General features: G+C 69.1%; 47 protein-coding genes and 1 other RNA gene (1 of these 48 running past the window's edge). 21 read left to right on the top strand and 27 right to left on the bottom strand.

What is annotated here, in order from left to right; translation table 11 throughout:
- Positions 1-86 precede the first annotated feature (86 nt).
- Positions 87-1,331, top strand: a complete 1,245-nt coding sequence (locus EV670_RS03570) for a GGDEF domain-containing protein (protein ID WP_130430421.1) — start codon at positions 87-89, stop codon at positions 1,329-1,331.
- Between the two features lie 12 nt (positions 1,332-1,343).
- Here the strand turns inward: EV670_RS03570 and EV670_RS03565 are convergent, their stop codons facing one another.
- From EV670_RS03565 to EV670_RS03555, 3 genes are read right to left on the bottom strand one after another with little or no spacing between them, the layout of a single operon-like run.
- A complete protein-coding gene (locus EV670_RS03565) occupies positions 1,344-2,171 on the bottom strand; it encodes an ABC transporter substrate-binding protein (protein WP_423213566.1) in 828 nt (275 codons plus the stop codon).
- A complete protein-coding gene (locus EV670_RS03560; protein ID WP_242616857.1) occupies positions 2,171-2,884 on the bottom strand; it encodes an ATP-binding cassette domain-containing protein in 714 nt (237 codons plus the stop codon). The genes EV670_RS03565 and EV670_RS03560 overlap by 1 nt, the downstream gene beginning before the upstream one ends.
- 40 nt (positions 2,885-2,924) lie before the next feature.
- Positions 2,925-3,653, bottom strand: a complete 729-nt coding sequence (locus EV670_RS03555; protein WP_130430419.1) for an ABC transporter permease — start codon at positions 3,651-3,653, stop codon at positions 2,925-2,927.
- 104 nt (positions 3,654-3,757) lie between these two features.
- Between EV670_RS03555 and EV670_RS03550 the strand changes: the two genes are divergently transcribed.
- Positions 3,758-4,837 carry a substrate-binding domain-containing protein gene (locus EV670_RS03550; protein WP_130430418.1) on the top strand — a complete coding sequence of 360 codons (1,080 nt, stop codon included), beginning with the start codon at positions 3,758-3,760 and terminating at the stop codon, positions 4,835-4,837.
- Positions 4,838-4,841: 4 nt separating this feature from the next.
- Here the strand turns inward: EV670_RS03550 and EV670_RS03545 are convergent, their stop codons facing one another.
- Genes EV670_RS03545 through EV670_RS03520 form a run of 6 tightly spaced genes read right to left on the bottom strand, consistent with a single transcriptional unit; the run spans position 4,842 to position 11,172 of the window.
- Positions 4,842-5,381: an SRPBCC family protein gene (locus EV670_RS03545; RefSeq protein WP_130430417.1), complete on the bottom strand. Its 540-nt coding sequence runs from the start codon at positions 5,379-5,381 to the stop codon at positions 4,842-4,844.
- A gap of 5 nt (positions 5,382-5,386) precedes the next feature.
- Entirely contained in the window at positions 5,387-6,598 is a 1,212-nt protein-coding gene (locus EV670_RS03540) for a vWA domain-containing protein (protein ID WP_130430416.1), read from the bottom strand.
- Positions 6,599-6,602: 4 nt separating this feature from the next.
- A complete protein-coding gene (locus EV670_RS03535; protein ID WP_130430415.1) occupies positions 6,603-7,520 on the bottom strand; it encodes an AAA family ATPase in 918 nt (305 codons plus the stop codon).
- Complete coding sequence (locus tag EV670_RS03530; protein WP_130430414.1) at positions 7,517-8,308, bottom strand: FAD binding domain-containing protein; 792 nt, start codon at positions 8,306-8,308, stop codon at positions 7,517-7,519. The genes EV670_RS03535 and EV670_RS03530 overlap by 4 nt, the downstream gene beginning before the upstream one ends.
- Before the next feature lie 24 nt (positions 8,309-8,332).
- The gene (locus EV670_RS03525) at positions 8,333-10,687 is read right to left on the bottom strand and encodes a xanthine dehydrogenase family protein molybdopterin-binding subunit (protein WP_130430413.1); all 2,355 of its coding nucleotides are present in this window, start codon (positions 10,685-10,687) and stop codon (positions 8,333-8,335) included.
- 11 nt (positions 10,688-10,698) lie between these two features.
- Positions 10,699-11,172, bottom strand: a complete 474-nt coding sequence (locus EV670_RS03520) for a (2Fe-2S)-binding protein (protein ID WP_130430412.1) — start codon at positions 11,170-11,172, stop codon at positions 10,699-10,701.
- A 497-nt stretch (positions 11,173-11,669) separates the two neighbouring features.
- Between EV670_RS03520 and EV670_RS03515 the strand changes: the two genes are divergently transcribed.
- Both EV670_RS03515 and EV670_RS03510 read left to right on the top strand, forming a co-directional pair.
- Positions 11,670-12,674 carry an XdhC family protein gene (locus EV670_RS03515; RefSeq protein ID WP_130430411.1) on the top strand — a complete coding sequence of 335 codons (1,005 nt, stop codon included), beginning with the start codon at positions 11,670-11,672 and terminating at the stop codon, positions 12,672-12,674.
- A 76-nt stretch (positions 12,675-12,750) separates the two neighbouring features.
- Complete coding sequence (locus tag EV670_RS03510) at positions 12,751-13,695, top strand: autotransporter domain-containing protein (protein WP_130430410.1); 945 nt, start codon at positions 12,751-12,753, stop codon at positions 13,693-13,695.
- 39 nt (positions 13,696-13,734) lie between these two features.
- On the opposite strand, the gene EV670_RS03505 is transcribed toward EV670_RS03510, so the two are convergent.
- On the bottom strand, positions 13,735-14,316 hold the full coding sequence (locus tag EV670_RS03505; protein WP_130430409.1) for a lipid-binding SYLF domain-containing protein: 582 nt from the start codon (positions 14,314-14,316) through the stop codon (positions 13,735-13,737).
- Between the two features lie 108 nt (positions 14,317-14,424).
- Positions 14,425-15,624, bottom strand: coding sequence for an acyltransferase family protein (locus tag EV670_RS03500; protein ID WP_130430408.1), 1,200 nt, complete (start codon positions 15,622-15,624; stop codon positions 14,425-14,427).
- A 281-nt stretch (positions 15,625-15,905) separates the two neighbouring features.
- On the opposite strand from EV670_RS03500, the gene EV670_RS03495 reads away from it, so the two are divergent.
- Entirely contained in the window at positions 15,906-16,736 is an 831-nt protein-coding gene (locus tag EV670_RS03495) for a hypothetical protein (protein WP_130430407.1), read from the top strand.
- A 182-nt stretch (positions 16,737-16,918) separates the two neighbouring features.
- Here the strand turns inward: EV670_RS03495 and EV670_RS03490 are convergent, their stop codons facing one another.
- The 4 genes from EV670_RS03490 to ssrA all read right to left on the bottom strand — a co-directional run bounded on the left by EV670_RS03490 (position 16,919) and on the right by ssrA (position 21,676).
- A complete protein-coding gene (locus tag EV670_RS03490; RefSeq protein ID WP_130430406.1) occupies positions 16,919-18,619 on the bottom strand; it encodes an arylsulfatase in 1,701 nt (566 codons plus the stop codon).
- A 174-nt stretch (positions 18,620-18,793) separates the two neighbouring features.
- Positions 18,794-19,825: an HAD family hydrolase gene (locus tag EV670_RS03485; RefSeq protein ID WP_130430405.1), complete on the bottom strand. Its 1,032-nt coding sequence runs from the start codon at positions 19,823-19,825 to the stop codon at positions 18,794-18,796.
- Between the two features lie 71 nt (positions 19,826-19,896).
- Positions 19,897-21,090: a formylglycine-generating enzyme family protein gene (locus tag EV670_RS03480; protein ID WP_242616814.1), complete on the bottom strand. Its 1,194-nt coding sequence runs from the start codon at positions 21,088-21,090 to the stop codon at positions 19,897-19,899.
- Between the two features lie 213 nt (positions 21,091-21,303).
- Positions 21,304-21,676, bottom strand: a transfer-messenger RNA (tmRNA) gene (ssrA, locus tag EV670_RS03475).
- Positions 21,677-22,031: 355 nt separating this feature from the next.
- On the opposite strand from ssrA, the gene EV670_RS03470 reads away from it, so the two are divergent.
- Both EV670_RS03470 and EV670_RS03465 read left to right on the top strand, forming a co-directional pair.
- On the top strand, positions 22,032-23,591 hold the full coding sequence (locus tag EV670_RS03470) for a hypothetical protein (protein ID WP_130430404.1): 1,560 nt from the start codon (positions 22,032-22,034) through the stop codon (positions 23,589-23,591).
- Positions 23,592-23,597: 6 nt separating this feature from the next.
- Positions 23,598-25,019, top strand: a complete 1,422-nt coding sequence (locus EV670_RS03465; protein WP_130430403.1) for a UbiA family prenyltransferase — start codon at positions 23,598-23,600, stop codon at positions 25,017-25,019.
- 29 nt (positions 25,020-25,048) lie between these two features.
- Here the strand turns inward: EV670_RS03465 and EV670_RS03460 are convergent, their stop codons facing one another.
- Entirely contained in the window at positions 25,049-25,417 is a 369-nt protein-coding gene (locus EV670_RS03460) for a DMT family transporter (protein WP_165393224.1), read from the bottom strand.
- A gap of 44 nt (positions 25,418-25,461) precedes the next feature.
- Between EV670_RS03460 and EV670_RS03455 the strand changes: the two genes are divergently transcribed.
- Complete coding sequence (locus tag EV670_RS03455) at positions 25,462-26,775, top strand: FAD-binding oxidoreductase (protein WP_130430402.1); 1,314 nt, start codon at positions 25,462-25,464, stop codon at positions 26,773-26,775.
- Here EV670_RS03455 and EV670_RS03450 read toward each other — a convergent pair whose 3' ends face one another.
- The 6 genes from EV670_RS03450 to ompA form a co-directional block, all read right to left on the bottom strand.
- Positions 26,776-28,179, bottom strand: coding sequence for an aspartate aminotransferase family protein (locus EV670_RS03450; RefSeq protein ID WP_130430401.1), 1,404 nt, complete (start codon positions 28,177-28,179; stop codon positions 26,776-26,778).
- A 16-nt stretch (positions 28,180-28,195) separates the two neighbouring features.
- Positions 28,196-29,176, bottom strand: coding sequence for an NAD-dependent epimerase/dehydratase family protein (locus EV670_RS03445; RefSeq protein ID WP_165393223.1), 981 nt, complete (start codon positions 29,174-29,176; stop codon positions 28,196-28,198).
- A 191-nt stretch (positions 29,177-29,367) separates the two neighbouring features.
- On the bottom strand, positions 29,368-33,072 hold the full coding sequence (locus EV670_RS03440) for a DUF748 domain-containing protein (RefSeq protein WP_165393222.1): 3,705 nt from the start codon (positions 33,070-33,072) through the stop codon (positions 29,368-29,370).
- A gap of 176 nt (positions 33,073-33,248) precedes the next feature.
- Positions 33,249-33,929 carry an HAD family hydrolase gene (locus EV670_RS03435; RefSeq protein ID WP_130430398.1) on the bottom strand — a complete coding sequence of 227 codons (681 nt, stop codon included), beginning with the start codon at positions 33,927-33,929 and terminating at the stop codon, positions 33,249-33,251.
- Complete coding sequence (gene ubiG / locus EV670_RS03430; protein WP_130430397.1) at positions 33,926-34,660, bottom strand: bifunctional 2-polyprenyl-6-hydroxyphenol methylase/3-demethylubiquinol 3-O-methyltransferase UbiG; 735 nt, start codon at positions 34,658-34,660, stop codon at positions 33,926-33,928. Before ubiG ends, EV670_RS03435 begins: the two co-directional genes overlap by 4 nt.
- Before the next feature lie 96 nt (positions 34,661-34,756).
- Positions 34,757-35,452 carry an outer membrane protein OmpA gene (ompA, locus tag EV670_RS03425; RefSeq protein WP_130430911.1) on the bottom strand — a complete coding sequence of 232 codons (696 nt, stop codon included), beginning with the start codon at positions 35,450-35,452 and terminating at the stop codon, positions 34,757-34,759.
- A gap of 293 nt (positions 35,453-35,745) precedes the next feature.
- Here ompA and gyrA point away from each other — a divergent pair, with 293 nt between their 5' ends.
- From gyrA to EV670_RS03360, 13 genes are all read left to right on the top strand, one after another.
- On the top strand, positions 35,746-38,406 hold the full coding sequence (gyrA, locus tag EV670_RS03420) for a DNA gyrase subunit A (protein ID WP_130430396.1): 2,661 nt from the start codon (positions 35,746-35,748) through the stop codon (positions 38,404-38,406).
- An 8-nt stretch (positions 38,407-38,414) separates the two neighbouring features.
- Entirely contained in the window at positions 38,415-39,122 is a 708-nt protein-coding gene (locus tag EV670_RS03415) for a DUF2059 domain-containing protein (RefSeq protein ID WP_130430395.1), read from the top strand.
- A gap of 16 nt (positions 39,123-39,138) precedes the next feature.
- Positions 39,139-40,242 carry a 3-phosphoserine/phosphohydroxythreonine transaminase gene (gene serC / locus EV670_RS03410; RefSeq protein WP_130430394.1) on the top strand — a complete coding sequence of 368 codons (1,104 nt, stop codon included), beginning with the start codon at positions 39,139-39,141 and terminating at the stop codon, positions 40,240-40,242.
- Positions 40,235-41,350: a prephenate dehydratase gene (pheA, locus tag EV670_RS03405; RefSeq protein WP_130430393.1), complete on the top strand. Its 1,116-nt coding sequence runs from the start codon at positions 40,235-40,237 to the stop codon at positions 41,348-41,350. The genes serC and pheA overlap by 8 nt, the downstream gene beginning before the upstream one ends.
- A gap of 29 nt (positions 41,351-41,379) precedes the next feature.
- Positions 41,380-42,267, top strand: a complete 888-nt coding sequence (locus EV670_RS03400; RefSeq protein ID WP_130430392.1) for a prephenate dehydrogenase — start codon at positions 41,380-41,382, stop codon at positions 42,265-42,267.
- 21 nt (positions 42,268-42,288) lie between these two features.
- The gene (locus EV670_RS03395) at positions 42,289-44,337 is read left to right on the top strand and encodes a bifunctional 3-phosphoshikimate 1-carboxyvinyltransferase/cytidylate kinase (protein ID WP_130430391.1); all 2,049 of its coding nucleotides are present in this window, start codon (positions 42,289-42,291) and stop codon (positions 44,335-44,337) included.
- A gap of 159 nt (positions 44,338-44,496) precedes the next feature.
- Positions 44,497-46,209, top strand: a complete 1,713-nt coding sequence (gene rpsA, locus EV670_RS03390; RefSeq protein WP_130430390.1) for a 30S ribosomal protein S1 — start codon at positions 44,497-44,499, stop codon at positions 46,207-46,209.
- Positions 46,210-46,341: 132 nt separating this feature from the next.
- Positions 46,342-46,677, top strand: coding sequence for an integration host factor subunit beta (locus EV670_RS03385; RefSeq protein ID WP_130430389.1), 336 nt, complete (start codon positions 46,342-46,344; stop codon positions 46,675-46,677).
- Between the two features lie 37 nt (positions 46,678-46,714).
- Entirely contained in the window at positions 46,715-47,026 is a 312-nt protein-coding gene (locus EV670_RS03380) for a lipopolysaccharide assembly protein LapA domain-containing protein (RefSeq protein WP_130430388.1), read from the top strand.
- Complete coding sequence (gene lapB / locus EV670_RS03375; RefSeq protein WP_130430387.1) at positions 47,016-48,182, top strand: lipopolysaccharide assembly protein LapB; 1,167 nt, start codon at positions 47,016-47,018, stop codon at positions 48,180-48,182. Before EV670_RS03380 ends, lapB begins: the two co-directional genes overlap by 11 nt.
- On the top strand, positions 48,179-49,129 hold the full coding sequence (gene rfaE1, locus EV670_RS03370) for a D-glycero-beta-D-manno-heptose-7-phosphate kinase (RefSeq protein WP_130430386.1): 951 nt from the start codon (positions 48,179-48,181) through the stop codon (positions 49,127-49,129). Before lapB ends, rfaE1 begins: the two co-directional genes overlap by 4 nt.
- Positions 49,126-50,124 carry an ADP-glyceromanno-heptose 6-epimerase gene (rfaD, locus tag EV670_RS03365; protein WP_130430385.1) on the top strand — a complete coding sequence of 333 codons (999 nt, stop codon included), beginning with the start codon at positions 49,126-49,128 and terminating at the stop codon, positions 50,122-50,124. The genes rfaE1 and rfaD overlap by 4 nt, the downstream gene beginning before the upstream one ends.
- Positions 50,097-50,417: a ComEA family DNA-binding protein gene (locus EV670_RS03360; protein ID WP_130430384.1), complete on the top strand. Its 321-nt coding sequence runs from the start codon at positions 50,097-50,099 to the stop codon at positions 50,415-50,417. The genes rfaD and EV670_RS03360 overlap by 28 nt, the downstream gene beginning before the upstream one ends.
- On the opposite strand, the gene EV670_RS03355 is transcribed toward EV670_RS03360, so the two are convergent.
- From EV670_RS03355 to EV670_RS03335, 5 genes are all read right to left on the bottom strand, one after another.
- A complete protein-coding gene (locus EV670_RS03355) occupies positions 50,375-51,631 on the bottom strand; it encodes a patatin-like phospholipase family protein (RefSeq protein WP_130430383.1) in 1,257 nt (418 codons plus the stop codon). The genes EV670_RS03360 and EV670_RS03355 overlap by 43 nt on opposite strands.
- 24 nt (positions 51,632-51,655) lie before the next feature.
- Positions 51,656-52,234: a protein tyrosine phosphatase family protein gene (locus EV670_RS03350; RefSeq protein WP_165393221.1), complete on the bottom strand. Its 579-nt coding sequence runs from the start codon at positions 52,232-52,234 to the stop codon at positions 51,656-51,658.
- Complete coding sequence (locus EV670_RS03345) at positions 52,185-52,607, bottom strand: hypothetical protein (RefSeq protein ID WP_130430381.1); 423 nt, start codon at positions 52,605-52,607, stop codon at positions 52,185-52,187. Before EV670_RS03345 ends, EV670_RS03350 begins: the two co-directional genes overlap by 50 nt.
- Before the next feature lie 107 nt (positions 52,608-52,714).
- On the bottom strand, positions 52,715-56,254 hold the full coding sequence (gene dnaE / locus EV670_RS03340; RefSeq protein ID WP_130430380.1) for a DNA polymerase III subunit alpha: 3,540 nt from the start codon (positions 56,252-56,254) through the stop codon (positions 52,715-52,717).
- A gap of 55 nt (positions 56,255-56,309) precedes the next feature.
- Positions 56,310-56,619, bottom strand: the 3' portion of a protein-coding gene (locus EV670_RS03335) for a hypothetical protein (protein WP_130430379.1). Its footprint extends 182 nt past the window's final position; 310 of the gene's 492 nt are visible here — the last part of the coding sequence; its start codon lies off the right edge, out of view; it ends in the stop codon at positions 56,310-56,312.

The following is a 56,619-nucleotide window of genomic DNA, read 5'->3' as shown; positions in this document are numbered from 1 at the left end:
CCACCGAAGGGGGAGCGGGCCACAACGGCACAAAACGTAACAATCGCTCTGGTTCCCCCGCCTTCCGCCCCAAGATCAGGCTTCCGATGCCCGCTTCCGCCTCGCTCCTCGACTCGCTGCATGCGCCCACGCTGCTTTGGCTGGCGGTGGTGGTCATGGTCGCGGCGGCGGCGATCATGAGCTTGTTCGGCCTCACCCACCGCGTCTACCGCGGCTACCGCTGGTGGATGCTCGCGATGTGGCTGGCGGCACTCGGTGGCGGCCTGCAGATGCTGCGCGGCGTCTGGCCGGCGGCGGTGGTACCGGGCAACCTGCTGCTGCTGGTGTGGCCGATGCTGATCGTGACCGGACTGCGTCGTTTCTTCTCGCGCGGGCCGCTGAGCGGCTCGTCGACCACCGACGCGCTGGTCTTCGTCGGCGCCTACCTGCTCTGGTTCGTGACCTGGGCCCTGCCCGAGCTGCAGTCGTGGCGCACCTATGCCTACAGCACGGCGATGATGCTGCTGCACCTCTATGCCGCGGCCTTCGTGCTGGTGCTGCCCGAGCTGCGCCGCAGTCCGTCGCTCCGCACGCTGTTCTGCGTGATGCTGGCCCAGGCCGTGCTGCCGATACTGCGCCTGAGCTGGCACCTGGCCACCGACACGCCAGTGCAATCGGCGCTGACGCTGCTGTCGCCGATGGTGATCGTCGCGACGCTGGTGGCGATGCTGTTCGCCGTCTACCTCTGCCTGGCGCTGACCCACGAGCGCACCGAGACCGACCTGAAGGAAAGCCAGCGCCAGCTGCGCGTGCTGGCCGACATCGACATGCTGACGCAGGTGCCGAACCGGCGCCATTTCGAGGAGCTGGCGGCCGCGGCGCTGACCCAGAGTTCGCAGGCGCGGGCGGTGGTGATGCTGTTCGACATCGACCACTTCAAGGCCATCAACGACAGCCGCGGCCACGCCGTCGGCGATGTCGCCCTCAAGCGCGTGGCGCGCAGCGCGCGCGACACGCTGCGCAGCCGCGACGTGCTTGGACGCCTCGGCGGCGACGAGTTCATCGCGCTGCTGCCCGGCGCCAGCGTCGACGACGCGCTGCATGCGGCCGAGCGCATCGCGCGCCGACTCGAGCAGGAGTGCAGCCAGAACGGCGACCTGCATCTCGGCCTGAGCTTCGGCGTCGTCAAGATCGAGAGCGGCGAATCCCTCGAATCGGCACAGCACCGCGCCGACCTCGCGCTCTACGAGGCCAAGCGCCAGGGTCGCCGGCGCGCGGTGCCCGCCACCCGCGAAGGCGGCGACACGGTGTTCGGCGAGAGCCGCAGGCTGGGCCTGAACGGCGAAAGCTGAATTCGCCGGCGCCTACTTCGCGCTGCCGGCGTTCGGAAAGAACAACTGCTCGCCGCCGATCTTGTAGGCCGCGATGGCCTGCTGACCGGCTGGCGAGACCAGCCAGTCGGCAAAGCTCTGCGCCAGCGCCTGCTTCACCTGGGGATGCTTCGCCGGGTTCACGACGATCACGCCGTACTGGTTGAAGAGCCGGGTGTCGCCCTCGACCAGCGGCACCAGGTCGGCGCGATTGCGGAACGACAGCCAGGTGCCACGATCCGTCAGCGCATAGGCCGGGGTCTGCGCCGCGATGTTCAGCGCCGGACCCATGCCGCAGCCGCATTCCTTGTAGTTGGCGAACTTCTGCGCCGGCGACTCGATGCCGGCCGCCTTCCAGTAGCGCAGTTCGGCGGCGTGGGTGCCGCTCTTGTCGCCGCGCGAGACGAAGGGGGCGTTGGCTGCGGCGATCTTGCCGAAGGCACCGACCACGTCCTTACCCGCTGCGCCGGCCGGATCGGCCTTGGGCCCGACGACGATGAAGTCGTTGTACATCACCGCCACCCGCTTGAGGCCGAAGCCGTCGGCGACGAACTTTTCCTCGGCCGCCTGGTCGTGCACGAAGACCACGTCGGCGTCGCCGCGGCGTGCCATGTCGAGGGCCTGGCCGGTGCCGAGCGCCACGACCTTGGCCTCGATGCCGGTGGCCGCCTTGAAGGCCGGCAGAAGTTGCGAGAACAGGCCCGACTGCTCGGTCGAGGTCGTCGAGGCGACGACGATGCTGCGCTCCTGTGCCGCCACGCCCAGCACCGTCGCCAGCAGCGTCGCCAGCACCAGCGTCCTTCGGACGCAACCCAACATCATCACCATGGCAGTTCTCCCTTGAGGAACAGACGCGCCGCGGGCGGCAGCGCGGCCCCGCCCTCGGCAAAGAATTCGTTGACACCGAGATCGGCCACCACGCGGCCGTGCTCGAGATAGACCACGCGCGTGGCCAGGCGCTTGACCTGGCCAAGGTTGTGCGAGGCAAACAGCAGCGTCGGCCCGCCGCCGACGAAGAGCGCGGCGATCAGCGCCTCGATCTCGCGCTTGGCGCTGGGGTCGAGGCTGGCCGTCGGCTCGTCGAGCAGCAATTGCTCGGGCCGCAACGCCAATGCACGTGCCAGCGCCAGCCGCTGCTGCTGGCCACCGGAGAGCGCACGCGCCGCACGCTGCGCCTCGGCGCCCAGGCCGACGCGTTCGAGCGCCTCGGCCACGCGCAGCCGGCGCTGCGAGCGCGGCACGCCGGCGAGCCACAAGCCGAGCGCAACATTGGCGGCGGCCGACAGCCGCAGCATTGCCGGCCGCTGGAACAGCATCGCCTGGGTCAGCGCGGCACGTCGTTCGACGTGGCCAGTGCTCACCGGTTGCAGGCCGTGCAGCACGCGCAACAGCGTGCTCTTGCCGGAACCGTTGGCGCCGATGAAGGCAATGCGTTCGCCGGAGCGAACTTCGAGGCTCACGTCGTCGAGCGCGAGCACGCCGCCGAAGCGAACGCTGATGCGATCGAGCGCGATCTGGTAGCGCGCGGGTTGCATCACGCGGACACCTTCGTAGGCGGCTTCGGCCAAAGTGAGCTCAAGCATGTGCCAGCTCCAGCACCGCCGTCTCGCCGCGCGCCGACCAGCGCCGCACCATCGCGATCAGCAGGTTCAGCAACAGCACCACCGCCAGCAGAACGAGGCCCAGCGCCAGCGCCAGCGGCAGGTCGCCCTTGCTGGTCTCGAGCGCGATGGCGGTCGTCATCACCCGGGTGTGGCCGTCGATGTTGCCGCCGACGATCATCACCGCGCCGACCTCGCTGATCGCGCGGCCGAAGGCGGCCAGCAGCACCGTCAGCAGGGCCATGCGCTCGTCCCACAGCAGCAGCAGGCCGGCGGTCAGGCGGCTGGCGCCGAGCGAGCGCAACTGCTCGCCCTGCGCCTCCCAAGGCGCCTGCAGCGCCTGGCGCGTCAGCGCGGCCAGGATCGGCAGCACCAGGATCGTCTGCGCAAACACCATCGCGCCTGGCGTGAACAGCAGCCCCCACTCGCCGAGCGGGCCGGAGCGCGACAGAAGCAGGTAGACCACCAGCCCGACCACCACCGAAGGCAGCGCGAGCAGCGTGTTGAGCAGCACCAGCAGCGTGCCGCGGCCACGAAAGCGCGCCACCGCGAGCGCCGCGCCGGCGCCAAGACCGCCAATTGCTGCGATCAGACAGGCGGCGCCGCTGACTGCCAGCGACAGCAGCACGACCTGCATCAGCCGCGCGTCGGCGTCGAGAATCAGCTGCAACGCGATGCGCGCGCTCTCGGCAAAGGTGTTCAAGGGTTCCCGTGGTCCGTTTCACGCGCGGGCGTGCGGCACACTGTTTGTTGTCGAAGACAGGGCGATGCTACGGACGGCCCACCCCACTGGCGATATGAACCTCGATGCATAGGATCGACCTCAGCTACACCCTCAGGCGCGAGCGCGTCGACGCCGCCGTCCACCACCCCTTGTTCGCCCTGCTCGACGCCTTGCATCGCAGCGGCTCGATCTCGGCCGCCGCCAAGCTGCAGGAGCTCTCGTACCGCCATGTCTGGGGCGAACTCAAGCGCTGGGAGGGTGAACTCGGGCGGGAGCTCGTGATCTGGGCCAAGGGCCAACCGGCGACGCTGACGCCCTTCGGCGAGAAGCTGCTGTGGGCCGAGCGACGTGCGCAGGCGCGGCTGGCGCCGCAGATCGAGGCCCTGCGCAGCGAGCTCGAGAGCGCCTTCGCCGACGCCTTCGACGACCGCATCGACGTGCTTTCGGTCTGCGCCAGCCATGACCAGGCGCTGCCGCTGCTGCGCGATCTGGCGCGGCGCGAGCAACTCCACCTCGACCTGGGCTTTGCCGGAAGCCTGGATGCATTGGCCGCGCTGAACGAAGGCCGCTGCCAGCTCGCCGGCTTTCACGTGCGCGAGGGCGCCGCGCGCGGATCGGCCAGCGCGCGGGCCTACCGGCCCAGGCTCAAGCCGGGGCTGCACAAGCTGATCGGATTCGCGCAACGCACGCAAGGCCTGATGACGGCACCCGGCAACCCCCTGGCGATCGACGGCCTGCGCGACTTCGTGCGGCCCGCGCTGCGGCGCGCCGGCCGCGCACCGGGTACCGGCACCCGCGTGCTGCTCGACGAACTGCTGGCGCAGGCCGGCCTCGAGACACCGGCCGACACCCTGACCGAGCCCTCGCACGGCGCCGCCGCGCAGGCGGTGGCCAGCGGCGCGGCCGACGTGGCCTTCGGACTGCAGGCCGCGGCGCAGGCCGCCGGCCTGCATTTCGTGCCGATCGCGCAGGAGCGCTACTACCTGGTGACGCTCAAGTCGCTGCTCGTGGAGCCGGCGCTGCAGCGGCTGATCGCGCTGCTGGGGTCGAGTGCCTGGGCCGCCGAACTCGCCACCCTGCCCGGCTACGCCCCGTCGCAGCCGGGCACGGTGCTGTCGCTCACCAAGGTCCTGCCCTGGTGGCAGTACGCGCCTAAGGGCTGATCCCTCAGCCGAACACGCGCTTGAGCCAGGCCATGAAGCGCGCCCAGGCGCTGGTTGGCGCAGGCGCGAGCTCAACGCCCGCGGGAACGGCCCGCGGATGCCGCGCCTGCAGCACCGCAGTGAAGTTGCCGAAGAAGTCGCCGGCGATCTTCTGCGCCGCCATGTCGACCAGGCGCGAGCCGACCTGCGCGATCTTGCCGCCGACGCTGGCCGTGACCGCGTAGTGCAGCAGCGTGTCGTCAGGCCCGGTAGCCTCGAGCCGTACGGTGGCCGTGCCCTTGCCGTGCCCGGCGGCACCGCCCTGCCCCTCGAAAGCCATCGTGTAGGACTCGGGCGGCGTGATGTCCGACAGCTTCAGCTTGCCCTTGAACTTGGCTTTCACCGGCCCGATCGCGGCCGTCATCAGCACCTCGTACTCGTTCTCGCCGATCGGGTTGATCGCCTCGCAGCCGGGGATCGACTGCTGCAGCAGCGAGGTGTCGTTGAGGGCGTCCCAGGCGATTGCCTGCGACACGGGGAGGGCTTGTTGGTTGCTGAGTTCCATGATGTTCAGGATAGCCGTCTGTGAATCGGCTCGGGCCGGCCAGACAACAGCACGCCGAGTGCTTCGAGACTGTCGAGGTTGTGCGCCGGCAGCAGCCGGTCCACATGTGGCAGCAGTGCCTTGATGCCGGCCGCGCGCGGCTCGAAGCCCTCGTAGCGCAGCAGAGGGTTGAGCCAGATCAGCCGGCGGCAGCTCTTGCTCAGGCGCTCGGCCTCGAAGCCGAGCTGTGCCACGTCGCCATGCTCGAGGCCATCGGTCACCAGCAGCACGGTGGTGCGGCTGTCGAGCGTGCGCCGGGCCCAACGCTGGTTGAACTGATGAAGGCAGGCCGCCAGCCGGGTGCCGCCCGACCAGTCCTGCACCTGGTGCGAGACGCGCGCCACGGCGAGGTCGGCATCGCGCTCGCGCAGCGCGCGCGTGATCGGCGTCAGCCGGGTGCCGAAGCTGAAGCTCTGTACACGCGTATTGGCCCTGGACAGCGCATGCGCGAAGTGCAGCAGCATGCGCGAGTAGCGGCTCATCGAGCCGGAGATGTCGGCCAGCAGCACGATCGGCGCCGGCCGCTCGCGCACCCGCTTAAAGCGAAGCAGCGGCAGCTCGCCGCCATGGCGGCCCATCGAACGCAGCGTGGCGCGCCAGTCGACGCGACCCGGCCGCGCGGCGCCCTCGAAGCGGCGCGTCGCGAGCGGCTCCAGCAGCAGGTTCATGCCACGCAACAGCCGCTTCGCGGCCGCCCATTCGGCGGCACTCATGGTCTCGAAGTCCTGCTTGCGCAGTTGCTCCTGCTCGCTCCAGGTCAGGCTCGCGTCGAGCTCAAGCTTGGTCTCTTCCTTCGGCGGAGCGGGCCGCTCGCCCTGCTGCGGAAACAGCGCGTTGCCCAGGCGCCGGTTCTCGGGAGGTGGTGGCACCGCCTCGCGACCCTGCACGCGCGGCAGCAGCATCGCCATCACGCGGCCGAGCAGGTCGGGGTCGCGCCAGAAGATGTGGAAGGCCTGGTCGAACATCGCGCGGTGCTCGGCGCGATCGACCATGCAGGCGGCGAGCGTGGTGCGAAAGTCGCGCCGGCTCTCGAGGCCGGCCACCTGCAGCGCCTGCAGTGCCAGCTGCACGCGGTCGGTGCCGACCGGCAGCCCTGCCGCGCGCAGCACGCGGCCGAAGTGCATCACGTTCTCGGCCAGGTGGCCCGGGAGTTGCTCGGCGGTGGTGGCCGGCAACATGGTCTCAGGCGCCGTGCGTGGCCGTGCGCACCTCGGCCAGCAGACGCGCCGCCTCCGAGCCCTGGACCTTGGCGATGTCGTCCTGGTACTTGAGCAGCACGCCGAGCGTGTTCTGCAGCGTGGCCGGGTCGAGCACCAGCGCGTCGAGCTCGAGCAGCGCCCGGGTCCACTCGATGGTTTCGGCGATGCCGGGCAGCTTGTAGAGCTCGACGCCGCGCAGGCGCTGGATGAAGTCCACCACCTGCCGAGCCAGCGCCAGCGGCGCGTTCGGCACACGGCGCTGCAGGATCGCGAGTTCGCGCTGCGCGTCCGGGAAATCGACCCAGTGGTAGAGGCAGCGCCGCTTGACCGCGTCGTGGATCTCGCGCGTGCGGTTGCTGGTCAGCACCACGATCGGCGGGTGGGTGGCCTTGATCGTGCCGAGCTCGGGAATCGTGATCTGGAAGTCCGCCAGTACCTCGAGCAGGAAGGCCTCGAAGGGTTCGTCGGCGCGGTCGAGCTCGTCGATCAGCAACACCGGAGCCACGCTCTGGTGGGGGTCGATGGCCTGCAACAGCGGCCGCTCGATCAGGAAGCGGCGCGAGAAGAGGTTGCTGCTGAGCCGGTCACGCTCCTGGCCCGAGGCCTCGGCGAGACGGATCTCGAGCATCTGGCGCGCGTAGTTCCATTCGTAGGCGGCGCCGGCCAGGTCGAGCCCCTCGTAGCACTGAAGCCGGATCAGCGGCCGGCCGAGTGCTGCCGCCAGCGTGCGCGCAATCTCGGTCTTGCCGGTGCCGGGCTCGCCCTCGAGGAACAGCGGCCGCTGCAGGCGCAGCGCGAGGAACACCGTGGTCGCCAGCTCGCGGCTGGCGACGTAATCGTGTTCGAGCAGCCGCGCCTGGGTTTCGTCGATGCTCGCCGGCAGCGCGGCGGCTGTGCTCATCCCGCCGCGGCCACCGCGCGCCCGGCCAGCACCGGGATCAGCGCGGCGCGGTACTCGGCCGAGCCGTGCAGGTCGCTGTTGAGGCCGGCGCTCGAGACCTTGACCCCGGCCGCGGCCGCCGGCGTCCAGCTGGCCGTCAGGGCCGCCTCGATGTCCTTGGCCCGCATCACGCCGGCGCCGGCGCCGGTGACCGCGACCCGCACGCCGCCCGCGCCCTGGCTCACGAACACGCCGACGATCGAGAAGCGCGAAGCCGGCTGCTTGAACTTCTGCCAGGCGGCCTTCTTCGGCACCGGGAAGCTGACCTTGGTGATCAGTTCGCCGTCGGCCAGCGCGGTTTCGTACAGGCCCTTGAAGAAGTCATCGGCGGCAATGGTCCGCTTGTCGGTGTGGATCGTCGCGCCGAGACCGAGCACCGCGGCCGGATAGCAGGCGGCCGGATCGTTGTTGGCGAGGCTGCCGCCGATGGTGCCGCGGTTGCGCACCTGGCGATCGCCGATGTTGCCGGCCAACGCGGCCAGCGCCGGGATCGCCGCCGCAACCTCCTTCGACGCCGCCACCGCGGCGTGCGTGGTCATCGCGCCGATCGTCACCGTGCCGCCGGCCACCGTGATGCCACGCAACTCCGCGATGCCGCCAAGGTCGACCAGCGCCGAGGGCGCGGCCAGACCGAGCTTCATCGCGCCCAGCAGCGACTGGCCACCGGCCACGAACTTGCTGTCGGCGGCTGCCACCGAGCGCGCCGCATCGGCCACCGCGGCCGGACGGGAAAAGGCAAAGGCTTCCATGGAAATCTCCTCGAAGCTGGTTGTTCAGCGAGCGCCGTGGATGGCCTTCCACACCTGGTGCGGCGTGGCGGGCATCGGCAGGTCCTTGACGCCGATCGCGTCGCAGATCGCGTTGATCACCGCCGGCGGCGAGCCGATCGCGCCGGCCTCGCCGCAGCCCTTGACGCCCAGCGGGTTGTGGGTGCAGGGCGTGCCCTTCGCGGTCTCGACCGTGAAGTTCGGGAAGTCGTCGGCGCGCGGCATGGTGTAGTCCATGTAGCTGCCGGTCAGCAGCTGGCCGCTCTCGGTGTCGTAGACGCCGTGTTCGAGCAGCGCCTGGCCGATGCCTTGCGCCAGCCCGCCATGGACCTGGCCCTCGACGATCATCGGGTTGACGACGTTGCCGAAGTCGTCGACCGCGGTGAAGCGCTCGACTCGCACCACACCGGTGGCCGGATCGACCTCGACCTCGCACAGGTAGCTGCCCGAGGGATAGGTGAAGTTGGTCGGGTCGTAGAAGGCGTTCTCGTTGAGACCCGGCTCGAGCTTGTCGAGCGGGTAGTTGTGCGGCACGTAGGCCGTCAGCGAGACCGCGGCGAAGGGCACCTTCTTGTCGGTGCCGGCAACCTTGAACTCGCCGTTCTCGAACTCGATGTCGGTGTCGGCCGCCTCCATCAGGTGGGCCGCGATCTTCTTGCCCTTGGCGATGATCTTGTCGACCGCCTTGACGATCGCGGTGCCACCCACGCTCAGCGAGCGCGAGCCGTAGGTGCCCATGCCGAACAGCACCTTGCCGGTGTCGCCATGCTCGATGTTGACGTCGTCCATCGGGATGCCGAGCTTGTCGGCCACGACCTGGGCAAAGGTGGTCTCGTGGCCCTGGCCGTGGCTGTGGCTACCGGTGAAAACGGTGACCTTGCCGGTCGGATGGACCCGCACCTCGCCGGCCTCGAACAGGCCGGCCCGCGCGCCGAGTGCGCCGGCGATGTTGCTCGGCGCCAGGCCGCAGGCCTCGATGTAGCAGCTCATGCCGAGGCCGCGCTTGAGGCCCTTGGCCTCGCTCGCGGCGCGACGGGCGGCGAAGCCCTTGACATCGGCGAGGTCCAGGGCGCGCGCGAGTGTTGCCTCGTAGTCGCCGGTGTCGTAGGTCAGGCCGACCGGCGTGGCGTAGGGGAAGCTCTTGATGAAGTTGCGACGGCGGATCTCGGCGGGCTCGATCTTCATCTCGCGCGCCGCGGTCTCCACCAGGCGCTCGACCACGTAGGTCGCCTCGGGTCGTCCGGCGCCGCGGTAGGCATCGACCGGCGCGGTGTTGCTGAACACCCCGGTCACTTGGCAATGGATCACCGGCGTCGCGTACTGGCCGGCGAGCAGCGTGGCGTAGAGGATGGTCGGCACGCTCGAGGCGAAGGTGCTCAGGTACGCGCCGAGGTTGGCGGTGGTATCCACCCGCATCGCGAGGAACTTGCCATCCTTGTCCATCGCCAGCTCGGCGGTGGTGACATGGTCGCGGCCGTGGGCATCGGTGAGGAAGGCCTCGCTGCGGTCGGCGGTCCACTTGATCGGCCGGCCGACGCGCTTGCTGGCCCAGGTGATCGCGGTCTCCTCGGCGTAGAGGAAGATCTTGGAGCCGAAGCCGCCACCGACGTCGGGTGCGACCACCCTGAGCTTGTGCTCGGGAATGCCGAGCACGAAGGCGCACATCAGCAGTCGGTGGACATGCGGGTTCTGGCTGCCCACATGCAGCGTGTAGCTCTCGTCGCTCGGGTTGTAAGAAGCGTTGGCCGCGCGCGGCTCGATCGCGTTGGGGATCAGCCGGTTGTTGCGAAACTGGAGCTTGGTCACATGGGCGGCACCGGCCACGGCAGCGTCGACCGCCGCCTTGTCGCCGATGGCCCAGGTGTAGCAGACGTTGTCGGGTGCAGCGTCGTGCACCGGCACGCCGGCCCCGCCCTTGGCGGTGGCGGTGTCGACCACCGGCTTGAGCTCTTCGTAGTCCACATCAATCAGCAGCGCTGCAGCCTTGGCCTGCGCCAGCGTCTCGGCCACCACCAGCGCGACCGCATCGCCGACATAGAGCGCCTTGTCGTCGCACAGGATCGGGTGCTTGGGCTCCTTCATCGGCGTGCCGTCGATGCTGGTGATCAGCCAGCCGCAGGGCAGGCCGCCGACCTCGCGGAAGTTCGCGCCGGTGAAGACATCGAGCACGCCATCGGCCGCCTTGGCGGCGTCGGTGCTGATGCTCTTGATCTTCGCGTGCGCGTAGGGCGAGCGCAGGAAGTAGGCATAACTCTGCTGCGGCAGCGTGATGTCGTCGGTGTACTGGCCGCGACCGGTGAGGAAGCGCGCGTCTTCCTTGCGCTCGACCCGCTGGCCGATGAAACCTTGGCGTGCGTTCATGGTCGTGCTCCTCAGACGCCCATGGCAGTCGCGCCTTCGCGCACCGCCTTGACGATGTTCTGGTAGCCGGTGCAGCGGCAGATGTTGCCCTCGAGGCCTTCGCGCACCTCGGCGTCGCAACTGTGCGGATGGTTCTGCACCAGGTCGACCGCGCTCATCACCATGCCCGGGGTGCAGAAGCCGCACTGCAGGCCATGGCAGCTCCTGAAGGCCGCCTGCATCGGATGCATCGTGCCGTCGGCCGCGGCCAGGCCCTCGATGGTCGTGACCTCGGCGCCGTCGGCCTGCACCGCGAGCAGGCTGCAGCTCTTGACCGCACGGCCGTTGATGTGCACGGTGCAGGCGCCGCATTGCGCCGTGTCGCAGCCGACGTGGGTGCCGGTCAGGCGCAGCGTCTCGCGCAGGAACTCCACCAGCAGCGTCTGCGGCGCCACCTCGCGCTTGACCGACTTGCCGTTCACTTTCAACGAGATCGGGGTGCCCATATCGTCTCCTTGGCTGGTTTGGCTGAGGCTGCGGAAGGCGTCGCGGCGCGGGTGCCGGAGCGCAAAAGAACGACGGCGCCAATGCGCCGATTCGCTTCGATGCTAGGAGTCGTGCCGGTCCGTGGATGCATGATGCAAACCCTTAGGAAGTTACCCAGGCGGCCTAGGGCCTGTTAACGCTACCGGAGGGCTCGCGCCCGGGCCGCGCAGGCCGCAGGGGTAGGCGCGAGGAAGGACGCGTGCTCATGCACGCAACGACCGAGCAACGCCGCCCTGCGGCCTGCGCGACCCAGGCCCGAAGGGTGATCCCAGGAAACTGCGGCCCTCGGCGTTGCAAAGCTCGCCGGGGGCCGACCCCGGCTGCGCTTTGCGCCTTGATGGCCTTTGTTTCCTGGGTCACGCGACCCCTCCGGTAGCGTTAACAGGCCCCAGATTTCCCTGCGCCGGCAGATGATCCGCGCATCGGCTCCAATGTGTGCAAGCATCGCCAATACCCCATGGATAACGTCGACCTCCAGGTCCTCAGAGAGATCGCCAGCTGGCGCGCCGATGGCCAGCGCGCGGTACTGGGCACGATCACCCGAACCTGGGGCTCGGCGCCGCGCCCGATCGGCTCGCTGGTGGCAGTGCGCGGCGACGGCCGCATCGCCGGCTCGGTCTCGGGCGGTTGCATCGAGGACGACCTGATCGAGCGCATCCAGCGCGGCGCGCTGGCGCTGACGGCCCCTGAACGGGTGCGCTATGGCGTCTCGGCAGAAGAGGCGACGCGCTTCGGCCTGCCCTGCGGCGGCACGCTGGAACTGGTGCTCGAGCCGATCGGCGAAGCCTCGCAAATCGAAGCACTGCTGGCGCGACTGGCGGCTGGCGAGCGGGTCCAGCGCCGGCTCGACCTCGCCACCGGCGCGGTCACGCTGGCGCCGGCGCCACCCGGCGCGACGCTGGTGGTGGATGACGCGACGCTGCTCAGCACCCACGGCCCGAGCTGGCGCCTGCTGCTGATCGGCGCCGGCCAGATGAGCACCTACCTGGCCGAGATGGCACGCGCCCTCGACTACGAGGTGCTGGTCTGCGATCCGCGCGAGGAGCACGCCGGCGGCTTCGGCGTGGCCGGCGCCCGCCTGCTCAAGGGCATGCCCGACGACGTGGTGCGCGAGCTGCGGCCCGACGGCCACACCGCCGTCATCGCGCTGACGCACGACCCCAAGCTCGACGACCTGGCGCTGATGGAGGCACTGGCCAGCGATGCCTTCTATGTCGGCGCGATCGGCTCGCGCCTGAACCAGGCCAAGCGGCGCGAGCGGCTGAGCGAGCATTTCGGCATCAGCGAGGCCCAACTGCAGCGCCTGCATGGCCCGGTCGGCATCCGCAACGGGGCGCGCACGCCACCCGAGATCGCCGTGGCGATCCTGGCCGAGCTCACCGCCGAGCGCTACGGCTACCGCATTCCCGAACCACTGCCGCCCGCCGCCGCTTCTGGGCCGGAGGCCGGCTGCTCGCTCTGATGGCCGTTGCGCGTTGACCTCGGCCGCGGACCGCGGCTTCGGTACGATCGCTGCATCGTCCCTCGCCCGAGTCCCGATGCGCTGGTTGCGGCCGCCACTGCTGGTTCTTGTCGCACTGACAGCCCTGATCACGGTCCCGGCGCGAGCCCAGTTCAGGACCGAAGGCGTCGACATGCAGAGTCACGTCAACGGCGTGATGTCGCTGATGACGCTGACGGTCGCGCCCGATGTCACGACCAGTTCGCTGTCCATCACCAATTCCCAGAGCCAGAACCCGGGCATCTGGATGACCCAGTTCGGCGGCGGCTTCACTTGGAGCCGCGAAACACCGCTGTACCTGGAAGGCAATGCGGCCTATTCGCGCTACGACCCGGTCTTCGTCGCATCCGACGGCACCGAACAGCGCGTGCTCCCGGCCCGCTGGAACACCGTCACCGCCACCGGCGGCATCGGCTGGGACTTCCCGATCTCCGAGCACTGGGTCGTGCGGCCGATCTTCAATTTCACGCTTGGCTACGTGGCCAGCGATCTGCGCGTGGCCAAGTTCTTCGTCGAGAGCAACACCGAGCTCGATCTGGACTTCATCGACGGCGGCAGGCTCAACGCCTACGGCCTCGGCGGCTCGCTGATGCTCGACTACGAATCCTTCTCGCCCGAGCAGGATCTCGATCTCGAGATCCGCTACACCGATGTCGAATTGCGCAGCTACGGCAGCAGCAACGAGGCGGTCCAGGGCAGCGCGAGCGCGCAGAGCGTGGGGCTGTGGGCGCGCCGGCGAGCGCCGACCGGAATGACCGCGCTGCAGCGCCCGGTGCGCTACGTGCTGGAGTACGCCCACACCCGCTTTCTCGGCCCCGATGCCGGCGTCCTCGGCTTCAACCAGCTCAACTCGGTCGGTGCCGGATTCGAACTCGACTCGAGCGCCTACGACGTCTGGGCAACCCGCTGGCGCGCGGTGTTGCGCTACAAGTTCGGCCCCAACGTCACGGGCTGGTCGCTCGGGCTGGCGCTGAGCTTCTGAGTCGCTGCCGGCCGGGCCGGCCGCGTTCGCTCGGCGGCCTCAGGGATTGAGCTCCTTGTCCTTCCAGTACTTGCGGCCCGCCGCCGAGACACCGGCCGCCAAGCCGGTCTTGGTCATCGGGTAGACCTCGATCGGGCCGGTCGCCATCTCGCCCATCTCGGTCGTGCCGCCCTTGCCCTTGGCGGTGGCGGTGGCGCCGGCCTGGCCGCCGAACTCCCAGCCCGATTCGATGAACTTGTTCAGCGTCGCCGCATCCTTGAACACCAGCACTTCGCGATAGTCCTTGATGCCGATGTCGAGACCGGCCGAGGCCTGGCCCATGCTCATGTAGACCTCCTTGCCGCCAGTGGGGTGGACCAGGCCGCGACCGCCGGCCCCGCCGACGATGAAGGAGACACCGTAGCTCGAGAAGCAGCCATAGCCGGCGGCCTTGGCGATGCGCGCCTGCAGTTCCGGCTTGCTCTTGTACAGCGTGGCCAGCGCCTCGTCGCACATCTTCCTGACCTCGGCCCGTTGTGCGGCGGGGTCGGCAGCAAGGACGGCAGTGGCCGGCACGCCGAGCAGCAATGCCACTGCAGCGGCACGCACGAGGCTGGACGACATCAAGGACGGTTTGGGCATGGCGCGTTCTCCTTCCGTTGGTTGGGAGCCCGGGTGATACGCCTCGGCCCCGCCTGCGTCAAGACTGGAAGCGGGCGCCGACCGGGACCACGTTCGTAGGCGCACCGCTCACACCTTCACGAACCAGCGCTTGCGCCACATGCCCCAGGCGATCAGGTACATGAAGCTCACGAAGCACAGCGCGAAGAGCAACGAGGCGTTCTCGGGCGCGATCGGCAACGCCTGGATCGGCGCGTACAGCCATTGCTGCAGCGTGACCGCGCTGCCGTCGGTGCGGGTGATCTTCAGCGTGTAGCCGGCAGTGGCGATCAGCGCCGACAGGGCAAACAGGAACAGCGCGTTCATGCCGAACACGACCAAGGGCTTGAACCAGCGCGCCGCCGTCGCGCGCCAGGCCGCCGATGGCTGGCCGTCGAGCAGCCAGTAGAAGGTGCCGAAATAGACCAGCGCCCAGCCGGTCATGAACAGCGCATAGGACGGCGTCCACAGGCTCTTGTTGATCGGCATCAGCACCAGGCCCAGCACCATGCCCAGCACCAGCGCGGCGATCCCGGCAACGAAGAACCAGGCCGTCTTTTCGGCAGGCGGCGCGCTGCCGGCCAGCCAGCGGCCCGCCAGCACGCCAAGCAGCGTGCTGGCCAGGGCCGGTAGCGTGCCGAGCAGTCCCTCCGGATCCCAGGTCTTCGACTGGCTCCAGAGGTGGCCGTCGAGCAGCAAGCGGTCGAGGTAGGAGCCCAGGTCCTGTCCCGGCTGCAGCGCACCGGCGCGCAGCACGCCGTCGGCGCCCGGCGCCGGCACCAGCAACATCAGCAGCGAGTAGCCGGCCAGCAGGCCGAGGATCCAGGCCACCTGCTGGCGCAGGCCGGCGTAGACCACGATCGGCGCGGCCAGCAGGATGCACAGCCCGATCCGCTGCAGCACGCCAGGGACGCGCATGCCGGCGAGGTCGAAGTTCTGCACCAGGTTCAGCAGCAGGCCGATGACGATGATCGTCAGCGCCCGTTTCCACAGCTTGAGGACCAGCGTGCGCCGGTCGCCGCCCTGCACGGCGCGCTGGCCGAGCGACAGCGTCATCGAGACGCCGACGATGAACAGGAAGAACGGAAACACCAGGTCGGTGAAGGTCCAGCCGTCCCAGCGTGCATGCGCCAGCGGCGGATGCAGATGGCCCCAGTCGCCGGGGTCGTTGACCAGCAGCATCGCGGCAATCGTGAAGCCGCGGAAGGCGTCGAGGGAGAGCAGGCGCCGGCCCTGGGTCGGCGCGCCGGCATCCGCCGGAGCAAGGTTCGAGGCTGTGTCGGGTTTCATGCGCGAGAGATCGGGCCATCTGCGGCCGAAGACAGGGAGCGAGCATCGCCACCGTGGCAACGACCGGCAGCGTCGCGATGCAGGCCCGGATGAAGAAGCTCAGGTGGTCGAGCCGCGACTGTATCCAGCCGCGCGCCATGGTCGGTGCCTGGCCGGCGTGCCGCAAGGCATGGCGTGGCGTGTCCGCCAGTCGGTGCGAGCGCGGGTTGACGGCAAAGCAGGCGCGTGCCACCTTCGATCAAGGCCCCAGCACGACCGCAACCATCCAGACCCACACCCGCATGAGTCGATCGACGCCGGCCCGCTACGCACTGCAACTTGCCCTCGGCGCCGGCCTCGCCTGGTGCGGCAACGCGGCGGCCGAGAACGTGGCCGACCGCTACTGGATGCAGGTCGACGCGTTCTTCCCGCGCGCGGAATCGAGCGCGCAAGCCGACCTGCTGGTCGGCGACGTGCCCGGCACCGAGATCGACTTCGAGCGCGACCTCGGCCTGCCACGCGACTCCAGCCTGCCCTACCTGCGCCTGGGCGCACGCGCCGGCGAGGCCTGGCGTTTCGAGTTCGAGTACTACGCGCTGCGCCGCAGCGGCAGACGCAGCATCGACAAGGAGATCCGCTGGGACGACTCGGTCTATCCGGTCTCCGCGGTGCTCGACAGCCGCTTCGACTCCGACGTCTACCGCGCCACCGTGGGCTATTCGTTCCTGCTCCAGCCGAATGCCGAATTCGGCGCCTCGCTCGGCGTGCATGCGACCCGCTTCAATATCGAGCTCGCCGGCGCGGTGAGCGGCTCCATCGTGGAGGCGGTGCATGTCGAGCAGCAGGAAGAGATGTTCCCGCTGCCCACGCTCGGCGTGTACGGCATCTTCGCGCTGGCGCCCGACTGGCTGCTGCGGGGGCGCGCCGACTACCTCACGCTCAGCATCGACGACTACTCCGGCTCGCTGATCAACGCCTCGGCCAGCCTGAACTGGCGCTTCTCGCCGAGGTTCGGCATCGGGCTCGGCTACCGCTACGTCCACTACGACATCCGCGTCGAGCGCCAACTGTGGCGCGGCAGCGTGAACTACCGCTTCTTCGGGCCGACGCTGTACCTGGAAGCGGCGTTCTGACAGCCCGCAGCAGCGGCGAGTCCGGGCAAAGCAAGGGCGCCCCGAGGCGCCCTTGCTGTCGTTGGCGATTCAACGCCCCAGGATCTGGGCCACGTCGCTTCGCCTGGGTTCCTTGATCGCGCAGCCGGTCAGGCTCGAGCAGTGACCGACGGCAGGCACAGCGAGTGATCGCGGCAAGCCGCCTACTTGGACTTGGGCGCCGCCTGCTCGGCCCTTCGCCGCTCGACCTTGAGGTCGTTGATCACCTCTTCCATGATCGTCGCCGGCACGAAGCTCGGCGGGAACGAGCGCGGCGGGAACTCCTTGAACGAATCGGCGAAGGCGAAGACCTGGTCCATCGCCCCGTAGACCTGGCCGACGTGGTTCAGTTGCCAGTCCCAGAAGGTGTTGGACGTGATGTCGGCCCGCTCGTACGGGTCCTGGAACAGGTTGAAGATCTTCTGCAGGCGCAGCCGCGTGAAGGGCTCGGCCCAGACACCCATGGTGCCCGGCAGGCGCTGCTCGGCGTAGACGTACTTGTAGTCGCCCTGCCGGAACGCCACCAGCAGGCCGTCGTCGTCGGTGTAGAAGAACTTGTCGCGCGCGCTCTTGACGCCGTTGTTGTTGCCGGCGGTGCCGCTGACGGTGCGCAGGAAGGTGGACTGGTCGTAGCCGTCGAGGTGCACCTTGAACGTGCGGCCCTGCGGGCCGGTGGTCGTGTAGCCCTTCTTGAGCTTGCCGATGATGTCGGGCTCGCCGGCGATTGCCATCAGCGTGGGCACCCAGTCGTTGTGGCTCATCAGCTCGTTGGTGACGGTTCCGGGCTTGATCACGCCGGGCCAGCGCACCACCGCGGGCACGCGGAATGCGCCCTCCCAGTTGGTGTTCTTCTCGGCGCGGAACGGCGTCATAGCCCCGTCGGGCCAGGTGTTCATGTGCGGCCCGTTGTCGCTGGTGTAGACGACGATGGTGTTGTTGGCGATACCCATGTCGTCTAGCGCCTTGAGCAGCGAGCCGACCATCTCGTCGTGCTCGATCATGCCGTCGATGTATTCGCTGTCGCCATGCTTGTAGCGGCCGCGGTGCGACTCGCGCACGTGGGTGCGCAGGTGCATGCGGGTGGCGTTCATCCAGGTGAAGAATGGCTTCCCGGCGGCGTTCTGGCGCTTCATGAAGTCGATCGCGGCGGCCGAGGTCTCGTCGTCAACCGTTTCCATCCGCTTCTTGGTCAGCGGGCCGGTGTCCTGGATCGTCTGCATGCCGACCTTGCCGAAGCGCGGGTCGACCGTGGCGTCGTCCTTGCCGGTGGCCATGGTCTTGAGCACGCCGCGCGGTCCGAACTTGGCGCGGTAGGCCGGGTCCTTCGGATAGTCCGGCAGCTCTGGCTCTTCCTCGGCGTTGAGGTGGTAGAGGTTGCCGAAGAACTCGTCGAAGCCATTGACCGTAGGCAGCGAAGGATTGCGGTCACCGACATGGTTCTTGCCGAACTGGCCGGTGGCGTAGCCCATGTTGCGCAGCAGCCCGCCGATCGACGGGTCGAGTTGGCTCATGCCCATCGGTGCACCCGGGAAGCCGACCTTGGTCAGCCCGGTGCGGATGCCATGCTGGCCGGTCAGGAACGCGGCACGTCCTGCGGTGCACGACTGCTCGGCGTAGTAGTGCTGGAGACGGATGCCTTCCCGCCCGATGCGGTCGATGTTCGGCGTCTCGTAGCCCATCACCCCGCCGCTGTAGGCGCTGATGTTGGCGATGCCGACGTCGTCGCCGAAGATCACCAGGATGTTCGGCTTCTTCTGTGCCTGCGCATGGGCGGCCGGCACCGTCAGCGTCAGGGCGCAGACGGCGGTGAGGGCCGTGAGCGCAACGCGCCCGAGTCCCCGCAGGCTCGACTTCAAACAACTCATGCCATCACTCCTGTGTGCAGTTGGATCAGACCGTACGCACTCCCGCGCACGAACCACGATGGATGCGGTTGCCCGCACTCTCCCCACGACAGGCCGGGCTGTTCGCCCGCGGCCACCTCGGCAGCGGTTCCGGGGTCGCGTGTGCCAGGCACCGCTTCCCCTCCGCATTTCTGTTCAGTTCTTCGGCGCCGGGAAGACCTGCTTCCAGTCGCGCTGCATGCTGACCACCGTCCAGCCCTTGGCCTTGGCCTCGTCCCAGGCCTTGTCGAGCTTGCCGATCTTGGACTGGCGGTCGTAGGCAAACTCGCGCGCCGCGTCGTCGTGATGGACGATCAGCGCCATCCGCGCGCCGGACCCAGCCACGGTGTACTGCAGCATCTGCAGGTCGCCATCGGAGTTGCCGAAGGCGAGGATCGGCCGCCGGCCGATCTGCTTGTAGATGCCGACCGGCTTGCCCGGACCGTCGTCGATGAAGTCGATCTTGGGCTCGCGCATCAGCACCGGCTTGCCGCCGGCCATGTCGAACTTCATGCCCTGCTGAGAGCCGACCACCTGCTCGGGCGGGATGCCATAGACCTTCTCGACCCACGGCCGCATGAACTCGACCGAGCCGCCGGAGACGATGAAGGTCTTGAAGCCCTTGCTGCGCAGGTAGGCCAGCAACTCGAGCTGCGGCTGGTAGACCAGTTCGGTGAACGGGCGCTTGAGCTTGGGGTGGCGCGCGCTGGCGAGCCAGTCGCGGATGGTCTGGTCGTAGGCCTCGTTGCTCATGCCGCTGTTGGCCACCATCAGCAGTTCGAGGATCGGCTTGTGGCCCATCTCGGCCAGCGCCGCGTGGTCGTTGGCCACCAGCGCCTTGAAGGCTGCGTTGTCCTTCCACTCGGGATGCTGAGGTGCCGCGGCCTTGACCTGCTCGAGCATGAACAGGAACTGAAAGTAAAGCGGCTGCTCGGCCCAGAGCGTGCCGTCGTTGTCGAAGGTGGCGATGCGTTCGGCCGGCGCGACGTAGGACGGCGAGCCCTCGCGCGTGACCCCGTCGACGAACTTGAGGATCGCCTGCTTGCTGGTGCCTTCGTTCCACGAGGGTAGCGGGTCGGTGTTCCCGCCACCGCCGCTGGCACAGGCCGCCAGCACCAGGGCCGCGGCCCCGAGCACGAGCCAGCGCCTCGTGCGTTGCCAGATGCCGAGCCGTTGTTCACCTTGCATCCATGCCTCCTCTGCGCTGCGCGCACGTGGATGAGAACGATTCGGGCTTATCGCTGGCGTGTCACGCCTCGTCAACCACCACGTCCGTTGGCCACACCGCCGGCAGGCGATGCCTGGCGCCCGGCCTGGTCGCGCTGCGCGCGCCAGTCGTCCTCGCTCATCACCAGCCTGAAGCCCAGGTGCGACATGCTGGTGTACGGATCGGTGCCACGCCGCGCGCTCGGCCGGTAGCTCAGGCAGAAATCTTCGTTGCAGAGGAAGGAGCCGCCGCGCGTCACGCGCTTCGGTGCGGCCTCGGGCACACCCGGCTCGCTCGGGTCCCAGCTGTCGCTCGGGCCGGGCGGGTCGTCCTGCGCGGCGCCGGTGCGCACCACGCGCTCGAACTGATCGGCGCGATACCAGTCGGCCACCCACTGCCAGGCGTTGCCGGTCATGTCGAACAGGCCGTAGCCGTTGGCCGGGAAGCTTCCGGCCGCACTGGTGCCGACGGCGCCACCGGCCTTGGCGCTGACCACCGGGAAGGTGCGCTTCTGCTGGCCCTGCCAGACGTTGGCCATCTGCTGCTTGCCGGGCGCGAATTCCTCGCCCCAGACGTAGGTGGCCTGTTCGAGTCCGCCGCGCGCGGCGAACTCCCACTCGGCCTCGGTCGGCAGGCGCTTGCCGGCCCAGCGCGCATAGGCCAGCGCGTCCTCGTGGCTGACCTGCACCACGGGATGATCGTTCTTGCCCTCGATGCTGCTGCCCGGCCCGTTCGGGTGACGCCAGCTCGCCCCCGGCACGTAGCGCCACCAGCGGGTGAAGTCGCGGTAGTCGACCACTGCCGGCGTGCCGACAAAGACCATCGCGCCGGCCACGAGTGCCTCGTCGGGCGGGCGCGGCGTGCCGGGTGGCAGTTGCGGCGCCATCGTGGCCCAGTCGGGCTTGCGCTCGGCGGTCGTGAGGTAGCCGGTGGCCTCGACGAAGCGGCGGAACTGCGCGTTCGTCACATGGTGGCGATCCATCCAGAGGCCACCGACGCGGGCCGGATGGGCCGGCTTCTCGTTGGCCTGGGCGAGCTTGTGGTCGCTGCCCATCAGGAACTTGCCACCGGGGATCCAGGCCATGTCGGCCGGGCCATTGATCCCGTCGCCGACCACCGGCCCCGCAGGCACGCGGCTCGCCTCCCAGGTCCGCACGGCACCGTAGCCGAGTACGCCGCAGAGCAAGATCGCGCCAAGCAACATCGCCGCGTCGCGCCAGCGCCTGCTTCGCGGCGCGACGGTCATGGCCTCGGACGCAGCAGACCCGCGCTTTGCTGGGGCGACGGCATCATGCGAGTGCTTTCGGCTCATGGCTGGCTTGGCGATCGTTGACGGACGAGGCACCTTACATCAGCGTCGGCGTGGGCGACGTCCGCCAGCTGCCGTCGGACCGGAGCAGTCACGCGCGACCAGCCAAAGAAAAAAGCCCCAGCCGCGAACGGCTGAGGCTTTGGATGTTGGTGGACCCGGGGGGAATCGAACCCCCGTCCGCAAGCCATCATCGGGCAGATCTACATGCTTAGCTTTCTGATTTGAGTCTCACGTCGCCGTCGCGCAGGAGCACGCTACGGACAACGCCAGCCACTAGATCTCGTTCGGTGCTGTGTGGCACAGCAAGGAACCAGCCAATGTGTATTACCCCTCAGCCCTTGGTCTTGCGACCTCGGACCCGGCCCATCGGCCAACCGTTGAGAGGCTCACCGGTGTTTAAGCGGCGAGGGCGAAACGTTCGTCGTTCGCAGTTGGTTTGTTTCAGCTGGATTTACGAGCTCACTGATGCTCGGCATGCCCCACTCCGAATCCGCACCCACGTCGAAACCTGGTCGGGCCCAGAGCCACGATTGTAGGCGGCCCGGCAGAAGCGCGCAGAGTCACGGGGGCTGCAAGCGCAGGCACAGCCGCTGCGATGGCAAGGCGACATCCGCCGGCTGGCGCGCCCCAAGGCCCCGCACCCCCGGGGGAGCATGGTTGCGGCGTCGCAGCAACGCCTCTTCGAGGGGCCGTCCGATGCGGTCGCGCGAATGGGGGTCGGTTAGCATCGTTCGGCCATCTGGCGCTTACCCGGGTGGCCTTGGCGGGGCAGTTCACCGCGAACTCGACGGAGGGTGAGAGGCATGGGAGCGGCAATCTCCCGACACCAGGGGCAACCGGTGGCAGCGGCCTCGGGCGCGACCCGCGCACTCCCGATGCGAGCTGTCGGCATCCTCTTGTGCCTGTTCACGGTTCTGGCCGTGGCTGCAGCGCTGCGCCGGGGGCCCTGGCTCGACGAGTTCTGGACGCTCTGGTTCGCGCAGCACGACCTCCCCTTGCTCGAACTCGCCCGGCAACGCTGGCGCGTCGACTTCAACCCGCCGCTGTTCTCCACCTTGCACTGGCTGCTGGGCCTGGTCGGGGGCGACAGCCTGATCGGGCACCGGCTGTTCAACCTGCTGCCCCTGGCCTGGGCGGTGGCCTTTGGCAGCGTGCTGCTGCGCTGGCGGCCGGCCCGGGCCACCTTCGTGCTCGTCTTCGCGGTGCTGCTCTTCGCCTGGCCCGCGTCGATCGACTACTTTGCGGAGGCGCGCTCCTACTTTGCCCAGATCTGCCTCTTCTTCGTGCTGGTCGCGGGCGGGTTCGCGTTGGTCGACGATGCCGACGACCTCGACTGGCAGCGCGACCGCGTGCCCGCATCGATGTTCCTCGCGACCGTCGTGCTGGCAACCAACCTGCACTACATCGCGACGCTGCAGGCGCTGATCCTGCTCGGTCCACTGACCCTGCTATGCCTGTGGCGCGGCCAGCGGCGCTGGGCGACTGCGTTGCTCTGCGCGCTGGCGGCCGCGCTGCTGCTGCTCGCGCTCTACCTCGCCTACCACCTGCAGTTCCTGATTCCGGCCTCGAAGACCTATTGGGTGACGAGCAGCGTCGGCAAGGCGCTGCTGATCTTCGCGCGCGCTGTCTGGCAATGCCTTGCCGCGGCGCCATTGGCCAGCGCACTGGCAGGCTGCGCGCTGCTGCTGACGCTCGCCGCGCGGGTGCACGTGCGCGGCCTCGCCGGCGAGGCGCCGATCTTCGAACGCGGCTTCGCCGAGGCGCTGCGCGCGCCCGAGGCCCGCGTGCCGCGCCTGCTGCTGGTCATCGCGGCGGCAGCCGCCTTCGCCGCGATCCTGCTCGTGACCCACGTGGTGCGCCCGCTGGTGACCGAGCGCTACATCGTGAGCTTCCAGGTGCTGATCGTCGGCACGATCGCGGCGCTGTCGGCCAACGCGATCATGAGCCGGCGCCTGCTCTGGAGCCTGCTGCTGGTCATGGCGCTGCCCGCGGTCCTGTTGCACGCCTACCGCGCCCAGCAGCCACAACTGTGGGATGCCAGCGCCCGCCTCGTGCGAGAACGCGTGGCGGCCTGCCCGGGCTCGGTGGTGCACGCCCTCGTTCCCGCACCGGCAAGCCAGCCAGAGGCTGAGGTCGAGGTGCGCTACTGGGCGCATGCCGAGCGCGCCCGCCGCCTCGGATTCGCCGTGCAGCCCATGGCCGCCGGCGACAGCCGCGCACCGACGACGGCGGATCCCTGCCCGACCCTGCTCTGGGTCGAACACGTGCGCATCAAGGAGCGGCCCAACGGCGCCACTGCCGCGACGATGCTCGAGCGCCTGCAACTCGACGCCGGTGCGGTCGACCTCGCGCGCGCCCAGGTACTGGCCGGCGAAACCGGCTATGTGCTGGTCCTGCCGGCGCGACCGGCGTCTGCTCCGCGCACCGGCCCCTGAATCGCCATGGCCAGGTCGCCGCTCTACGTCGATCTCGACGGCACCCTGATCGCCACCGACCTGCTGCACGAGAGCTTGGTGCTGCTGGTGCGCGACCGGCCGCTGGCGGCGCTGCAGTTGCCCGGCTGGCTGCTGCGCGGCAAGGCTGCGTTCAAGCGCGAGATCGCCCGGCGCGTGCGGCTCGATCCGGCCGCCTTGCCCTACCGCGCCGAGGTGCTCGACCTGATCCGCACCGCGCGCGCGCAGGGCCGGCGCGTCGTGCTCGCCACCGCCAGCGACCGCGGCCTGGCCGAGGCCGTGGCCGGGCACCTGGGCCTGTTCGACGCGGTGCTGGCCTCGGACGGCAGCGACAACCTCAGCGGCGCGCAGAAGCTGGCGGCGATCCGGCTCGATGCCGCCGGCCAGGGCTTCTGCTACGCCGGCGACGCGCCGATCGACCTCGGCGTCTGGCAAGGGGCGCAGGCGGCGGTGGTGGTGTCCAACTCGGCCGCGCTGCGCCGCGCGGCCGCCGGCTGCGCCGCGGTCGAGGCCGAGATCAGCGTTCCGCGCGCCTCGCTGCGCGACTGGCTCTACGGCATCCGCCTGCACCAGTGGCTCAAGAACGTGCTGGTGTTCCTGCCGTTGCTCCCGATCCTCGACATGGCCACCTCGCAGATGCTGCTGGCGGCGCTGTCGATGTTCCTTTGCTTCGGCCTGGCCGCGTCGGCGATCTACGTGCTCAACGACCTGCTCGACCTGGAGGCCGACCGCCAGCACCCGCGCAAGTGCAAGCGGCCCTTTGCGGCCGGGCTGATCCCGATCGCCCAGGGGCTGCGGCTGGCGCTGGCGTTGCTCGCGGCAAGCCTGGTGCTGGCGGCACTGACGCTGCCGCCGGCCGCGCTCGGGGTGCTGCTCGGCTACGTGCTGCTGACCACGCTGTACTCGACCTGGCTCAAGCGCCGCGTGCTGGTCGACGTCTTCACGCTGGCCCTGCTCTACACGCTGCGCATCATCGGCGGCTGGGCCGCGACGCAGGTCGAGCCTTCGATGTGGATGCTCGGCTTCTCGATGTTCATGTTCCTGAGCCTGGCGTTGGCCAAGCGCTATGTCGAGATCGGCGAGCTGCGCGCCCACGACCAGAAGCGCATCAAGGGCCGGGCCTACACCGCCGATGACGGCGTCTTCGTGCTGGCGGCAGGCTTGTCGGCGGGCCAACTGTCGATCCTCACGCTCAGCCTCTACCTCAACGATCCGGCCGTCAGTGCCCGCTACACGCACGCCTACGTGCTGTGGTTGATGTGCCCGCTGCTGCTGTACTGGCTGGTGCGGCTGTGGCTGAAGGCCTACCACGGTGGCCTCTACGACGACCCGGTCGTGTTCGCGCTGCGCGACCGCATCAGCCGCCTGATCGTGCTGGTGGCGGTCGCGCTGGTGTGGTTGGCGCTATGAGCCCGCAGCCCGCCAGCCGAGGGCCAATGTCAGCTGCGCGCGATGAAGAAGGTGCCCAGGCAGATCAGCGCAACGCCGAGCAGGCGCGAGGCATTGATCGCATCGCCGAACCATATGTAGCCGGCGATCAGCACCAGCACATAGGACACGCTCAGAAAGGGGTAGGCAAAGCTGAGCTCGACCCGCGACAGCACCATCAGGTGCAGCCCCATGCTGAACACCAGCACCGCCAGGCCGCCGACGATCCACGGATTGAGCACGACCGTAGGCAGCGTGCGCCACAGGCTGCCGCCATCGAAGCTGAAGCTGCCGATCGTGTTCATGCCCTGCTTGAGCATGATCTGCGACAGCGCATTGGTCGACACGACGGCCAGGATGAGCGGTATGTACTTCTGCATGGGACCTCGGGCGGTTGCGTGGCTTCGGCTACGAGCTTACGACGATGAACCACGGTGACCTGAGCTCGTGGGGCCGCGTGTTGTGGCCGAAGCACGAGCTCCATACGATCGAGGGGACTGCCGAGCCGCTGCCGGCGCGGCCCTCGATGCTGGCCTTCGGCAACGGCCGCAGCTACGGCGACAGCAATCTCAATCCCGACGGCACGCTGCTGCTGACGCGCGGCATCGATCGCATCCTCGGCTTCGATGCCGCCACCGGCGTGCTCGACGCCGAGGCCGGGCTGCTGCTGTCACAGGTGCTCGATCTCTGCGTGCCGCAGGGCTGGTTTCCGGCCGTCACGCCTGGCACGCAGTTCGTCACGCTCGGCGGCGCGATCGCCAACGACGTGCATGGCAAGAACCACCACCGCGCCGGCAGCTTCGGCCACCATGTGCTGGGCTTCGAGTTGCTGCGCTCGGATGGCAGTCGGCGCTGGTGCTCGCCGAGCGAGAACGCCGACTGGTTTGCCGCCACGATCGGCGGACTCGGCCTGACCGGGCTCGTCACGCGGGTTCGGCTGCAGCTGCGCCGCATCGCCAATGCCGGCATCGAGAGCGAGACGATCCGCTTTCGATCGCTCGAGGAGTTCTTCGCGCTGAGCGAGGAGTCGGCGGCAGGCTTCGAGTACACCGCGGCCTGGGTCGACTGCGCCAGCGGCGGCGCGCGCCTGGGCCGCGGGCTGTTCGAACGCGGCAACCATGCGTCACCTGGCGTCGACCCGGTCCTGCTGCGGCCGCCAAGCGCGCACACGCGCCGGATGCCGTTCACGCCACCGGTGTCGCTGGTCAACGGGCTCACGCTGAAGCTGTTCAACGCCGCCTACTTCCACCGCCAGCGCGGCGACCGCGTCGCGGGTGTGCGCCACTACCGGCCCTGGCTCTACCCGCTCGACGCGCTGCTCGAATGGAACCGGCTCTACGGTCCGCGCGGCTTCTACCAGTACCAGTGCGTGGTACCGCCGGCCGCGGCGTCGCGCCACGTGCGCGCCCTGCTCGGCGCGGTGGCGGCCAGTGGCATGGGCTCCTTCCTCGCGGTGCTCAAGCAGTTCGGTGATCGACCATCGCCGGGCCTGCTGTCCTTTCCCTGCGCCGGTGCGACGCTGGCCCTCGACTTTCCGAACCGCGGAGCGCGACTCGAACAGTTGTTCGAACGCCTGGACCGCATCGTGCTCGAGGCCGGCGGCCGGCTCTACCCCGCCAAGGACGGGCGCATGGGCGCGACGATCTTTCGCGCCGGCTACCCGCGCTGGCAGAAGTTCGGCGCCTTCGTGGACCCGAGCTTCTCGTCGGCCTTCTGGCGCCGCGTCAGCGAAGGCTGATCAGGCAGCGATCGCGCCGCGCGCGTAGCGCGAGACGATCTTGGTCACGCCCAGCTCGAGCAACTCGCCGAAGACGGCGAGGAAGGCATCGACGTGCTCGGCCTTGGCCACCAGCGGCGGCTCGAGGCGGATCACGTTGCGGTTGTACTCGGTGAAGGCGACCAGGGTGTCGTAGTCACGCAGCAGCAGCGTGCCGACGAAGCCGCACAAGCTGCCCTTGAGCTTGTCATCGAGCAGGGAGACCATCTGCTTCATGCCGAAGGGCAGGGTCTCCGAGAGATCGTGGAACTCGATGCCGACCATCAGGCCCAGACCACGCACCTCCTTGATCAGCCGCGGATGCTGCTGCTGCAGGCGCTGCAGGCCGGCCAGAAGGCGCGCTCCCATCGCGGCCGAGTTGTCGATCAGGCCCTCGTCGTAGAGCACGTTGAGGGTCTCGATGGCGGTGATGCAGCCCTCGCCCATGCCGCTGAAGGTGGCGGGCCCGTGGATCAGCGCCGTCTTGTGCGGTCCGTAGGCCTTCATGTGGATGTCGCGCCGCGCGATGTAGGCGCCGATCGCGGTCTTGCCGCCACCGAGCGATTTGGCGAGCGTGACGATGTCGGGCACCACGCCGTAGTGCTCGAAGGCGAAGAAGCGCCCGGTGCGACCGACGCCGCACTGCACCTCGTCGGCGAGCCAGATCACGCCGTGCTTGTCGCACAGCGCGCGCACGCCCTGCCAGTAGCTCTCCGGCGCGAGCACGATGCCGGCCCCGCCCTGTACCGTCTCGACGATGAAGGTGCCGATCGAGGGGTCGGACTTGAAGGCCTCCTCGAGCGAGTCGAGGTCGCCGAAGCGCACCCGGCGCCGGTTGGGCAGCAGCGTGAAGCCGCTTTGGTAGAACTCGGAATCGGTCACCGACAGCGCGGCGCGCGTCTTGCCGTGAAAGGAGTTGGTGGCATAGGCCACCGTGCTGCGCTTGGGGCCGGCGCAACGCTCGGCGAGCTTGAGCGCGGCCTCGTTGGCGACCGAACCGCAGTTGGTGAGGAACACCGTCTCCAGTTCACCCGGCGCGATGGCCGCGAGGTTGTGCGCCAGCGCGGTGGCGTACTGCGACATGAAGGCGATGCAGATCTCGTGGCGCTGCTCGTCCTGGAAGCGCTTGCGCGCGGCAAGGATGCGCGGGTGGTTGTGGCCGCAAGCCACCGAGCCGAAGCCGCCGAAGAAGTCGAGGATCTGGCGCTCGTTCTGGTCGGTGTAGTACATGCCCTCGGCCCGCCGCACCAGCACCTGGTCGAAGCCGAGCAGCTTGAGGAAGTGCAACTGGCCGGGGTTGAGGTGGCGCTCGAAGAGCTTGCGCACCTCGTCGACCGGCAGTGCCTTGGCGGCTTCGACGCTCAGCAGTTCGGGGCGGGCAGTCATGGCGGCGGGGCTCCGGTCAGGCGTTGCGGGCAAGCAGGAACTGACGATAGGCCTCGTTCATCATCTGCTGGTCGCTGTGGCGCGGCATCCAGTCGAGCAGGTGGATGGTGGGCTCGATATCGACCACGTAGTCGTGGTCGGCGATCTCGAACTGCTCGGGCACCAAGATCGGCAGGTTGATTCGATCCAGCGCGCGCAGCAGCACCTTGGCGGGAGCGGCGATGGTCGGCACCAGGATCGATTTGGAGCCGGCCTCGCGGATCACCTCGGCGAGCAGCGTGCGCACGTCGGGCGGCGCGGTCGAGCCGAGGTTGAACTCGCCATTGACCACGCCTTTGCGCGCCGAGCAGACCGCGGCGCTGGCGCAGTCGAACACCGAGACCATCTGGTAGCGGTTGCGGCCATTGCCGATCAGCGGCACCGGCAGGCTCATGCGGATCAGGTTGAACAGCATGCCGAGGATGCCGACCCGGCCCGGCCCGTTGATCAGCCGCGGCCTGAAGATCGAGACGCGAAGGCCATCGGCGCGCTTGGCGATGCAATAGTCCTCGAGCGCCTTCTTGCTGGCCGAGTACTCGCCGATCGGCACCCGCGGGTGGTCCACCCTCACCGGCGGCGGCGTTTGCAGCGGGCCGTAGACCATGTCGGTGCTGAACTGGATCAGCCGGTTGCAGCCGGCGCGCTCCATCGCCTCGACGATGTTGACGGCGCCGTGGTAGTCCACCGAATAGAAGTACTCGTAGCGTGCCCGCCGCTTGATGATCGGATGCAGCATCCGCGCCGCGAGGTTGTAGACCACGTCATCGGGGCCGATGGGCACCCTGGCAACGTCCTCGGGTCGGGTGATGTCGCACTTCTGGAAGCCGGCCTTCTGGTAGATGGCCAGTTCGCGATCCTGTGCGATGTCGCAGACCAGGACCTCGTCGCCGGCATCGACCAGGTCGCGCGCGGTGTAGCGACCGACGAAGCCGTTGCCTCCGAAAATGATGTGCTTCATGGCTTCGGGCAGACTGAACCGCGGCTCGAGACCGCAAGCGGGATCGGGACAGTTCGATTGTGCGCTGCGCAAATACCTGACCACGAGCCGCCAAGCCCCCTGAGACATGGGACTTGCTGACACCCTGTTTCACTCTCGCTGGCGCGGGTCCGACGACGGCCCGCCACGACCGATCGGGCCGGCGTCGAGTGCTACTTGAGGGCGAACGCCACCCGGGTGGTCTTGCCGCTGTCCTTGAGGCCCTCGGCATCGAGCTTCGACGAGGTGAGCAGCACGCGCTCGGCCGGCACCTTGTCGGTCAGGTAGGCCTTGACGCGATTGGCGCGCTCGTCGGCGAGCGCCTTGTACTGTTCGGCGCCGACGGGCGCGTTGGCACGCAGCAGGCTCTCCATTTCGGGGCCGGGAATGCTCTTCTGGAAGCCGACCAGGTTGCGCGGCTTGGCCTTGAAGTTGGTCGCCTTGTAGGCGGCCGCGAGCCACTGCTCGCGCTCGGCGGGCTCGATCTTCACGCTCTCGACCAGTTGGCCGGCGGAGCGCGCCTTCTGGGTCCGCATCAGGCCATCGATGTGGCGCTCGCGCAGAGCGGCCTCGTCCAGCGTCGGGTCGGCGCGACCGGTGGCCTCGAGCTTGACGGCCGGGCGATCGTTCATCGCCTTGGCCAGGATGTCGAGCCGCCTGGTGGCCTCCGCGTCGACCTCGCTCGACCCTGGCGCAAACTCGACGTAGCCCAGTTCCTCGCCGCCCTTGCCGCCGGCCAGCAGCGAGAACGGCGCGGTGACCGCCTTCGTGAAGAGGTTGACGATCACCTTCCAGATGATGCCGCCGAGCGAGAACTTGGGGTCGTCGATGGTGCCGCTGATCGGCAGGTCGATGTCGATCACGCCGTTGGCGTCCTTCAGCAGCGAAACGGCCAGCAGCACCGGCAGCTTGAGCGCGCTCGGGCTGTCGACCTTGGCGCCGAAGGTGAGCTGGTCGAGGTAGAGGTTGTTCTCGGCCGCGAGCTTGCCGTCCTCGACCTTGTAGTGCAGCTTGACGCTGAGCGTGCCCTTCTCGATGCCGTAGCCGGCGTAGCGCGCGGAATAGGCCGACAGCCGGCTGAGTTCGACACCGCGCGCCTCGGCGCGGATGTCGGTGGCCAGTTGCGGCCCGAGCGGATGGAGCGTGCCGCCAATGGTCAGCGGCGCGCTGCCGTCGACCTTGCCGGTCAGCTCCACGGTGGCCGCTTGCGGATCGTTCCACGCGACCGCGGACACGGTGCCGCTGACATTGTTGAGCTGGGCCGAAAAGTTGGGCCGGATGAAGTTGTCGGTGAAGTCGATGTTGCCGCGCTTGAGCTCGATGCTCTGCCAGCGCAGCTGCGGCTTGGGTCGGGCCGGCCCATCCGACCTGGCCACGGCCACCGGCTCGGCCACGCTGGCCGCCGGTGCCGGCGCGCTCGCGGCATCGGGCGCGCTCGCGGCGCTCGGCGCCGACGCCGCAGCGGCCTCGGCGAGCCGGTCCGCCTCGGCCTTGGTCAGCTCACGCAGGTTGATGGTGCCGTTCGGGTTGATGATCACGCGGGTCGAGAAGTCCTCGAGCGCGATGCGTCCGAGGTCGGCCTGGAGCAGCGCCGGCTTCCACGCCACGTCGAGGCCGTCGAACCGAAGCAGCTTGAAGCGCAGGAGTTCGGCGTCGTCGTTGAGGCTGTCGAGGGTGAGGACTTCGGCGAGCGAGGCGCGGCCGCGCCAGTGCAGCGCGCTCACCCGCTGGTCAACGTTGCCATCGACGCTCAGGTCACCGACGGCGCCGGCGCGCGCCGACGAGATGCCGACGCGCAGGACATGCTCGAGATAGGGCTCGAGCCAGCGCAGGTCGAGGTTGGCAACGTCGATCTTGCTGCGCAGCTCGAGCGGCTGCGGCCGCAGCCGGCCGACGAGCTTCACGCGGCCGTTGCGCTGCGCCACGCTCGAGACCTCGAAGCTGATGTGCTGGTCGAGCTCGTTGCCGAGGTTGCCGAGCTTGAGGGCGACGCGCTCGAGCGCCAGCGTGGCGGCCGGCTTCACGGCGTGGTCGACCAGCGTCACGCTGCAGGCGCCGCAGCTCAGCGTCGTCAGGTGCAGCGAGGGTTTGCGCACCGCGCCTGTCTCGGACTGCTGTGGCGCGGCGGGCGGCACGGCCGCGCCGACCTGCGCGGAGCGCGGCGCCATCGGCAGGCCCTTCAACCAGGCCAGTTCGCCGCCCTCGTCGCGCGAGGCGCGCAGCGCGAGCCGCTCGAGCTCCAGCGTCTCGGCGCGCAACGCAGGCGGTGCATCGGGCGCGATGTCGACCTCGAGCCCGCCGACGGCCAGCCGCGGCAGCAGCAGGCGGTCCGCGTCGCGGCCGCGCTCGCCGCGCGGCTGCAGATGCAGCTTGAGCAACTCGGCTCGGCCTTCGCGCAACTGCACGCTGCGTGCCGCTGCATCGATCTCGATCCGGGCTCCGGCACCCAGCTTGCCGTCGAGCCAGTCGACCGGCAGTTTGGCTTGTAGCGGCACCAGCCACGGGCGTGGATCGAAGGCCGTCAGCTCGGTATTCAGGCTCGCCTGCCGCGACGCCGGTCGCAGCTCGCCCTGCACCTTCAGCGCGGCTCCGTGGGCATCGACCAACGAGGCGTCGAGGCGGGCCGGCGCCGCTTGCGCGCCACCATCGAGGCCTTCAAGCTGCAAGCCGACTGCCGAGAGCTGTTGCTGACCCTGCGGCCAGGCCGGGTGCCTGAGCGTCACGCGGCCATCCTCGACCGCGATGTGGCCGACCTGCCAGGCCCAGTCACCCGCCGCCGGCGCGCCGCCAGCCGCCGATGCTGCAGGCGCGGCTGCGTTGACCCGCAGGAACGGGCTGTCCACCGCCGCCGACCGCGCCGACGTCGATGGGGTGACCGGTTTGGCCGCGATGAGCCGCTCCAGGTCCGCACCCGCCTCGGGCGCCTTCAGGCGAACCTTGCCGATTCGTGCCTGTCGTCGCAGCAGCCAGAGGTCCAGATCCTCGAGATCGAGGTTGGCAAACGCCAGCGTCAGGCCCTGTGCCTCCAGCTTCGAGCGCCATTGACTCACGCCGGCGCTGCCGGTGACGTGCAGGCGCGGTGCGGCCGGCGGCGCAACGCGCTCGAAGGCGATCTGCAACTGCAACGCCAGCTTGCCGTGGTCGACCTTGAGCGGCAGCGGCTGCGGCAGCAGCGGTCCGATCGCCTCGGCCCAGAACGGCATGTTCACGTCACGCCAGTCGAGGTCGATCGTCGAGCGCTGGCCTTCGTCGAAGGGCTGCGTCTTGCCCTTGAGCCTCAGCGGGCTGCCATTGACGCTAGCTTGCAACTCCGGCTCGACGTCGATGCGCACCTTGCTGGGCAGGTTGGAGATGAACGGAATACCGAGTTCGATCGCGTCGACCCGGTGCTCGGACTTGCCCACGCGATCGACCAGATGGGCATTGCCCCGCTCGACGCGGATGTTGTTGACCGAAAAGCGGGCCGGCTCAGCCTCCGGTGGCCGCGGCGGTCGCTTGGCCAGCGCATCGAGCATCGGCGAGATGTTGAAGCGCCCCGGCGCCTCACGCACCAGCTCGACCCGCGGCTCGAGCACCGACAGTCGCTCGACGACCGGCGCCAGCCGGAACAGGCTCGCAATCGACAGGTTGGCCTCGATCTGCCGCACCTGCAGCCAGGGTTGCGCCGGCGGCCCGACACGCAAGCCACCGACCTTGCCGACCAGCGACCAGGGCGCGATCTCCAGCATCTCGATGGCCACCGGCGCGCCGAGCACCTGGGTCGCCTCCGCCTCGACACGTGGCTTGAGCCAACCTGGCAGCCACAGGCCTACGACCAGGGTCCACGCCAGAGCCAGCATGGCCAGCACCAGCACGCCGATGAGGAGCGGACGCTGCAATCCGCCGCGCTGGCCGCGAAGTGTTTGCGCCGGCCCTGGTGTGTCGCTCGAAATCGGATCCATACGGCAACGCTGCGTGGGCCGGCAGGCGCCAGCCGGGTCGCCAGTGTTGCGGGCCGGGCCCGATCGTGCAAGCCGCGCCCGGGCATCCTTCGGCACGCGCAGCGCCGAGGCAATCAGCCCAGCAGTTCGAGCAGTTCGTGCGGCGCCTGGATCAGCGCCTCGGCACCCCAGCGGCTGGCGTCGCTGTCCTCGCCGAGGTAGCCCCAGCCAGCCGCGACCGCCGGCATGCCGGCAGCATGTGCCGCCTGCACGTCGCGCAGGTCGTCACCGACGTAGATGCACTGCGCCGGCCGCAGTTCGAGGTGCGCGCAGGCCGCGAGCAGCGGTGCCGGGTGCGGCTTGGGGTGCGCGGTGCTGTCGCCGGCGATCACGACCGCCGCATCGCCAAGGCCAAGACCGCGCACCACCGGCGCGGCAAAGCGCATCGCCTTGTTCGTGACCACGCCCCAGCGCAGGCCGCGCGCGCCCAGGGCCTCGAGCAGGGGACGGGTGCCGTCGAACAGGCGCGAGTCGCGATCGAGCGCGGCCTCGTACTCGACGAGGAACTCGTCACGCAAGGCTTCGTAATCCGGATCCTGAGGCGTCTTGCCGAGGCCGGCACCAAGCAGCCCGCGGGCGCCGGCCGAGGCGACCGGTCGCAGCAGTTCCAGCGGCAGCGCGGCGAGCCCGCGCCGAAGGCGCAGTCGATTGAGCGCGCCACCCAGGTCGGGGGCAGTGTCGGCCAGCGTGCCATCGAGATCGAAGAGAACGGCCTCGACGCCGGCAAAGCGGCGCGGCCCCGGGACGGCATTCATGCGGGCTTGCGGCAGGCAAACAGGTAGTTGACGCTGGTGTCGTCGGACAGCCAGTAGCGGCGCGTCAGCGGGTTGTACTCCATGCCGCGCGTGGCGCTCAGCTCTAGCCCGGCGTCGCGGCACCAGCGGGCCAGTTCGCTCGGCCTTATGAAGCGCGCGTACTCGTGGGTGCCGCGCGGCAGGAGCCTGAGCAGGTATTCGGCGCCAACGATCGCGAACGCGAAACTCTTGGGATTGCGATTCAGCGTCGAGAAGAACAGCCAGCCACCCGGCTGGGCCAGGGTGGCGCAAGCGCGCACCACCGACGAGGGATCAGGCACATGCTCGAGCATCTCCATGCAGGTCACGACATCGAAGCTCCGCGGCGCCTCGGCCGCCAGTGCCTCGACCGCCACTTCGCGGTAGCTCACGCCGCTGGTACCCGCCTCGAGCGCATGCAGCTGCGCCACCTTGAGCGGCTTCGACGCCAGGTCGATGCCGAGCACGCTGGCGCCACGGCGCGCCATGGCGTCGGCGAGGATGCCGCCGCCGCAACCGACGTCGAGGGCGCGCTTGCCGGCCAGGCTGGCTTGGCCGTCGATCCAGTCCAGCCGCAGCGGATTGATCTGGTGCAGCGGGCGGAACTCGCTCTCCGGATCCCACCAGCGATGGGCCAGTTCGCTGAACTTGGCCAGTTCCTGCGGGTCGGCGTTGACCGCCGTGGCCGCGGCGTCGGTTGAGGGCTCGCTCATGGAACAATGCTAAACAGGAACGCCCACGATGTGACGAGGGCACAAACAAAGAACCCCGCCGAAGCGGGGTTCCCGGGGTTCAGGCGAGAAACCTGATTACTTGCGGCTGCGGGTGCCGACCACTTCGACTTCCACGCGACGGTTCTTCGCGCGGCCTTCGGAGGTCTTGTTGTCAGCGACCGGCTGGGTCAGGCCCTTGCCTTCGGTGTACACGCGGTTCTTCTCGATGCCCTTGGACACCAGATATTCCTTGACCGTGTTGGCACGGCGCTCGGACAGCTTCTGGTTGTATTCCTTGGTACCGATGTTGTCGGTGTGGCCGACGGCGATGATCACCTCGAGGTTCAGGCCGCCCATCTTGCTGACGAGGTCGTCGAGCTTGGCCTTGCCTTCGGGCTTGAGGTTGTACTTGTCGAAGTCGAAGAACGCGTCCGCGGCGTAGGTCACCTTCTCGCTGACCGGGGCCGGCGGCACGACCGGAGCCGGCGGCGGCGCGACCGGGGCCGGAGCAGCGGGCGGCGGCGGCGGCGGCGGCGGCGGCGGCTTCGGAGCGCCGTCGCAGCCCGGATGGGCGGTGGCCGGGGTCCAGAAGTTGTCGCGCCAGCAGAGTTCGTTGGAGCCGTTGGTCCAAATGGTGCCGTCGGTAGAACGCCACTGATCCTGGCCGTTGGCGTACTTGAGTTCTTCAGCCGTTGGCTTGGGGATGGGCTTGGCCGTCTGAGCACTCGCGGCCATCGGAATGGAGACCGCGGCTGCCGCGAACAGCATCACCACCTTGTTCAGATTCTTCATGTTTCTCCTCTCGGGATAAGCCACAGCCGCGCTGCAGACGTCCTGACATAAAAGCAGACGGATTCGATCATTAAAGCGAGAGCAAAGCGTGACCGAACCGACAAAATCATTCTGCCACACGCGTTTGCGCCAACAAGCATTTGCGGCCACCGCGGGACGAGGGCCGGGAGGATGTTGCTCATGAACGACAACCCGGGCCACTTAGAATCCGGGGCTTCGGCGCGTCATCGCGGCGTCGTCCAAACACCTTCCCGGTCAGGCGCCCCGCTGTTGGCGCCCTTGTCGCTCCTCGCATGACCCCCTTCGCCAAGGAAACCCTGCCAATCTCGCTCGAAGAGGAGATGCGGCGTTCTTATCTCGATTACGCGATGAGCGTGATCGTCGGGCGGGCCCTCCCCGACGCCCGCGACGGCCTCAAGCCGGTGCACCGACGCGTCCTGTTCGCGATGCACGAGCAGAACAACGACTGGAACCGGCCGTTCAAGAAGTCGGCCCGCATCGTCGGCGACGTGATGGGTAAGTACCACCCGCACGGCGACAGCGCGATCTACGACACCATCGTGCGGATGGCGCAGCCCTTTTCGCTGCGCCACATGCTGGTCGACGGCCAGGGCAACTTCGGCTCGGTCGACGGCGACAACGCCGCGGCGATGCGCTACACCGAAATCCGCCTGTCGAAGATCGCCCACGAGATGCTGGCCGACATCGACAAGGAAACGGTCGACTTCGGCCCCAACTACGACGGCTCGGAGAAGGAGCCGCTGGTGCTGCCGACCCGGCTGCCGAACCTGCTGATCAACGGCAGTGCCGGCATCGCGGTCGGCATGGCGACCAACATCCCGCCGCACAACCTCAACGAGGTGGTCGACGCCTGCCTGCACCTGCTGAAGCAGCCCGAGGCGACGATCGACGACCTGATGGAGATCGTCCCGGCGCCCGACTTCCCGACCGCCGGCATCATTTACGGCCTCAATGGGGTGCGCGAGGGCTATCGCACCGGCCGCGGCAAGGTGGTGATGCGCGCGCGCTGCCACTTCGAGGACATCGACCGCGGCGCCCGGCAGGCGATCATCGTCGACGAGATCCCGTACCAGGTGAACAAGAAGACCCTGCTCGAGCGCATGGCCGAGTTGGTGCGGGAGAAGAAGCTGGAGGGCATCAGCCATATCCAGGACGAGTCCGACAAGTCCGGCATGCGGGTTGTGATCGAGCTCAAGCGCGGCGAGGTGCCGGAGGTCGTGCTCAACAACCTCTACAAGCAGACCCAGCTACAGGACAGCTTCGGCATCAACATGGTGGCGCTGATCGACGGTCAGCCCAAGCTGTGCAACCTCAAGCAGCTGGTCGCGATCTTCCTCGAGCACCGGCGCGAGGTGGTGACACGGCGTACGGTCTACGAGTTGAAGAAGGCGCGCGAGCGCGGCCACGTGCTCGAGGGCTTGGCGGTGGCGCTGGCCAACATCGACGAGTTCATCGAGACGATCAAGAACTCGCCGACGCCGCCGGTCGCCAAGACCGCGCTGATGAGCAAGAGCTGGGACAGCTCGCTGGTGCGCGACATGCTCACGCGCGCCGAGGCCGACAACATCGGCGGCCGCGAGTCCTTCCGCCCCGAGGGGCTGCCTGTCCACTACGGCATGCAGGCCGACGGCCTCTATCGCCTGTCCGACGACCAGGCCCAGGAAATCCTGCAGATGCGCCTGCAGCGCCTCACCGGCCTGGAGCAGGACAAGATCATCGGCGAGTACAAGGAAGTGATGGCGCAGATCGCCGACCTGCTCGACATACTCGCCAAGCCGGCGCGCGTGACGACCATCATCGGCGACGAACTGGTGGCGCTGAAGACCGAGTTCGGCGGCCACAAGCTGGCCCAGCGCCGCAGCCAGATCGAGCACAACGTGCAGGAACTCGGCACCGAGGACCTGATCACGCCGACCGACATGGTGGTGACGCTGAGCCATACCGGCTACGTCAAGAGCCAGCCGCTGGCCGAGTACCGGGCGCAGAAGCGCGGCGGTCGCGGCAAGCAGGCCACGACGACCAAGGAAGACGACTGGATCGACCAGCTCTTCATCGCCAACACGCACGACTGGATCCTGTGCTTCTCCAACCGCGGCCGCGTCTACTGGCTGAAGGTCTGGGAAGTGCCGCAGGGTGGCCGCGCCGCGCGCGGCAAGCCGATCGTCAACATGTTCCCGCTGCAGCCGGAAGAGAAGATCACCGTGGTGCTGCCGCTGACCGGCGAGTTCCGCAGCTTCCCGGCCGACCACTACATCTTCATGGGCACCGCGCTCGGCACGGTCAAGAAGACCGCGCTCGACGAGTTCAGCAACCCGCGCAAGGCCGGCATCATCGCGGTCGACCTCGACGAGGGCGACTTCCTGATCGGCGCCTCGCTGACCGACGGCCACCACGACGTGATGCTGTTCAGCGACGGCGGCAAGGCGGTGCGCTTCGACGAGAACGACGTGCGCGCGATGGGCCGCAACGCGCGCGGCGTGCGCGGCATGCAGCTCGACGAGGGCCAGAGCGTCATCGCGATGCTGGTCGCCGAGGACGAGACGCAGAGCGTGCTGACCGCCACCGTCAACGGCTACGGCAAGCGCACCAGCATCCTCGAGTACACCCGCCACGGGCGCGGAACCAAAGGGATGATCGCGATCCAACAGAGCGAGCGCAACGGCAAGGTCGTCGCCGCCACGCTGGTGCGTCCCAACGACGAGATCATGCTGATCAACGACAAGGGCGTGCTGGTGCGCACCCGTGTCAGCGAGATCCGCGAGCTGGGCCGCGCCACGCAGGGCGTCACGCTCATCAACCTCGACGCCGGTACGCAGCTGATCGGGCTGCAGCGCATCGTCGAGAACGACGCCAACGCCGACCTGTCCGACGACGCCGATGAGGCGAGCGGCAGCAACGGTGACACAGACAACAGCACGGGAACCCCGGAATGAACATCGGCATGAAGCTCAACAAACTTTCGATCGGCTCGGCCATCCTCGGCCTGGCCCTGGCCAGCACCGCGGCACTGGCCCAGGTCACGCCGCAGGTGCCGGCCACCACGCCGGCGGCGCCCGCCGCGCCCGCGGCGCCCAAGCTGCCCTCCTCGCCGGTCAAGATCGACCTGGCGCAGCGCCTGGTCGCGATGCAGTCCGGCAGCCTCGACGGCCTGTCGCGCAACCTGGTCGAGACGCCGGCGCGCCAGATGCTGAGCGCCGCCGAGCCGCTGATCGTCCGCGTCCCGGCCGAGAAGCGCGAAGCCGCCGCCAAGCAGATCCAGGCCGACGCACGCAAGTACGTGGACGAGACTTATCCGATCGTGCGCAAGCGCGCCGGCGAGCTGTCCAACACGCAGCTGCAGACCGCGATCGAGGAGAAGTTCACCGAGGACGAACTGCGCCAGATCGTCGCCTTCCTCGAGTCGCCGGCCAACAAGAAGCTGCAGCAGACCCTCCCCGAGGTCAGCAACGCGCTCGCGCAGAAGCTGGTGGCCGACACCCGGCCCAGCGTCGAGCCGCGCATCAAGGCGCTCGAGGCCTCGATCGCCAAGCAGCTCGGCATGACGCCGAACGCGGCGGCGCCGGCCTCCGGCCCGGCCGGCAGCGGCCTCAAGCCCGCCGCACCCAAGCCCGCCGCACCCAAGCCCTCCGGTTCCGCCAGCAAGCCCTGAACGGCGCACGCCGTCGATGAGGCGCGCCTTCAACTTCTCCGCCGGGCCGGCAACCCTGCCGGTGCCAGTGCTCGAGCGGGCCGCCGCCGAGATGCTCGATTGGCACGGCAGCGGCATCGGCGTGATGGAGATGAGCCATCGCGGCCGCGAGTTCGGCGAGATCTTCGAGCGCTGCGAGGCGCGGTTGCGCGAGTTGCTCGCGGTGCCCGCGAATTACAAGGTGCTGTTCATGCAGGGCGGCGCGCTGGCCGAGAACGCGATCCTGCCGCTAAACCTCTCGCGCGGCGGCGTCGTCGACCATGTGCTCACCGGCTCGTGGTCGAAGAAGAGCGCGAAGGAGGCTGCGCGCTATTGCGACGCGCGCGTGGCCGCCAGCAACGAACTCGACACCGCGCCGCACCACCGCAGCCTGCCGGTGCCGGCCAGTTGGCGCCTGAGCCCGGGCGCGAGCTATGTGCATCTTTGCAGCAACGAGACCATCGACGGCCTCGAATTCCACGAGGTGCCCGACCTGCGCGCGCTCGGCAGCGACGCGCCGCTGGTGATCGACTGCTCTTCGCACCTGGCCTCGCGCCCGATCGACTGGAGCCGGGTCGCCGTGGCCTACGGCGGCGCCCAGAAGAACATCGGCCCGGCCGGGCTGACGCTGGTGTTCGTGCGCGAAGACCTGCTCGGCCATGCGCTGGCGGCATGCCCGAGCGCCTTCGACTACTCTGTCGTCGCCGCCAACGGCTCGATGTACAACACGCCGCCGACCTGGGCGATCTACGTCGCCGGCCTGGTCTTCGACTGGCTCGCCGAGCAGGGTGGCGTCGAGGCGATCGAGCGTCGCAACATCGAGAAGGCGGCGTTGCTCTACGCCGCGATCGATGGCTCCGGCGGCTTCTACCGCAACCCGGTCGACCTCGGCTGCCGCTCGCGCATGAACGTGCCTTTCTTCGCCCATGACGAGCGGCTGCACGCGCCTTTCGTCGAGTCGGCGGCCGCGCGCGGCCTGGTGCAGCTCAAGGGCCACAAGAGCGTGGGCGGCCTGCGTGCATCGATCTACAACGCGATGCCGCTCGAAGGCGTGCAGGCGCTGGTCAGCCACATGCAAGAATTCGCCGCATCCCATGGCTGATGCCCCCGTCAACACCACCCCGAACCCGGCGCTGACAGCGCTGCGCGAGCAAATCGACGCGCTCGACCGGGAGCTGCTCGCGCTGCTCAACCGCCGCGCCTCGCTCGCGCAGGCGGTGGGCGAGTTGAAGAAGCACGAGGGCTCGGTGGTGTTCCGGCCCGAGCGCGAGGCGCAGGTGATCGACGGCATGAAGGCCGCCAATGCCGGCCCGCTCAAGCCGGAGAGCGTGGCGCCGATCTGGCGCGAGATCATGAGCGCCTGCCGCGCGCTCGAGACGCCGACCCGCGTGGCCTACCTCGGCCCGGCCGGCACCTTCAGCGAACTGGCTGCGCTCGGCTACTTCGGCAGCTCGATCGTGCGCGTGCCCTGCGCCAGCATCGACGAGGTATTCCGCACCACCACCGCCGGCGCCGCCGACTTCGGCGTGGTGCCGGTCGAAAACTCGACCGAGGGCGTGGTGGCGCGCTCGCTCGACCTGTTCCTGACGACGCCGCTGTTCATCATCGGCGAGACCAGCCTGTTCGTGCGCCACAACCTGCTGCGCAAGGAGCAGTCGTTGGCCGACATCAAGGCCATCGTCGCCCACCCGCAGGCGCTGGCCCAGTGCCACGGCTGGCTCAGCTACCACCTGCCCGACGTCGAGCGGCGCCCGGTGGCGAGCAACGCCGAGGGCGCGCGGCTGGCGGCCCTCGACCCGACGCTCGCCGCGGTCGCCAGCGAGCGCGCCGGCAGCGAGTACGGCCTGCATGTGGTGGCACCGGCGATCCAGGACGACCCGCACAACCGCACCCGCTTCGCGATCGTGACGCACCCAGAACGCCACCCGACGCCCCAGGCCAGCGGCCACGACTGCACCAGCCTCGTGGTCTCGGTCAACAACCGGCCCGGTGCGGTGCACGACATGCTGGTGCCGCTCAAGGAGCATGGGGTGTCGATGACCCGCTTCGAATCGCGCCCGGCGCGCAGCGCCGACCAGTGGGAGTACTACTTCTACATCGATCTCCAGGGCCATCCCGAGCAGCCGGCGCTGAGCCAGGCGCTGGCCCAGCTACGCTCGGTCTGCAGCTTCTTCAAGCTGCTTGGCACCTATCCGCTGGACGTGCACTGATGGCCCGCGAAAAGAACGAGCCCGCCCCGATGTTCACCCAGCTCGGCCTCATCGGCTGCGGCCTGATGGGTGGCTCGTTCGCGCTGGCGCTCAAGCGTGCCGGCCTCGTCAAGCGCGTGGTCGGCTACAGCAAGTCGCCGACCACCACCGAGCGCGCCCGGGCGCTCGGCGTGATCGACGTCGCTGCCGAATCGGCGCTGCTGGCGGTCAGCGGCTCCGACATCGTGCTGATTGCGGTGCCGGTGGCGGCCAGCGAAGCCACCTTCAAAGCAATCCGCCACTTGGTCGAACCCGGCGTGCTGTTCATGGACGTCGGCTCGACCAAGCGCGACGTGGTCGACGCCGCACGCCGTGCGCTCAAGGAACGCGTCGGATCCTTCGTGCCGGCACACCCGATCGCCGGCAAGGAAGTCGCCGGCATCGAGCATGCCGACGCCCTGCTCTACAGCGGCCGCCAGGTGATCCTGACGCCGATGCTGCAGACCGACCCGGTGCTGCTGCAGAAGGCCACCGACGTCTGGTCCGCGATCGGCAGCCAGGTGCTCAAGATGAGCCCAGAGAACCACGACGCCGCCTTCGCCGCCGTGAGCCACCTGCCGCACCTGCTCGCCTTTGCCTATTTCTCCTCGGTTGCCAAGCAGCCGGCCGGCAAGGACTTCCTCTCGCTCGCCGGGCCGGGCTTTCGCGACTTCACGCGCATCGCCGCCAGCGATGCCTCGGTCTGGCGCGACATCCTGATGAGCAATCGCGAGGAGATCCTCAAGCAGAGCCAGCGCTTCCGCCACCAGCTCGACGCGCTCGAGCACGTGATGAAACTTGGCAACAGCGAGGCGCTCGAAGACCTGATCCGCAGTGCTTCGCAGGCACGCTCCGGCTGGCAGATGGGTGCACCCAACAAGTCTGGCGGCTCGCGCTAGCGCCATCCCAAGGAAGTTCGCATGGAATCCCACCGCGCCGAGACGGCGCCGCGCCAGCCATTCCTCGATCTGCCGCCACTGAACGGCGTGGCGGGGACGGTCCGGCTACCGGGCTCGAAGAGCATTTCCAACCGCGTGTTGCTGCTGGCTGGCCTGTGTGCCGGCACGACCGCGGTGCACGATCTGCTCGACTCGGACGACACCCGGGTCATGCTCGACGCGCTGGCCGCGCTCGGCTGTGACATCGAGCGTCTCGGGCCGAGCAGCGTGCGCGTACAGGGTCTCGATGGCCGACTGCGCGTGCAAGAGGCCAGGCTCTTCCTCGGCAACGCCGGCACCGCGATGCGGCCGCTGGCGGCGGCGCTGGCGGTGCTTGCCACCCTGCAGGGCGGCCGCTTCGAGCTGGCCGGCGTGGCGCGCATGCACGAGCGGCCGATCGGCGACCTGGTCGACGCGCTGCGGCCGCTCGGCTGCAACATCGCTTGCCCCGGCAACGAGGGCTATCCGCCGCTGCGCTTGAGCGGCTCGGCCGGCGGTGCGCTCGCGCTCGACGCCCCGGTGCGGGTACGCGGCGATGTCTCGAGCCAGTTCCTGACCGCGCTGCTGATGGCGCTGCCGCTCGCCGCGGCCGAGCGCGCCGTGGTGATCGAGGTCGAGGGCGAGCTGATCTCGCGGCCCTACGTCGAGATCACGCTCAACCTGCTGGCCCGCTTTGGAATCGACGTGCGGCGCGAGGGCTGGCAGCGCTTTACGATCCCCGCCGGCAGCGCCTACCGCTCGCCGGGCGCAATCCATGTGGAGGGCGACGCCTCCTCGGCCTCCTACTTCATCGCCGCCGGCGCGATCGCGGCGACCGCTGCGCCGCTGCGCATCGAAGGCGTCGGCGCCGACTCGATCCAGGGCGACATCCACTTCATCGAGGCGGCACGCGCGATGGGCGCCGAGGTTCTGACCGGGCCGAACTGGCTCGAGGTGCAGCGCGGTGCCTGGCCGCTGCGCGCGATCGACCTCGACGCCAACCACATCCCCGACGCCGCGATGACGCTGGCGGTGATGGGGCTCTACGCCGACGGCCGCACCCGGCTGCACAACATCGCCAGCTGGCGCGTCAAAGAGACCGACCGCATCAGCGCGATGGCGACCGAACTGCGCAAGTTCGGCGCCATGGTCGACGAGGGCGAGGACTGGCTCAGCATCGAGCCGCCCAGCCACTGGCACGCCGCCGCGATCCACACCTACGACGACCACCGGATGGCGATGTGCGCCTCGCTGGCCGCCTTCAACGGCCTGGCCGGGGCCACGCCGCCGGTGCCGGTGCGGGTGCTCGACCCGGGCTGCGTCGCCAAGACCTTCCCGACCTACTTCGACGCGCTGCTCGGCGTCGCGACGGCCAGCCAGCAGCAGGTGCCGGTGATCACGGTCGACGGCCCCACCGCCTCCGGCAAGGGCACGCTGTCGAGCGAACTGGCGGCCGCACTCGGCTACCACCACCTGGACTCCGGCGCGCTCTACCGCGCCACCGCGCTGGCCGTGCTCGAGGCCGGAGCCGACGCCGGCAACGAGGCGGCGGTGGCCGCGCTGGCGGCGAGGCTGCCGATCCGCTTCGAGCTGCAGCGGGTGCTGCTCGAGGGCATCGACGTCAGCGACCGGCTGCGCGAGGAGCGTGTCGGCCTGCTGGCCTCGCAGATTTCGGCGCTGCCGGCGGTACGCGCGGCGCTGGTCGAGCTCCAGCTGGGTTTCAGACGTGCGCCCGGGCTGGTCGCCGACGGCCGCGACATGGGCACCGTGATCTTCCCCGGCGCGGCGCTCAAGGTCTTTCTCACCGCAAGCGCCGCCCAGCGCGCGGAGCGGCGACATAAGCAGTTGATTTCAAAGGGAATTTCTGCTAACCTTGATAGTCTTCGTGCCGATCTTGAGGCTCGCGATGCGCGCGACATGCAGCGCAGCGCGGCGCCGCTGAGGCCGGCACAGGACGCACGGTTGCTCGACAACTCGGCGCTCTCGATCGAAGCCTCGGTCGAGCAGGTGCTGGCTTGGTGGGAAGATGTGCAGCCCTTCGCGACGCGCTGAGCCTTCGGGCTCTCGTCGAACGAAGAGCAGAGTGAAGTAGTACAGGCCCGTTCCTTCGCGCCGTGCCGCCCGGCACCCGCGAAGCCTCGGATCAGCAACCAACCCTCCGCTGTTCAAGCGGAACGCAAGCGCCGGCCTCCTGCCGGCCCCAGGAAAACCATGGCTCTGAATATTCCCGCTTACGAAGGCACCGATTCCTTCGCATCGATGTTCGAGGACTCGCTGACCCGCGCCAACATGCGCGCCGGCGAAGTCATCACCGCCGAGGTGGTGCGCGTCGAACACAACTTCGTGGTCGTCAACGCCGGGCTCAAGTCCGAAGCGTACGTGCCCATCGAAGAATTCAAGAACGACCAGGGCGTGCTCGAAGTCCAGGTCGGCGACTACGTCTCGGTGGCGATCGACGCCATCGAAAACGGCTACGGCGACACCATCCTGTCGCGCGACAAGGCCAAGCGCCTGGCCTCGTGGCTGTCGCTCGAGACCTCGCTCGAAAGCGGCGAGTTCGTCATCGGCACCGTCTCGGGCAAGGTCAAGGGCGGCCTGACCGTGCTGGTCAACGGCATCCGCGCCTTCCTGCCGGGTTCGCTGATCGACACCCGCCCGGTCAAGGACCTGAGCCCGTTCGAAGGCAAGACCCTCGACTTCAAGGTCATCAAGCTCGACCGCAAGCGCAACAACGTGGTGCTGAGCCGCCGCGCGGTCGTCGAAGCCTCGATGGGCGAAGAGCGCGCCAAGCTGCTCGAGACGCTGCGCGAAGGCGCCATCGTCAACGGCGTGGTCAAGAACATCACCGAGTACGGCGCCTTCGTCGACCTCGGCGGCATCGACGGCCTGCTCCACATCACCGACATGGCGTGGCGCCGCGTGCGTCACCCGAGCGAGGTGGTCACGGTCGGCCAGGAACTCACCGCCAAGGTCCTCAAGTTCGACGCCGAGAAGAACCGCGTCTCGCTGGGCCTCAAGCAGATGGGCGACGATCCGTGGATCGGCGTTTCGCGCCGCTACCCGAACGGCACGCGCCTGTTCGGCAAGGTCACCAACATCGCCGACTACGGCGCCTTCGTCGAGATCGAGCCGGGCATCGAAGGCCTGGTCCACGTCTCGGAAATGGACTGGACCAACAAGAACGTCGCGCCGAACAAGCTGGTGACGATGGGCGACGAGGTCGAGGTCATGGTGCTCGAGATCGACGAGGACAAGCGCCGCATCAGCCTCGGCATGAAGCAGTGCAAGGCCAACCCGTGGGACGAGTTCGCGCAGGACCACAAGCGCGGCGACAAGCTCACCGGCCCGGTCAAGTCGATCACCGACTTCGGCGTCTTCGTCGGCCTGGCGGCCGGCATCGACGGCCTGGTGCACCTGTCCGACCTGTCGTGGCACGAGACCGGTGAAGTCGCCGTTCGCAACTACAAGAAGGGCCAGGAAGTCGAGACCGTCATCCTCGCCATCGACGTGGAACGCGAGCGCATCAGCCTCGGCATCAAGCAGCTCGACGGCGATCCGTTCGCCACCTACACCTCGGTCAACGACCGTGGCATGGCGGTGACCGGCAAGGTCAAGACGGTTGACGCGCGTGGCGCCGAGATCGAACTGGCCGATGACGTGACGGGCTACCTGCGCGCCTCCGAAATCAGCCGCGACCGCGTCGAAGACGCCCGCAACGTGCTCAAGGAAGGCGACGAAGTCAGCGCCGTGATCATCAACGTCGATCGCAAGCTGCGTTCGATCCAGTTGTCGATCAAGGCCAAGGACAACGCCGACAACCAGGAAGCGATGCAGCGCCTGTCGGCCTCGAGCGAACGCGAGAACGCCGGCACCACCAGCCTGGGCGCGCTGCTCAAGGCAAAGCTCGACCAGAACAACAACTGATCGAGCCACTGATGACCTGCCCGGCCCCGCAAGGGGTGCGGGGCAGGCCCATCGGTTGTGGCGCCCCTTGCACCGCGGTGCGGGGCGGCGCCAGACCCGATGGTCCGCTGGACCTGCCAGGAAGCGAAATCGATGACCCGCTCCGACCTCGTCGCCCGCCTGGGCGAGCGCTTCACGCAGCTCACGCATCGCGACGCAGAGTTCGCGGTCAAGACCATTCTCGACGCGATGAGCGATGCGCTCGCTCGCGGCCACCGCATCGAGATTCGCGGCTTCGGCAGCTTCCAGGTCAACCGGCGCCCGCCCCGCATGGGCCGCAACCCGCGCTCGGGCGAGCAGGTCGTGATCCCCGAGAAGCTCGTACCGCACTTCAAGCCCGGCAAGGCGCTGCGCGAGGCGGTCGACGAGCGCACGCCCGCCGAGCCTTCTCCGGTCTCGAACGACCGATCGGACGACGCGCCGGCCTAGCCGCGTCGTCGCGCGGGCGGCTTCTAGAATCGGTCGCATGCGTGTGCTGACCTGGCTCCTGCGAGCCTTCATCTTCTTTGCGCTGTTCGCGTTTGCATTGAACAACCAGCACGAGGTCGCGCTGAAGTGGTTCTTCGGCCGCGAATGGAAGGCGCCGATGGTCTTCATCGTGCTGGCGGTCTTCGGCCTCGGCTGCGCCCTCGGCGCCAGCGCGATGCTGCCCAGCTGGTGGCGCCATCGCCGCACCGCGCAACTGGCGCGCCCGCCACGCGAGGCTCCGCCGACCACCCAACTGGCCGAGGCCGCCGCGCCCGCCCCTCTCGAGCACCCGCCGCGCGATGGACTCTGAACTCCCCTGGGTCACCTTCGCCCTGATCGGCGTGATGCTGGCCTTCGCCGCCGGCTGGATCGGCTCGCGCCTGGACATCCGCCAGTGGAAGCGCGAGCAGAGCGACTCGCCAAAGGCCTACTACAAGGGCCTGAACCTGCTGCTCAACGAGCAGCAGGACAAGGCGATCGACGCCTTCATCGAGGCGATGCAGCAGGACCCCGGCACGGCCGAACTGCACTTCGCGCTCGGCAACCTGTTCCGCCGCCGCGGCGAGTACGAGCGCGCGGTGCGCGTGCACGAGTACCTGCTCGCGCGCAGCGACCTGCCCGAGGCCGACCGCCACCGTGCGCGCCACGGGCTGGCGCAGGACTTCATGAAGGCCGGCCTCTTCGACCGCGCCGAGGCCGCGTTCCGCGAGCTCGACGGCACTGCCTTCGCCACCGATGCGCGGCTCGAGCTGCTCAACCTCTACGAGCGCACGCGTGACTGGCGTGCGGCGATCGATTCGGCACGCAAGCTCGAGGCGGCCGGCGCCGGGTCCTTCGCCACGCGCATCGCGCACCACTGGTGCGAGATCGCCGAGGAGGCCGATGCGCGCCAGCGCCCCGACGAGGCCGACGCCGCACTGGCCGAGGCGCGCGCGGTCGCGCCGCAGGCACCACGGCCGCTGATCCTGGCCGGCCAGCGCCTGGCCGCGGCCGGCCGCCACGCCGAGGCGCTGGCGCTCTGGAACGAACTCTTCGCGCTGCAGCCGGGCGCGGTCTCGCTGGTCGCGGCCGAGTACGCCGCCAGTGCGCTGGCCGCCGGCGACCCGGCGGCCGCGCGCGAGCGGCTGGCCGCGCTGCAGGCCCGCCAGCCGAGCAGCGATACGCTGGCCGCGCTGCTCGGCCTCGAGCCCGACGCCGCGGCGCGCTCCACGCGCCTGCAGCAGGCCTTGAAGCAGCAGCCCACGCTGTCGACCGCGGCCGCATTGCTGAAGGAAAATGCGGCCACGGCAGACCCTGGCGACAAGACGCAGGCCGAGCAACTGGCGCAGGTGGTCGGCGCGCGCGCCAAGCCGCAGCAGCGCTACCGCTGCGCCGCCTGCGGCTTCGAGGCGCAGCATTACTTCTGGCAATGCCCCGGCTGCCAGACCTGGGACAGCTACCCGCCCGTGCGGCTCGACGATCAATGAACGCTGCCACCGCCACTCCATTGAGCCTTGACCGCTTGGCGCGTGCGCGTGTGCTGGTGGTCGGCGACGCGATGCTCGATCGCTATTGGTTCGGCGCGGTCGAGCGCATCTCGCCCGAGGCGCCGGTGCCGGTGGTGCGCGTCGAGCGCGAGGAGGAGCGCCTGGGCGGCGCCGCCAACGTGGCGCTCAACGTCAAGACCCTCGGCGGCCAGGCCACGCTGATGACGGTGGTCGGCGACGACGAGCCGGCCCGGGTGCTCAAGAAGCTGCTCGAGCGCGACGGCGTGCAGACCCTGCTCGGCCATGACGAGCAGCTCTACACCATCGTCAAGCTGCGCGTGATCGGCCGCTCGCAGCAGCTGATCCGCGTGGATTTCGAGAACCAGCCCACGCACGAGGTGCTGCTCGACATGCTGGGCGACTACGAGCGCGCCCTGCCCGGCTTCGACGCGGTGCTGTTCTCCGACTACGGCAAGGGCGGCCTGACGCACATTCCGCACATGATCGAACTGGCCCGCAGCGCCGGCAAGCCGGTTCTGGTCGACCCCAAGGGCAGCGACTACAGCCGCTACGCCGGCGCCACCGTGATCACGCCCAACCGCGCGGAGCTGGCGCAGGTGATCGGCGGCTGGAGCAGCGAGGCGCAGTTGCACGAACGCTCGCACAAGCTGCGCGAGGAACTCGGCCTCGAAGGCCTGCTGCTCACGCGCAGCGAGGAAGGCATGTCGCTGTTCGACGCCGAAGGCGAGCTGCGCGTCGCGGCGCAGGCGCGCGAGGTTTTCGACGTCACTGGCGCCGGCGACACCGTGATCGCCACGCTGGCGCTGATGCTGGCCGCCGGCCTGCCGTTGCGAGAGGCAGTGCCGATCGCCAACCGTGCCGGCAGCATCGTGGTCGGCAAGTTCGGTACTGCCAGCGTGAGCTTTGAGGAGCTGTTCCCGTCATGAAGGTCGTCGTCACCGGAGCCAGCGGCTTCATCGGTTCCAATCTGGTCATCGGCCTCAACAAGCTGGGCATCGACGATGTCATCGCGGTCGACCACCTGAAGAACGGCCCCAAGTTCCGCAACCTGGTCGACGCGCGCATCAGCGACTACTTCGACAAGAGCGAGTTCTACGCCCGCTTCGGGCGCGGCGAGTTCGGCAAGGTCGACGCCGTGTTCCACGAGGGCGCCTGCTCCGACACGATGGAGCACGACGGGCGCTACATGCTCGACAACAACTACCGCGCCAGCAAGGACCTGCTCGACGCCTGCCTCGCGCAGGGCACGCGCCTGCTCTACGCCTCCTCGGCCGCGACCTACGGCGCCAGCAGCGCCTTCGCCGAGGAACCGGCCAACGAGCGCCCGCTCAACGTCTACGGCTACTCCAAGCTGCTGTTCGACCAGATCGTGCGACGCGCGCTGCCGAAGGCGAAGACACAGGTCGCGGGCTTTCGCTACTTCAACGTCTACGGCCCGCGCGAGCAGCACAAGGGCCGCATGGCTTCGGTCGCGTTCCACCACTTCCACCAGTTCCGCGCCGAGGGCCATGTCAAGCTCTTCGGCGAGTACAACGGCTACGGCCCCGGCCTGCAGGAGCGCGACTTCGTCTCGGTCGACGACGTGGTCGCGGTCAACCTGTGGTTCCTGCAGCACCCCAAGGCCAGCGGCATCTTCAACCTCGGCAGCGGCCGCGCGCAGCCCTTCAACGACGTCGCGCACGCCACCGTCAACGCCTGCCGCGCGCTCGACGGCCATGAACCGCTCAGCCTCGACGAGCAGGTCGCGCAGGGCCTGGTGCAGTACATCCCGTTCCCCGCCGCGCTGGTCGGCAAGTACCAGTGCCACACCGAGGCCGATCTCGGCCGGCTGCGCGCGGCCGGCTGCGACCATGTCTTTGCCGATGTGAACGCCGGCACCACGCGCTACGTGCAATGGTTGTCGCAGCAGCCCGCGGCCTGAGGGCGGCGCTGCTGGCGGTCGCGCTCGGCGCGCTCGCCCCGCTGTCCGGCGCCGCCGAGGTGAACACCGCCTCGCAGGCCGAGCTCGAACGCATCAAGGGCATCGGCCCGGCGCTGTCGCAGCGCCTGCTCGACGAGCGCGCCAAGGCGCCGTTCAGCGACTGGGCCGACCTGCAGAAGCGCACCGGCGGCGTCAAGGCCGCGGCCGCGCAGCGGCTCTCGGCGGCCGGACTCACGGTCAACGGCAGCGCCTACGCCGGCGCCGAGGCACCGGCCACACCGGCGTCGCGTTGAGTCGTGGCCGCGTTCGCGGGCCAGCCAAAGAACTTCAGCACCTCCTCGCGCCGCGCCATCACGTCGGCGGCGCCTAGCGCCATCAATTCGCGCGTGTAGTCGCGCTCGAACAGCAGGTAGCTCGCCAGCGCGGCGCCACCGCCGGCGGTCGGCAGCGCGGCGTCGGCATCGCCATGGACGCCGGTGGCGCGCAGCATCGCCCGCACGGGCGCCGGCAGCGCCTGCACATGGCGCGCAGCGATGTCATCGAGGCGCTGGCTCGGCGAGACCACCAGCAGTTCGATCGGCCGCAGCGGCGTGCGCTCGCGCGCCTCGGGTGGCAGCAGCGCCAGCGTGCTGTTGATGCGGCGCAGGCGCTCGATGTCGACCGCCAGCGCGTCGAGGAAGATGCTGGACAGCGCATGGCCCGCGATCTGCGCCAGGCTCGGGTAGCCGCCCGCCACCGGCCGCGCCACGCCCGGTTCGTGCAGCCGGCCGGCACCGACGACGACGATGCGCTGCGCTCCGAGGTGCACCGCCGGCGAGATCGGTGCCACTTGGCGCATCGAGCCGTCGCCGAAGTACTGCGTGCGTCCGGCCAGCGGCAGTGCCACCGCCGGGAACACGAAGGGAATCGCCGACGAGGCCAGCAGGTGCGCATGGCTGATCGGGCTGCGCAGCGCCAGCCGCTGCGAGCGCGTCCAGGGGGCGCAGTGGCCGATCGAGTCGTAGAAGGTCACGTGCTCGCCGCTGCTGTAGTCGGAGGCGGTGATCGCCAGCGCCTGCAGGTGGCCGGCCTGCATCAGCGCCGGCAAGCGCTCGAGCGGCACCAGGCGGTCGAGCAGTTCGGCCAGCGGCGAGTTGTCGAGCAGCGACTTCGGCCGCGCCCGCTTCCAGCGTGCAAACGCCCAACCCACCGAGAACAGGCTCAGCCAGCGCGCGCCGGTGCGCGCCACGCCCCAGGCGTCGGCGCGGTAGACCTGGGCCGCGTGCATCGCGCCCCAGGTCGCGGCCAGCGACCCGATCGTGGCGTCGAAGTCGTCGGCGCCGCAGGCCAGGGCGGCCGCGTTGATCGCGCCGGCCGAGGTGCCGACGATCACCGGGAACGGGTTGTGACGCTCGGCCGGCGCCTGCTCGCGGCGCAGCCCGGCGATGGCTTGCAGCACGCCGACCTGGTAGGCGGCACGCGCGCCGCCGCCGCTCAGCACCAGTCCGGTGACGGGCAAGGCATTCATGCCGTCGATGATGCCGCGCGCCGCTCAGAACGGCTCGAAGTCGACCCGGTGTATCTGCAATTCGTCACGCAGCAGTCGCTGCCACGCAGCGCTTGGGCTCCAGACCCGCGTCACCGCCTCGTAGGCCTGCTGCGGATCTTCGCGCAGGCGCGTGGCCCGGTACAGGAAGACCATGGCCGAGGCACGCATGTTGACCTGGCAGTGCACCAGCACCTTGCGCCCGGAGAGCCCGTCCATCAGGCGGACGAACTCGTCCACGTCGCGCGAGCTCGGGCGTTGGAAGTCGATCGGCAGGTTGCGATAGACCAGCCCCTGCGCCTTGACGATGGCCGGCTCCTGCGCGACGGCGTCGGCCACCGTCGGCGGCGCCAGGTAGATGACGGCGTCGAAGCCCTGCTCGCGCAGCGTCTGCAGCCAGGCGGCGCTCGGCTGGCCCGAGGTGACGAGCCGGGTCGAGATCTGAACCAGGTTCGGTGGCGGGGCCGGGGTTGCCGCCTGGCAGGCTCCAGCGGCTGCCAGCCCGAGTAGCAGGCCGAGCAGCGCGCGCCGGCGCTCAGTCGTCGTGCTTGTGGTTCTTGCCGTGACCCTTGCCGCTCTTGCCATGTCCCTTGTCGTGTCCCTTGCCATGCCTGTGCCGGTACTCGGGAACGTACACGTCGTTGTACCAGGTGTCCTGCACGAAGTAGACCTTCTGGCCGCAGGCGTTGTAGGCGCCGCAATGCTTGCGCCATTTCCTGGCATGGCCGGGTGGCACATGCAGATAGACCGGCTCCGGCCGCACGCCGACCACCCGGTGGACGATCACCGGCTGCGGATAGAGCAGTTGCGGCTGCGGGTAGGCGTTGCCGAGGTCGATGCGGCCGTAGAAGCCGGGCTGGCCGATCTGGACCGAGACGCCGACGTCGGTGGCCGAGGCGGCGCTGGCCGCCAGCGCGATGGCGGCGACGGACAGGAACTTGAGACAGGCTGGCTTCATGGCTGGCAGAAGAGAGGAGACAGGTATTCAACGCGGCGCGCACGGGCGCCGCCGACAAGAGTGTCCCGCAGCCGCGGACGGGCTTGCATCCGGATGCAACCGTGTGTTCATTCGTACACGATCGCGGCACCGCCCGGCACGCTGGCGCGCCAGCGCGCGAGCGCGGCGTCGGTGGGCCAGAAGCGGCCGTCGTCGCCGAGGTCGAGTTCGCCGCGCGCGCTGTCGCGCTCGATCAGCAACCGCACCGCCAGGCCCTGGGTCGTCTCGCCATGCTCGCTGCTGATGCGCCTGGGCGGGAAGGCGCGCACCAACTCCGCCGCCGGCGGCTCGACCCCGTTCACCGGCACGCGCAGGTACTTGCCCCAGCGGCAGCGCGCGCCGGGCAGGTCGAAAACCTGTTGCACATTGAGCCGCAGCCCACCCGAAAAGCGGTCGTTTTGCACCTTGCCGAGCACGACGATCAGTTCGTCCTCGCGCAGGCTGTCCTTGTGGGCGTTGATCAGATCCTCGTTCGCGACCGCCTCGATCGCCTCGCTCTTGTCGTCGAGCTTGAAGATTGCGACCCGCCCGCGCTGGCCGTTGACGATGCGAAGCTCGCTGACGATGCCGCACAGCAGCTGCGGCTCGCGGGTGTCGATCAGGTCGCCGATGCGGGTGCGCGCAAAGCGCCGCACCTCGGCCTCGTGCTCGTCGAACAGGTGGCCGCTGAGATAGAAGCCGAGCGCCGTCTTCTCGAAACTCAGGCGCTCGCGCGTGCCCCAGGGCTCCATTGCCACCAGCTCGGGTTCCTGGGTCGAGGAACCATGCGCCACGTCGTCCGAGCCGCCAAAGTCGAACAGGCCGCCCTGGTCGGCATGGGCGAGCTGGGTGTCGGCGTAGTCGAAGCCCAGGCCGACGCTGGCCAGCAGCGCGGCGCGGTTCAGCTCGAACTTGTCGAAGGCGCCGCCCTTGATCAGCGCCTCGACCACGCGCTTGTTGACGCGCTGGCGGTCGATGCGAGCACAGAAGTCGAAGAAGCTGCTGAAGGCGCCGCCCTCGCTGCGGGTGGCGACGATCGACTCGATCGCGCCCTGGCCGGTGCCCTTGATCGCGCCCAGGCCATAGCGCACGCGGCCTTTCTCGATCGGCTCGAAGCGCCAGGTGCCGGCGTTGACGTCCGGCGCGTCGAAGGCCACGTTGAACTGCTTGGCGTCGTTGATCAGCACGCGCAGCTTGTCGGTGTCGTCCATCTCCACCGTCATGTTGGCGGCGAAGAACTCGGCCGGGTGATGCACCTTGAGCCAGCCGGTGTGATAGGCCAGCAGCGAGTAGGCGGCGGCATGGCTCTTGTTGAAGCCGTAGCCGGCAAACTTCTCCATCAGGTCGAAGACCTCGTCGGCCTTCGCTTCGCCAATGCCCTTCTGCGCCGCGCCCTCGCGGAAGATCAGCCGGTGCTTGGCCATCTCCTCGGGCTTCTTCTTGCCCATCGCGCGGCGCAGCAGGTCGGCACCGCCGAGCGAGTAGCCGCCCAGCACCTGCGCGGCCTGCATCACCTGCTCCTGGTAGACCATGATCCCGTAGGTCTCGCCCAGCACCTGCTCGAGCAGCGGGTGCGGGTACTCGACGATCTCCTTGCCGTGCTTGCGCGCGCAGAAGCTCGGGATCAGGTCCATCGGGCCCGGCCGATAGAGCGCGTTGAGCGCGATCAGGTCCTCGAGCCGGCTCGGCCGCGCGTCACGCAACATGCCCTGCATGCCGCGCGATTCGAACTGGAACACCGACTCGGTGAGCCCCTCGGCGAAGAGCTTGTAGACCTTGGGGTCGTCGAGCGGGATCGTCTCGAAGCTGAAGTCGGCGCGCTGCGGGTAGCGCGCCTTGATGAAGTCCTTGGCCAGCTCGAGGATCGTCAGCGTCGCCAGGCCGAGGAAGTCGAACTTGACGAGGCCGATCGCCTCGACGTCGTCCTTGTCGTACTGGCTGACCGCGCTCTCGCTGCCGGGCTGCTGGTAGAGCGGGCAGAAGTCGGTGATCTTGCCGGGCGCGATCAGCACGCCGCCGGCGTGCATGCCGACGTTGCGCACCGTGCCCTCGACGCGCGCGGCCAGCGCCAGCAGTTCGGCCACCTCTTCCTCGGCCGCCTCGCGCTGTTCGAGTTCCGGTGCTTCCTTGCGCGCGTAGATCAGGCCGGGGTCGGGCTTCTCGGGCACCTTCGCGAGCGTGACCGTCTTGCCGGGCGGCGCCGGGATCAGCTTGGCGATCGAGTCCACATGGCCGTAGCCCATGCCGAGCACGCGGCCCACGTCGCGCAGCGCGGCCTTGGCCGCCATCGTGCCGAAGGTCGCGATCTGGCTCACCGCGTCGAGCCCGTACTTGCCCTTGACGTAGTCGATCACCCGCTCGCGGTTGCCCTGGCAGAAGTCGATGTCGAAGTCCGGCATCGAGACCCGCTCGGGGTTGAGGAAGCGCTCGAACAGCAGGTTGTATTCGAGCGGATCGAGGTCGGTGATCAGCAGCGCGTAGGCCACCAGCGAGCCGGCGCCCGAGCCGCGGCCGGGGCCGACCGGGCAGCCGTGGCTCTTGGCCCACTGGATGAAGTCGGCCACGATCAGGAAGTAGCCCGGGAAGCCCATCTTGAGGATGGTCTCGATCTCGAACTCGAGCCGCTCGACGTAGCGCGGGCGCTGCGCCTCGCGCTTGGCCTCGTCCGGATAGAGCGCGCGCAGCCGGCCCTCGAGGCCGGCGAAGGAGGCCTCGCGGAAGTAGTCGGCCATCGGCATCGGCGCGGGCACGCCGTCGGCGCCAGGGCGCAGCGGCGTCGGAAAGTCCGGCAGCTGCGGCTTGCCGAGCACCAGGCTCAGCGAACAGCGGCGCGCGATCTGCAGCGTGTTGGCCAGCGCGCTCGGCACGTCGGCAAAGCGCGCCCGCATCTGGGCCGCGCTCTGGAAATGCTGCTGGCGCGTGAAGCGCTTGACGCGGCGCGGATTGGCCAGCGTCTCGCCCTCGGCGATGCAGGTGCGCGCCTCGTGCGCCTCGAAGTCCTCGGCCTCGAGAAACTGGATCGGGTGCGTCGCCACCACCGGCAACTGCAACTCGGCCGCCAGCGGCACGGTCGCGCGCACCAGCGGCTCGTCCTGCGGCCGGCCGGCGCGCTGCAGCTCGAGGTAGAAGCGCTGCGGGAACATCGCCGCCAGGCGCTGCGCCACGTCGCGTGCACGCTCGCCGTCGCCGGTCAGCAGCGCCTGGCCGATGGCGCCGGTATCGAAGCCCGAAAGCGCGATCAGCCCCCCGGCCTTCTGCTCGAGCAGCGCCCACGGCACGCAGGCCTGGTTGCCGCGCTGCACGTTGCGGGTCCAGGCATGGGCCAGCAGCTCGCTCAGGTGGCCGTAGCCGCTGCGGTTCTGCACCAGCAGCAGCAGGCGCGAGGCGGGGCGGTCGGCGCCGTCGGGGTCGAGCCAGACGTCGGCGCCGATGATCGGCTGCACGCCCTTGGCGCGCGCGGCGCCGTAGAACTTGATCGCGCCGAAGAGGTTGGAGAGATCGCTGATCGCCAGCGCCGGCTGGCCATCGGCCGCGGCGGCGGCCACCATGTCAGCGATCCGCAGCGTGCCGTCGACGACGGAATATTCGGTGTGGGTGCGCAGGTGGACGAAGGACGGCGGCAGGCTCATCCGGGGATTCTAGAGAGCGGCTTGTGGCCCTCCTGACGACCGACCGCCAAGGAAGTCACCGAAGCAGGTCGAAGTCGAAGTCCTCGCGCTCGAAGCGCTCGCCGTCGAAGGCGCCAAAGCCCGCCTCCTCCACGCACTTCAGCTCCTTGCCGTGGCGCTGGCCGGTGCGGCGCACCACGACACCGCTGCTGAAGACCGGGCCCTGCTCGCCACGCAGCGTGCGATCGAACAGCCAGTAGTCCCAGTTGCCGTTGCGAAAGCGCAGCCGCGCCTCGCCGCCGCCCGAGTAGCCCGTGCTGCTGTGGATGAAGGTTCCGGCCGCGGGCTCCGGCGCCGGCGGGACCACCAGTTCCAGCTTGCCGGGC

This window comes from Rivibacter subsaxonicus (genome assembly GCF_004217215.1).
Taxonomy (GTDB): Bacteria; Pseudomonadota; Gammaproteobacteria; order Burkholderiales; family Burkholderiaceae_C; genus Rivibacter; species Rivibacter subsaxonicus.
The sequence above is the reverse complement of the archived record's forward strand: the minus strand, read 5'-3'. Positions and strand labels throughout refer to the sequence as shown.

Bases quoted from the DNA above. Each gene is read 5' to 3' on its own strand.
- EV670_RS03570 (WP_130430421.1), top strand. From the start codon at position 87: ATGCCCGCTTCCGCCTCGCTCCTCGACTCGCTGCATGCGCCCACGCTG.
- EV670_RS03565 (WP_423213566.1), bottom strand. From the start codon at position 2,171: ATGATGTTGGGTTGCGTCCGAAGGACGCTGGTGCTGGCGACGCTGCTG.
- EV670_RS03560 (WP_242616857.1), bottom strand. From the start codon at position 2,884: ATGCAACCCGCGCGCTACCAGATCGCGCTCGATCGCATCAGCGTTCGC.
- EV670_RS03550 (WP_130430418.1), top strand. From the start codon at position 3,758: ATGCATAGGATCGACCTCAGCTACACCCTCAGGCGCGAGCGCGTCGAC.
- EV670_RS03545 (WP_130430417.1), bottom strand. From the start codon at position 5,381: ATGGAACTCAGCAACCAACAAGCCCTCCCCGTGTCGCAGGCAATCGCC.
- EV670_RS03540 (WP_130430416.1), bottom strand. From the start codon at position 6,598: ATGTTGCCGGCCACCACCGCCGAGCAACTCCCGGGCCACCTGGCCGAG.
- EV670_RS03535 (WP_130430415.1), bottom strand. From the start codon at position 7,520: ATGAGCACAGCCGCCGCGCTGCCGGCGAGCATCGACGAAACCCAGGCG.
- EV670_RS03530 (WP_130430414.1), bottom strand. From the start codon at position 8,308: ATGGAAGCCTTTGCCTTTTCCCGTCCGGCCGCGGTGGCCGATGCGGCG.
- EV670_RS03525 (WP_130430413.1), bottom strand. From the start codon at position 10,687: ATGAACGCACGCCAAGGTTTCATCGGCCAGCGGGTCGAGCGCAAGGAA.
- EV670_RS03520 (WP_130430412.1), bottom strand. From the start codon at position 11,172: ATGGGCACCCCGATCTCGTTGAAAGTGAACGGCAAGTCGGTCAAGCGC.
- EV670_RS03515 (WP_130430411.1), top strand. From the start codon at position 11,670: ATGGATAACGTCGACCTCCAGGTCCTCAGAGAGATCGCCAGCTGGCGC.
- EV670_RS03510 (WP_130430410.1), top strand. From the start codon at position 12,751: ATGCGCTGGTTGCGGCCGCCACTGCTGGTTCTTGTCGCACTGACAGCC.
- EV670_RS03505 (WP_130430409.1), bottom strand. From the start codon at position 14,316: ATGCCCAAACCGTCCTTGATGTCGTCCAGCCTCGTGCGTGCCGCTGCA.
- EV670_RS03500 (WP_130430408.1), bottom strand. From the start codon at position 15,624: ATGAAACCCGACACAGCCTCGAACCTTGCTCCGGCGGATGCCGGCGCG.
- EV670_RS03495 (WP_130430407.1), top strand. From the start codon at position 15,906: ATGAGTCGATCGACGCCGGCCCGCTACGCACTGCAACTTGCCCTCGGC.
- EV670_RS03490 (WP_130430406.1), bottom strand. From the start codon at position 18,619: ATGAGTTGTTTGAAGTCGAGCCTGCGGGGACTCGGGCGCGTTGCGCTC.
- EV670_RS03485 (WP_130430405.1), bottom strand. From the start codon at position 19,825: ATGCAAGGTGAACAACGGCTCGGCATCTGGCAACGCACGAGGCGCTGG.
- EV670_RS03480 (WP_242616814.1), bottom strand. From the start codon at position 21,090: ATGACCGTCGCGCCGCGAAGCAGGCGCTGGCGCGACGCGGCGATGTTG.
- EV670_RS03470 (WP_130430404.1), top strand. From the start codon at position 22,032: ATGCGAGCTGTCGGCATCCTCTTGTGCCTGTTCACGGTTCTGGCCGTG.
- EV670_RS03465 (WP_130430403.1), top strand. From the start codon at position 23,598: ATGGCCAGGTCGCCGCTCTACGTCGATCTCGACGGCACCCTGATCGCC.
- EV670_RS03460 (WP_165393224.1), bottom strand. From the start codon at position 25,417: ATGCAGAAGTACATACCGCTCATCCTGGCCGTCGTGTCGACCAATGCG.
- EV670_RS03455 (WP_130430402.1), top strand. From the start codon at position 25,462: ATGAACCACGGTGACCTGAGCTCGTGGGGCCGCGTGTTGTGGCCGAAG.
- EV670_RS03450 (WP_130430401.1), bottom strand. From the start codon at position 28,179: ATGACTGCCCGCCCCGAACTGCTGAGCGTCGAAGCCGCCAAGGCACTG.
- EV670_RS03445 (WP_165393223.1), bottom strand. From the start codon at position 29,176: ATGAAGCACATCATTTTCGGAGGCAACGGCTTCGTCGGTCGCTACACC.
- EV670_RS03435 (WP_130430398.1), bottom strand. From the start codon at position 33,929: ATGAATGCCGTCCCGGGGCCGCGCCGCTTTGCCGGCGTCGAGGCCGTT.
- ubiG (WP_130430397.1), bottom strand. From the start codon at position 34,660: ATGAGCGAGCCCTCAACCGACGCCGCGGCCACGGCGGTCAACGCCGAC.
- ompA (WP_130430911.1), bottom strand. From the start codon at position 35,452: ATGAAGAATCTGAACAAGGTGGTGATGCTGTTCGCGGCAGCCGCGGTC.
- gyrA (WP_130430396.1), top strand. From the start codon at position 35,746: ATGACCCCCTTCGCCAAGGAAACCCTGCCAATCTCGCTCGAAGAGGAG.
- EV670_RS03415 (WP_130430395.1), top strand. From the start codon at position 38,415: ATGAAGCTCAACAAACTTTCGATCGGCTCGGCCATCCTCGGCCTGGCC.
- serC (WP_130430394.1), top strand. From the start codon at position 39,139: ATGAGGCGCGCCTTCAACTTCTCCGCCGGGCCGGCAACCCTGCCGGTG.
- pheA (WP_130430393.1), top strand. From the start codon at position 40,235: ATGGCTGATGCCCCCGTCAACACCACCCCGAACCCGGCGCTGACAGCG.
- EV670_RS03400 (WP_130430392.1), top strand. From the start codon at position 41,380: ATGTTCACCCAGCTCGGCCTCATCGGCTGCGGCCTGATGGGTGGCTCG.
- EV670_RS03395 (WP_130430391.1), top strand. From the start codon at position 42,289: ATGGAATCCCACCGCGCCGAGACGGCGCCGCGCCAGCCATTCCTCGAT.
- rpsA (WP_130430390.1), top strand. From the start codon at position 44,497: ATGGCTCTGAATATTCCCGCTTACGAAGGCACCGATTCCTTCGCATCG.
- EV670_RS03385 (WP_130430389.1), top strand. From the start codon at position 46,342: ATGACCCGCTCCGACCTCGTCGCCCGCCTGGGCGAGCGCTTCACGCAG.
- EV670_RS03380 (WP_130430388.1), top strand. From the start codon at position 46,715: ATGCGTGTGCTGACCTGGCTCCTGCGAGCCTTCATCTTCTTTGCGCTG.
- lapB (WP_130430387.1), top strand. From the start codon at position 47,016: ATGGACTCTGAACTCCCCTGGGTCACCTTCGCCCTGATCGGCGTGATG.
- rfaE1 (WP_130430386.1), top strand. From the start codon at position 48,179: ATGAACGCTGCCACCGCCACTCCATTGAGCCTTGACCGCTTGGCGCGT.
- rfaD (WP_130430385.1), top strand. From the start codon at position 49,126: ATGAAGGTCGTCGTCACCGGAGCCAGCGGCTTCATCGGTTCCAATCTG.
- EV670_RS03360 (WP_130430384.1), top strand. From the start codon at position 50,097: ATGGTTGTCGCAGCAGCCCGCGGCCTGAGGGCGGCGCTGCTGGCGGTC.
- EV670_RS03355 (WP_130430383.1), bottom strand. From the start codon at position 51,631: ATGAATGCCTTGCCCGTCACCGGACTGGTGCTGAGCGGCGGCGGCGCG.
- EV670_RS03350 (WP_165393221.1), bottom strand. From the start codon at position 52,234: ATGGCAAGAGCGGCAAGGGTCACGGCAAGAACCACAAGCACGACGACT.
- EV670_RS03345 (WP_130430381.1), bottom strand. From the start codon at position 52,607: ATGAAGCCAGCCTGTCTCAAGTTCCTGTCCGTCGCCGCCATCGCGCTG.
- dnaE (WP_130430380.1), bottom strand. From the start codon at position 56,254: ATGAGCCTGCCGCCGTCCTTCGTCCACCTGCGCACCCACACCGAATAT.